32 protein-coding genes (1 of these 32 running past the window's edge) are annotated in these 42,187 nt (G+C 70.2%); 11 read left to right on the top strand and 21 right to left on the bottom strand.

Going from position 1 to position 42,187, the window contains the following annotated elements; genetic code table 11:
- Positions 1-27 precede the first annotated feature (27 nt).
- Positions 28-1,404 carry an FAD-dependent oxidoreductase gene (locus ACWIGU_RS34090; RefSeq protein ID WP_454405548.1) on the top strand — a complete coding sequence of 459 codons (1,377 nt, stop codon included), beginning with the start codon at positions 28-30 and terminating at the stop codon, positions 1,402-1,404.
- A 66-nt stretch (positions 1,405-1,470) separates the two neighbouring features.
- Positions 1,471-1,890 carry a hypothetical protein gene (locus ACWIGU_RS34085; protein ID WP_454405529.1) on the top strand — a complete coding sequence of 140 codons (420 nt, stop codon included), beginning with the start codon at positions 1,471-1,473 and terminating at the stop codon, positions 1,888-1,890.
- A gap of 63 nt (positions 1,891-1,953) precedes the next feature.
- On the opposite strand, the gene hemE is transcribed toward ACWIGU_RS34085, so the two are convergent.
- Complete coding sequence (gene hemE, locus ACWIGU_RS34080; RefSeq protein WP_454405527.1) at positions 1,954-3,021, bottom strand: uroporphyrinogen decarboxylase; 1,068 nt, start codon at positions 3,019-3,021, stop codon at positions 1,954-1,956.
- Between the two features lie 152 nt (positions 3,022-3,173).
- Here hemE and ACWIGU_RS34075 point away from each other — a divergent pair, with 152 nt between their 5' ends.
- The 6 genes from ACWIGU_RS34075 (at position 3,174) to ACWIGU_RS34050 (ending at position 10,488) form a co-directional block, all read left to right on the top strand.
- A complete protein-coding gene (locus tag ACWIGU_RS34075; protein ID WP_454405526.1) occupies positions 3,174-3,809 on the top strand; it encodes a DUF3000 domain-containing protein in 636 nt (211 codons plus the stop codon).
- A 348-nt stretch (positions 3,810-4,157) separates the two neighbouring features.
- Complete coding sequence (locus ACWIGU_RS34070) at positions 4,158-4,820, top strand: response regulator transcription factor (RefSeq protein ID WP_100591261.1); 663 nt, start codon at positions 4,158-4,160, stop codon at positions 4,818-4,820.
- 84 nt (positions 4,821-4,904) lie between these two features.
- Complete coding sequence (locus ACWIGU_RS34065) at positions 4,905-6,188, top strand: HRDC domain-containing protein (protein WP_454405524.1); 1,284 nt, start codon at positions 4,905-4,907, stop codon at positions 6,186-6,188.
- A gap of 99 nt (positions 6,189-6,287) precedes the next feature.
- Positions 6,288-6,998: a ferritin-like domain-containing protein gene (locus ACWIGU_RS34060; protein ID WP_454405523.1), complete on the top strand. Its 711-nt coding sequence runs from the start codon at positions 6,288-6,290 to the stop codon at positions 6,996-6,998.
- 134 nt (positions 6,999-7,132) lie between these two features.
- Positions 7,133-8,359, top strand: a complete 1,227-nt coding sequence (locus ACWIGU_RS34055) for a thiolase family protein (RefSeq protein ID WP_454405521.1) — start codon at positions 7,133-7,135, stop codon at positions 8,357-8,359.
- Positions 8,356-10,488, top strand: coding sequence for a 3-hydroxyacyl-CoA dehydrogenase NAD-binding domain-containing protein (locus ACWIGU_RS34050; protein WP_454405520.1), 2,133 nt, complete (start codon positions 8,356-8,358; stop codon positions 10,486-10,488). Before ACWIGU_RS34055 ends, ACWIGU_RS34050 begins: the two co-directional genes overlap by 4 nt.
- Before the next feature lie 69 nt (positions 10,489-10,557).
- On the opposite strand, the gene ACWIGU_RS34045 is transcribed toward ACWIGU_RS34050, so the two are convergent.
- The 5 genes from ACWIGU_RS34045 to ACWIGU_RS34025 form a co-directional block, all read right to left on the bottom strand.
- A complete protein-coding gene (locus ACWIGU_RS34045) occupies positions 10,558-11,628 on the bottom strand; it encodes a C40 family peptidase (RefSeq protein WP_454405519.1) in 1,071 nt (356 codons plus the stop codon).
- Between the two features lie 22 nt (positions 11,629-11,650).
- The gene (locus ACWIGU_RS34040; RefSeq protein WP_100591255.1) at positions 11,651-12,133 is read right to left on the bottom strand and encodes a poly-gamma-glutamate biosynthesis protein PgsC/CapC; all 483 of its coding nucleotides are present in this window, start codon (positions 12,131-12,133) and stop codon (positions 11,651-11,653) included.
- Entirely contained in the window at positions 12,130-13,683 is a 1,554-nt protein-coding gene (pgsB, locus tag ACWIGU_RS34035; RefSeq protein ID WP_454405518.1) for a poly-gamma-glutamate synthase PgsB, read from the bottom strand. Before pgsB ends, ACWIGU_RS34040 begins: the two co-directional genes overlap by 4 nt.
- Before the next feature lie 6 nt (positions 13,684-13,689).
- Positions 13,690-15,924: a HAMP domain-containing protein gene (locus ACWIGU_RS34030; protein WP_454405546.1), complete on the bottom strand. Its 2,235-nt coding sequence runs from the start codon at positions 15,922-15,924 to the stop codon at positions 13,690-13,692.
- Between the two features lie 297 nt (positions 15,925-16,221).
- Entirely contained in the window at positions 16,222-17,433 is a 1,212-nt protein-coding gene (locus ACWIGU_RS34025) for a CapA family protein (RefSeq protein WP_454405517.1), read from the bottom strand.
- Positions 17,434-17,453: 20 nt separating this feature from the next.
- Between ACWIGU_RS34025 and ACWIGU_RS34020 the strand changes: the two genes are divergently transcribed.
- Together ACWIGU_RS34020 and ACWIGU_RS34015 are read left to right on the top strand one after the other, a co-directional pair.
- The gene (locus ACWIGU_RS34020; RefSeq protein ID WP_454405515.1) at positions 17,454-18,428 is read left to right on the top strand and encodes a hypothetical protein; all 975 of its coding nucleotides are present in this window, start codon (positions 17,454-17,456) and stop codon (positions 18,426-18,428) included.
- Positions 18,425-18,781, top strand: coding sequence for an NYN domain-containing protein (locus ACWIGU_RS34015; protein WP_454405514.1), 357 nt, complete (start codon positions 18,425-18,427; stop codon positions 18,779-18,781). The genes ACWIGU_RS34020 and ACWIGU_RS34015 overlap by 4 nt, the downstream gene beginning before the upstream one ends.
- A gap of 66 nt (positions 18,782-18,847) precedes the next feature.
- Here the strand turns inward: ACWIGU_RS34015 and ACWIGU_RS34010 are convergent, their stop codons facing one another.
- The 7 genes from ACWIGU_RS34010 to ACWIGU_RS33980 all read right to left on the bottom strand — a co-directional run bounded on the left by ACWIGU_RS34010 (position 18,848) and on the right by ACWIGU_RS33980 (position 30,022).
- Positions 18,848-20,428 (bottom strand): hypothetical protein, encoded by a 1,581-nt coding sequence (locus ACWIGU_RS34010; RefSeq protein ID WP_454405513.1) that lies wholly within the window; start codon positions 20,426-20,428, stop codon positions 18,848-18,850.
- A 116-nt stretch (positions 20,429-20,544) separates the two neighbouring features.
- Positions 20,545-21,402 (bottom strand): endonuclease/exonuclease/phosphatase family protein, encoded by an 858-nt coding sequence (locus tag ACWIGU_RS34005; protein ID WP_454405512.1) that lies wholly within the window; start codon positions 21,400-21,402, stop codon positions 20,545-20,547.
- Between the two features lie 26 nt (positions 21,403-21,428).
- Positions 21,429-22,823, bottom strand: a complete 1,395-nt coding sequence (locus ACWIGU_RS34000) for a GDSL-type esterase/lipase family protein (RefSeq protein ID WP_454405511.1) — start codon at positions 22,821-22,823, stop codon at positions 21,429-21,431.
- Positions 22,824-22,863: 40 nt separating this feature from the next.
- Positions 22,864-24,960: a glycosyltransferase family 4 protein gene (locus ACWIGU_RS33995; protein WP_454405510.1), complete on the bottom strand. Its 2,097-nt coding sequence runs from the start codon at positions 24,958-24,960 to the stop codon at positions 22,864-22,866.
- On the bottom strand, positions 24,957-26,765 hold the full coding sequence (locus ACWIGU_RS33990; RefSeq protein ID WP_454405509.1) for a stealth family protein: 1,809 nt from the start codon (positions 26,763-26,765) through the stop codon (positions 24,957-24,959). The genes ACWIGU_RS33995 and ACWIGU_RS33990 overlap by 4 nt, the downstream gene beginning before the upstream one ends.
- Positions 26,762-28,378: a sugar phosphotransferase gene (locus tag ACWIGU_RS33985; protein ID WP_454405508.1), complete on the bottom strand. Its 1,617-nt coding sequence runs from the start codon at positions 28,376-28,378 to the stop codon at positions 26,762-26,764. The genes ACWIGU_RS33990 and ACWIGU_RS33985 overlap by 4 nt, the downstream gene beginning before the upstream one ends.
- Positions 28,379-28,393: 15 nt before the next feature.
- Entirely contained in the window at positions 28,394-30,022 is a 1,629-nt protein-coding gene (locus tag ACWIGU_RS33980; protein ID WP_454405507.1) for a stealth family protein, read from the bottom strand.
- Between the two features lie 488 nt (positions 30,023-30,510).
- Here ACWIGU_RS33980 and ACWIGU_RS33975 point away from each other — a divergent pair, with 488 nt between their 5' ends.
- A complete protein-coding gene (locus ACWIGU_RS33975) occupies positions 30,511-31,602 on the top strand; it encodes an LCP family protein (protein WP_454405506.1) in 1,092 nt (363 codons plus the stop codon).
- 111 nt (positions 31,603-31,713) lie between these two features.
- Here the strand turns inward: ACWIGU_RS33975 and ACWIGU_RS33970 are convergent, their stop codons facing one another.
- From ACWIGU_RS33970 to ACWIGU_RS33935, 8 genes are all read right to left on the bottom strand, one after another.
- Positions 31,714-32,817 (bottom strand): hypothetical protein, encoded by a 1,104-nt coding sequence (locus ACWIGU_RS33970; RefSeq protein WP_454405505.1) that lies wholly within the window; start codon positions 32,815-32,817, stop codon positions 31,714-31,716.
- Between the two features lie 119 nt (positions 32,818-32,936).
- A complete protein-coding gene (locus ACWIGU_RS33965; protein ID WP_454405504.1) occupies positions 32,937-34,421 on the bottom strand; it encodes an amino acid permease in 1,485 nt (494 codons plus the stop codon).
- A gap of 145 nt (positions 34,422-34,566) precedes the next feature.
- Positions 34,567-36,492, bottom strand: a complete 1,926-nt coding sequence (gene dxs / locus ACWIGU_RS33960) for a 1-deoxy-D-xylulose-5-phosphate synthase (RefSeq protein WP_454405503.1) — start codon at positions 36,490-36,492, stop codon at positions 34,567-34,569.
- 288 nt (positions 36,493-36,780) lie between these two features.
- Positions 36,781-38,067, bottom strand: coding sequence for a sugar ABC transporter permease (locus ACWIGU_RS33955; protein WP_454405502.1), 1,287 nt, complete (start codon positions 38,065-38,067; stop codon positions 36,781-36,783).
- Complete coding sequence (locus ACWIGU_RS33950) at positions 38,064-38,855, bottom strand: ATP-binding cassette domain-containing protein (RefSeq protein ID WP_266558831.1); 792 nt, start codon at positions 38,853-38,855, stop codon at positions 38,064-38,066. The genes ACWIGU_RS33955 and ACWIGU_RS33950 overlap by 4 nt, the downstream gene beginning before the upstream one ends.
- A gap of 232 nt (positions 38,856-39,087) precedes the next feature.
- On the bottom strand, positions 39,088-40,212 hold the full coding sequence (locus ACWIGU_RS33945; RefSeq protein ID WP_454405501.1) for a substrate-binding domain-containing protein: 1,125 nt from the start codon (positions 40,210-40,212) through the stop codon (positions 39,088-39,090).
- A 121-nt stretch (positions 40,213-40,333) separates the two neighbouring features.
- Complete coding sequence (locus ACWIGU_RS33940; protein ID WP_454405500.1) at positions 40,334-41,533, bottom strand: ROK family transcriptional regulator; 1,200 nt, start codon at positions 41,531-41,533, stop codon at positions 40,334-40,336.
- 269 nt (positions 41,534-41,802) lie between these two features.
- A protein-coding gene (locus tag ACWIGU_RS33935) for a carbohydrate ABC transporter permease (RefSeq protein WP_454405499.1) crosses the window boundary here: on the bottom strand, positions 41,803-42,187 show its 3' end. It continues 524 nt past the right edge of the window; only the last 385 of its 909 coding nucleotides appear in the window; the start codon falls outside the window, past its right edge; its stop codon occupies positions 41,803-41,805.

The raw sequence follows: 42,187 nt of genomic DNA, 5'->3' as shown, positions 1-42,187 counted from the left end.
CCCTCCCGTTCTTGGGCCGGCACCACGATACCCCCTTGCCGTCGCTTGTTCTCGGGGGCCCCGCCGTCGAAGTGGTGCCCCGCGTCGCAGGCCCGCAGGATGCGCGGCCCCGGCGAGCTGGAGATCGTGGCCTTCGAGCGGGGGCACTTCTCCTCGTACTCGGCGTGCGGCATCCCGTACTGGGTCGGTGGCGAGGTCGAGGGGCGCGACGAGCTGATCGCGCGCACGCCCGAGGAGCACCGGGAGCGGTCCATCGACCTGCGCATGCGCACGGAGGTGACCGAACTCGACGTCGAGGGCGGACGGGTGAGGTCACGCGCGCTCGATACGGGGACCCAGGCCTGGACCTCGTACGACAAGCTCGTGATCGCCACGGGTGCCCGGCCGGTGCGGCCGCGGATTCCCGGGATCGACGCGCCGGGCGTGCACGGCGTGCAGACCCTCGACGACGGCCAGGCGCTGCTCGACACACTCGCCGCGACGCGGGGTCGGCGGGCCGTCGTCGTCGGCGCGGGCTACATCGGCGTCGAGATGGCGGAGGCGCTGATCCGCCGCGGATACGAGGTCACGGTCGTCAACCGCGGGCCGGAGCCGATGTCGACGCTCGACCCCGACATGGGCCGCCTGGTCCACGAGTCGATGACCGGCTTGGGCATCACGATGGTCGACGACGCCGAGGTCACCAAAGTCCTCACGGACGGCGACGGGCGGGCGCGGGCGGTGGCGACGAGTGCCGACGAGTATCCGGCGGACGTCGTGGTCCTCGGCATCGGCGTCCGCCCACAGACCTCGCTGGCGCGCGCCGCGGGGCTCCCCCTGGGCGAGCACGGCGGTCTCCTCACCGATCTCGCCCTGCGCGTACGCGGACACGAGAACATCTGGGCGGGCGGCGACTGCGTGGAGGTCCTCGACCTGGTCTCGGGCCGCGAGCGCCACATCGCGCTCGGCACGCACGCGAACAAGCACGGGCAGGTCATCGGCACGAACGCGGGCGGCGGTTACGCGACGTTCCCGGGCGTCGTCGGGACGGCCGTGAGCAAGGTGTGCGACCTGGAGATCGCGCGCACGGGCCTGCGCGAGAAGGACGCGCGACGGGCCGGTCTGCAGTTCGTGTCGGCGACGATCGAGTCGACGAGCCGTGCGGGCTATTACCCGGGGGCGGCCCCGATGACGGTGAAGATGATCGCCGAGCGCCGCACGGGCCGGCTGCTCGGCGTCCAGATCGTCGGCCGAGAGGGCGCCGCGAAGCGGGTCGACATCGCGGCGGTCGCGCTGACCGCGGGCATGACGGTGGACCGGATGACGGCCCTCGACCTCGGCTACGCACCGCCGTTCTCACCGGTGTGGGACCCGATCCTGGTGGCGGCGAGGAAGGCGGTGGCCGCCGTCCGGGCGGCGGACTGACCCGGGCGGACCAGTGACACATGGTGACGAATTGCGCGCGATTCATCACCATGTGTCACTGGTTGCATGATCAGACTCACCGCGCGTGCGCTTTGCGCCGCCTCGCTCGTCATCGCCCCACTCACCCTGAGCTCGCCCGCCCAGGCCGCGACCTCGTGCACGGTCAACGGCATCCCCGTCTCCAGCGGGACCGTGAACGGAACAGCGGGCAGCGACTTCATCCAATGTTCGACGGTCAGCGCCGGCGACACGGTCAACGGCCTCGGCGGCAACGACTACATCGTCACCGGCGTTGTCGCCGGCACCGTCGAAGGCGGCACTGGCTCCGACTACATCCAGACGAACAACATCTCGTCGACCGGCCGTGTCCTCGGCGACAGCGAAAGCGACTACATCCGCACCGGCACCAACCTGGGCGTCGTCGACGGCGGGCTCGGCTTCGACGTCTGCCGGGTGTCCGGCGGCAACCCGCCCGTCAGCTGCTAAGTCTGACGCACTACGACGATGCCGCCGCCTGGCCAGGCGGCGGCATCGTCATGTCCGGAGCGCTCAGACCGCCGTCTGTGTGTGGACGTACTCCACCAGGCGCGTCAGTGCGTCAGGGTTCGTCGTCGGCGGCACCCCGTGGCCCAGGTTGAAGACGTGTCCCTCAAGTCCCTTCGCGGCGGCGAGGACCTCGTCCGCCTTGGCCTCCACCGCTTCCGTCGTGGAGAAGAGGACCGCCGGGTCGATGTTGCCCTGGAGCGCCTTGCCGGGGCCGACGCGGCGCGCGGCCTCGTCGAGCGGCACGCGCCAGTCGACGCCGACCACGTCGGCGCCGGCCTCGCCCATGAGACCGAGGAGCTCGCCGGTGCCGACACCGAAGTGGATGCGCGGCACGCCGTACTCCTCGACGGCCTTGAACACCTTGGACGACGCGGGCATCACGGAGCGCCGGTAGTCGGCGGGGGCGAGCGCGCCGACCCACGAGTCGAAGAGCTGGACGGCGGAGGCGCCCGCCTCGATCTGCACCTTGAGGAACGCGGAGGTGATCTCGGCGAGGCGGTCGAGCAGGTCGGCCCACAGCTGCGGGTCGCCGTACATGAGCGCCTTGGTGTGCTCGTGGTTCTTGGACGGCCCGCCCTCCACGAGGTAGCTCGCGAGGGTGAAGGGCGCGCCCGCGAAACCGATGAGCGGGGTGGAGCCGAGCTCGGCCGTCAGCAGACCGATCGCCTCGGTGACGTACCAGACGTCCTCGGGCGTGAGGTCGCGCAGCCGCGCGAGGTCGGCGCGCGAGCGGATGGGCTGCTCGACGACGGGACCGACGCCCGGCTTGATGTCGAGGTCGATGCCGATGGCCTTGAGCGGCACGACGATGTCGCTGAAGTAGATGGCCGCGTCGACGTGGTGGCGGCGCACGGGCTGCATCGTGATCTCGGCGACGAGCTCGGGCATCATGCAGGACTCGAGCATCGGAATGCCCTCGCGCGCCTTGAGGTACTCGGGCAGCGAACGACCGGCCTGCCGCATGAACCACACCGGGGTGTGCGGCACCGGCTCACGCCGGCACGCCTTGAGGAAGGCGGATTCGTACGTCGCTGTCGGCTGCTGGCCCGTGGGGCGGAGGTTGGCACTCACGCCGGAAAGTCTCGCACGGGCGCGAACCCCGCCGGGCGCGGGGACATCGGGGCGGGGGTGCCGGGTGTCTCTCCCTGCGCGAAGGCCGCGTTCCCCTTAATCTTCCCCGCATGGCTGCGGCTGAGGGACGACTGTCGGACGGCGCTGAGGGAATGAGTGAATCGGAGCGGGAGGGGCGCAAGACGAAGGATCCGGTGGACTCGGCACCACCGCCGTTCCGGGCTGCGGTCGAGGCCTTGCAGGGAGCACGGCTGCGCCCGGAGATCGAGGTGGACCCGACCAAGCCGCCTCAGCGCCTCGCGCCCCACGCATACGCGCTGGAGGCCGCGGTGGTGGACGGCGACGACGACCTCGCGGACGGCCGCCTCGTTCTGCTGCACGACCCGGCGGGGCACGACGCGTGGCACGGGACGTTCCGTCTGGTGACGCTGGTGCGGGCGGAGCTGGAGCCGGAGATGGCGGCGGACCCGCTGCTTCCCGAGGTCTGCTGGTCGTGGCTGACGGGCGCGCTCCAGGGGCGGGGGCTCTCGTACGGGGAGGCGAGCGGCACGGTGACGCGGGCGAGTTCGCACTACTTCGGTGGGCTCAGTGAGCGTGCGCCGGCGTCGCAGATCGAGATCCGGGCCTCGTGGACACCGCGCGAAGGGCCCGGCGGGGTGCCGGACACGGCCTCGCACCTGGCGGCCTGGTGCGATCTCCTCAGCCAGATCGCGGGCCTGCCGCCGGCCGGTCCCGGGGACGCGTCCGTGGTGACACTGCCCCAGCGCCGGGGGCCGCAGAAGTCCTGAACGGCGATGCGCGAGTCCTGAACGGCGGTGCAGGAGTCCTGACGGGCGGTGAGGTACAGCCATCGGTAGGCGATTTTCGGCCGTCCGCTGCCGGTGACCAGAGGCAGGGACCGTGGCAGGTACAGAACGATCAGGACCGGACCTCGAAGAGTTCCGGTCCCGTTGTGATTCGGTTCGATCTTCGGATGATCGATCGCGTGTCCGAATTGCACGAATTGTTACTCACTAAATCGTGATCTTTCTCTAAAGGCGGGCGGGTTTACTGCCGAAGAGGTCTGTGACCTTGAAAGCACGGTTCGCCCCGGCTTCATCCCCGAGCCGGTCCCGTCCCGCACCCCAGGAGGCCTGGTGTCCGTTCTCCTCGAGCAGCCCGCAAGCCTGGTCGCCTACCGCCCGAACAAGCCGACCGCCATGGTGGTCGTGGCCGACCCGCGCGTCCGTTCCACCGTCACCCGCCACCTGTGGGCGCTCGGTGTACGTGACGTCATCGAGGCCTCGTCCGTCGCGGAGGCTCGTCCCCGCATCGGCAACCCCCGCGACATCTGCGTCGCCGACGTCCACCTTCCCGATGGCTCCGGCCTGACCCTTCTGTCCGAAACCCGTGCCGCGGGCTGGCCCAACGGGCTCGCCCTCTCCGCCGCCGACGACATCGGTGCCGTACGCAACGCCCTCGCGGGCGGCGTCAAGGGCTACGTCGTCACCGGCACCCGTACCAACGTCGGGCTGCCCTCGCGCCCCGGCGCCGCCCCCATCGGGTCAGCCGCGGCCCGTATGCACCGCCGCCCCCCGGGTGCTCCGAGCCACCCGGGCGGCTACCGCGAACTGTCAGGCCGTGAGGTCGAGGTGCTCCGGCTCGTCGCCGAGGGCCAGTCGAACAAGGCCATCGGAGTCTCGATGGGCCTGTCCGCGCTGACCGTCAAGAGCCACCTCGCCCGCATCGCGCGCAAGCTCGGCACGGGCGACCGCGCCGGGATGGTCGCCGTGGCCCTGCGCACCGGCATCATCCACTGACCCTGACTGGTTTACGTACCTTCATCGCCCGTCGACGGAACGTTCCGTCGACGGGCGCTGTACATACACAGATACCCTTGACAGGTGACCGACGCCCAAGAGACCGCAGCAGACACTTCACTGCGAACCACCGGGGGCGCACCCCCGGACGACGGCGGCTCTGTTGCGGAGGTGCCGATCCCCCTGCTCGAGCCGCGCGAGGGCATCCCGCCGGTGATCGCCGACGAGGCGTCCCTGGCCGCGGTGGTCGCGGCCTTCGCCGCGGGCACCGGGCCCGTGGCCGTCGACGCCGAGCGCGCCTCCGGCTACCGCTACGGGCAGCGCGCCTACCTGGTGCAGCTGCGCCGCGAGGGCGCGGGCTCCGCGCTCATCGACCCCGTCGCATGCCCCGACCTGTCCGCCCTCGGCGACGCGATCGCCGACGCCGAGTGGGTACTGCACGCCGCGACACAGGACCTGCCGTGCCTGCGCGAAATAGGTATGGTCCCCAGCCGCCTCTTCGACACCGAGCTCGCCGGGCGCCTGGCCGGTTTCCCGCGCGTGGGGCTCGGCGCGATGGTGGAGAACGTCCTCGGCTACGTCCTGGAGAAGGGCCACTCCGCCGTCGACTGGTCGACGCGGCCCCTGCCCGACCCGTGGCTGCGCTACGCCGCGCTGGACGTGGAGCTCCTCGTGGACCTGCGGGACGCGCTGGAGAAGGAGCTCGACCGGCAGGGCAAGCTGGACTGGGCGCACCAGGAGTTCGAAGCCATCGCCTCGGCGCCGCCCGCGCCGCCCCGCAAGGACCCGTGGCGGCGCACGTCCGGTATGCACAAGGTGCGGCGGCGCCGGCAGATGGCCGTCGTACGGGAGCTGTGGACCGCGCGGGACCGGATCGCGCAGCGGCGTGACGTGTCGCCGGGCAAGGTGCTCGGGGACGGCGCGATCGTCGAGGCGGCGCTCTCGCTTCCCGCGAATGTGCACGCGCTGGCCGCGCTGCCCGGTTTCGGGCACCGTACGGGCCGGCGTCAGCTGGAGCAGTGGCAGGCGGCCGTGGACCGGGCGAAGGAGCTGCCCGACGCGGAGCTGCCGCAGCCCGGGGCGCCGCTCGCCGGACCTCCTCCCCCGCGGGCCTGGGCCGACAAGGACCCGGTCGCCGCGGCGCGGCTCTCCGCGGCGCGGGCCGCGGTGTCGTCGCTGGCCGAGACGCTGAACATGCCGCAGGAGAACCTGATCACTCCGGACACGGTCCGCCGCGTGTGCTGGGAGCCCCCGGGCGACCGCTCCGAGGCGGCGGTGGCCGAGGCACTGCGCGGGTACGGGGCGCGGCCCTGGCAGATCGAGCAGGTCACGCCGCTGCTCGCCGAGGCGCTGCAGCAGACCGCCTGACACGCGGGGCGCCGCGCGACGCCCCGCGTTCGTCGCGGTTTCGTACCGGTGGGCCCTCTTCGCTCGTATCGGCGGGGAGGGCCTGTCTAACGTCACCCCATGATCGCCAGGGGGTACGAGGCATGGGTGCGGGACTTCGAGGACGAACGGGAGCGCCGGGCCGCGGCACCGGAACCCGCCTGGGAGCGGGGCGCGCGGGTGGACACCGCGATCTGGCGGAGCGTGCGGCGCTTCCAGATCGGTGAGAGCGGCGACGGGGCGAATCTGATCGCCAAGGCCGACCGGGCGGGCGACGCCCCGTACGCGCGTGCCGTCCGGCTGTTCGTGGCCGAGGAGCAGAACCACGCCCGGCTGCTCGGGCTGCTGCTCGGCGCCGGCGGGGTCTCGCCGCTCGCGTCGCACTGGAGCGACACCGTCTTCGTCCGGCTGCGCCGGCTTCTCGGGCTGCGGCTCGAACTCCTGGTCCTGATGGTCGCCGAGGTCGTGGCGCTGCGTTACTACCGGGCGCTGCGCGACGGCACCGACGACGGGCTCACGACGCAGGTGGCCGGCGCGATACTCGCCGACGAGGAGCGGCATGTGCCGTTCCACTGCGAGCGGCTGCGCGAGGCCTTCGCGCGGGTGCCGCGCCCGGTGGGGCGCCTGGTGCTCCTGGGGTGGCGGGCGCTGCTGCTCGCCGCGGTACTCGTCGTCGCCTGCGACCACGGCTCGGCGCTGCGCGGATTCGGGGTGGGAAGGGTGCGGTTCGTCCGTGACGTGGTGGCTTCGGCGGGGCCCGTGGTGCGCTCGGTTCTCGATCGCGCGGTGTGACCTTCGCCGCTCCGGCCGGGGGGACTACACGTCTTGGTTACCCGCAAGTAGCATGACGGTATTCGCAGCGCGCTTCCCGCATCCCGGGTGCGTGCCGCGCGGCAGTGCCATCCCGCATCTGGAGGAGAGCCATCGTGCCTCGTACCGTCAGGGACGTCGTCTTCGTCGACGGCGTCCGCACCCCGTTCGGCAAGGCGGGCCCGAAGGGCATCTACCACGAGACCCGCGCCGACGATCTCGTCGTGAAGGCCATCAGGGAGCTGCTGCGCCGCAACCCGGCCCTCGACCCCGCGAAGATCGACGAGGTCGCCATCGCCGCGACCACGCAGATCGGCGACCAGGGCCTGACCCTCGGCCGCACCGCCGGCATCCTCGCGGGCCTCCCGCAGTCCGTGCCCGGCTACTCCATCGACCGCATGTGCGCCGGCGCGCTGACCGCCGTCACCGCCACCGCGGGCTCCATCGCCTTCGGCGCGTACGACGCCGTCATCGCCGGCGGTGTCGAGCACATGGGCCGCCACCCCATGGGCGAGGCCGTCGACCCGAACCCGCGCTTCGTGTCGGAGAAGCTCGTCGACGAGTCCGCCCTGTTCATGGGCATGACCGCCGAGAACCTGCACGACCGCTACCCGCAGATCACCAAGCAGCGCGCCGACGAGTACGCCGTGCGCTCGCAGGAGAAGGCGGCGAAGGCGTACGCGAACGGGAAGATCCAGCAGGACCTCGTCCCGGTCTCCGTGCGCAACACCAACCCGGACGTCGGCGAGACCGGCTGGGGCCTGGTCACCGCCGACGAGCCGATGCGCCCGGGCACCACACTGGAGAACCTGTCCGGCCTCAAGACGCCGTTCCGCGTGCACGGCCGCGTCACCGCGGGCAACGCCGCCGGTCTGAACGACGGTGCGACCGCGTCGATCATCGCGTCCGAGGACTTCGCCCGCGAGCACAACCTGCCGGTCAAGATGCGCCTGGTCTCCTACGCCTTCACCGGCGTCGAGCCCGAGGTCATGGGCTACGGTCCGATCCCGGCGACGGAGAAGGCGCTCGCCAAGGCCGGTCTGTCGATCGAGGACATCAACCTCTTCGAGATCAACGAGGCCTTCGCCGTCCAGGTCCTGGCCTTCCTGGACCACTACGGCATCGCCGACGACGACGCGCGCGTCAACCAGTACGGCGGCGCCATCGCGTTCGGTCACCCGCTGGCCTCCTCCGGCGTGCGCCTGATGACGCAGCTCGCCCGCCAGTTCGAGGAGCAGCCCGAGGTCCGCTACGGCCTGACGACGATGTGCGTCGGCTTCGGCATGGGCGCCACGGTCATCTGGGAGAACCCCCACCACAAGGACGCCGGAGGCGACAAGTGAGCACCACCACCGCTGAGCTCCTGAAGGGCGCCGCCGAGCTGTTCCCGGACGAGGTCGTCACGTCGGCGAACGTACGCCACCTCGACCTGCCGTCCGGCGCGGGCCGGTTCGCGCTGATCACGCTCGACAACGGCTTCGACCACACCAAGCCGACCACCTTCGGCCCGGCATCGCTCGCGAACCTGAACGCCGCGATCGACCAGGTCGAGAAGGAGGCGTCCGAGGGCACGATCGTCGGCGCCGGCATCACCGGCAAGCCGTTCATCTTCGCCGTCGGCGCCGACCTCAAGGGCGTCGAGCTCCTCAAGAAGCACGACGACGCGCTGGCCATCGGCAAGGGCGGCCACGAGGTCTTCAAGCGCCTCTCGGGCCTCGCCGTGCCGACGTTCGCGTACTACAACGGCGCGGCCATGGGCGGCGGTGTCGAGGTCGGTCTGCACTGCACCTACCGCACCGTCTCCAAGGCGCTCCCGGCCTTCTCGCTCCCCGAGGTCTTCCTCGGTCTGGTCCCGGGCTGGGGCGGCTGCGCCCTCCTGCCCAACCTGATCGGCGCCGACAAGGCCGTCTCGGTCATCATCGAGAACTCGCTCAACCAGAACCGCCAGCTCAAGGGCAAGCAGGTCTTCGAGCTCGGCATCGCCGACGCGCTCTTCGAGGGCGCCGACTTCCTGGAGCAGTCGCTGATCTGGACGGCGAACGTCCTCAAGGGCGACGTGGCCGTCGAGCGCGCCGAGGTCGACCGCGGTGACGCGTGGGACGAGGCCGTCGCGCGCGGCAAGTTCATCGCCGACAGCAAGGTGCACGGCGCCGCCCCGGCCGCGTACCGCGCCCTCGACATCATCGCCGCCGCCAAGGACGGGAACCTGCAGGCCGGGTTCGACGCCGAGGACAAGGCGCTCGCCGACCTGATCATGGGCGGCGAACTGCGCGCGGGTATCTACTCGTTCAACCTCGTCCAGAAGCGCGGCAAGCGCCCGGCAGGCGCCCCGGACAAGTCGCTCGCGCGTCCGGTCACCAAGGTCGGCGTCGTGGGTGCGGGCCTGATGGCCTCGCAGCTCGCGCTGCTCTTCCTGCGCCGCCTCGAGGTGCCGGTCGTCCTGACCGACATCGACCAGGAGCGCGTCGACAAGGGTGTGGGCTACGTCCACGCCGAGATCGACAAGCTGCTCGGCAAGCGCCGCATCAACCAGGACAAGGCCAACCGCCTCAAGGCCCTGGTCTCCGGTGTGCTGGACAAGGCCGAGGGCTTCTCCGACGCGGACTTCGTCATTGAGGCCGTCTTCGAGGAGATCGGCGTCAAGCAGCAGGTGTTCGCGGAGGTCGAGGCGGTCGCCCCGGCGCACGCGATCCTCGCCACCAACACCTCGTCCCTCTCGGTCTCCGAGATGGCGTCGAAGCTGAAGCACCCCGAGCGGGTCGTCGGCTTCCACTTCTTCAACCCGGTCGCGATCCTCCCGCTCCTGGAGATCGTCCGCGGCGAGCAGACCGACGACGCCTCGCTGGCCACGGCCTTCGGTGTCGCCAAGAAGCTGAAGAAGACGGCGGTTCTGGTGAAGGACGCCCCGGCGTTCGTCGTGAACCGCATTCTCACCCGCTTCATGGGGGAGATCCAGAACGTCATCGACGAGGGCACCCCGGTCGAGGTCGCCGAGAAGGCCGTCGAGCCGCTCGGCCTGCCGATGTCCCCGCTGGTGCTCCTGGAGCTCGTCGGCCCGGCGATCGGTCTGCACGTCTCGGAGACCCTGAACCGCGCCTTCCCGGAGCGCTTCACGGTGTCCCCGAACCTCGCGGCGGTCGTCAAGGCCGGCAAGCGTGGCTTCTACGTGTACGACTCCGGGAAGCCGGAGCTCGACCCCGAGGTCGCCGCGCTCCTCAAGCAGGGCGATGTCGTCCTGACGGAGGAGCAGGTCCGTGACCGCGTGCTCGACGCGGTGGCGCAGGAGATCGGGCTCATGCTCGACGAGGGCGTCGTCGCCGAGGCGCAGGACATCGACCTGTGCCTGATCACCGGCGCCGGCTGGCCCTTCCACCTGGGCGGCATCACGCCGTACCTGGACCGCGAGGGCGTCAGCGAGCGGGTGACCGGCAAGCGGTTCCTGGCGCAGGGCGTGGCCAGCGTTCCGGCGTAACTCCCCCCGCATACGCCGGTGCCCGGCACGCCTCCTGGCGTGCCGGGCACCGGCGTATGAGCGGCCGGGTCAGAGCCGCTTCGCGCTGCGCAGGGTGCTCGCGTAATAGCCGTTTCCGTCGAGGCGGGACGTGCCGCCCTTGTCGCCGATGGTGGGGCCGTTGACCTCTTCGCGGCTCGACACGAAGATCATGTGGCCGTCCGTGTCGTGGCCCATGTACATGCCGACGTGGTCGAGGCGCTGATTCGTGCGGGCGTCGAGCTTGAAGAACACGAGGTCTCCGGGCTGCAGCACGTCGATGGACTTGGGCCGGTCCGCGGCGCCGACACCCTTGAGCGGGATGATGTCGGCCCCTACGTCCGAGCGGGCCATGCCGTTGGCGGTGCGCGGCAGGCCGTCGCCCGACTTGTCCGAGGACATCAGGGGGTAACGGGCCCGGTAGCCCCAGACCAGGCGCTGGAAGCCCGAGCAGTCCACGGACCTGGCGCGCCGCGTCTCGGGCTGCTGAGAGACGCCGTCGCGGAACGTGTACGGGATGCCCAGGTAGTCGTAGAAGTCCGAGAGTTCGTCGCGCAGGTCGTTGCCCTCGCTGCCGTTCGGGTTGATCGGACCGAAGTTGGCGTCACCGGCGTACGCGATGCCCTCGTCGTCCTTCTTGACGGGGGCTCCCTCCAGGTACTGGAAGGCGAAGGCGAAGATGTCGTCCTCCTCGCTGCCGTAGAACTCCTTGAACCAGTCCTTGAACCACTTCTCCTTCTCCGCACCCTTGCGCCAGGGTTCCGGCATGAGGCGCACCCAGTCCTCGGTGACCACACGGGACTTGGTGTTGGCGGGCTCGGTGAAGGTGCGGCTCGGGCCCTTGAGTGTGGCCGTGCGCGCGCTGTCGGTGAAGGTCGCGAGGACCTGGCCGCCCTCGCCGCGCAGGACCGAACGCTCGGGGTTCTTCAGCCGCTCCCAGGTCTGCTTGCCGCTCTTCTGTCCCGTGCTGGACTCCAGCAGCGGGGTGTCGGTGACGGCCTGGACGGCGGGGGCCTTCGCCTGCTCGTCCTTGCGCAGCTCCACCGTGAGATAGGCGCTGCCGCCGAGCAGCGACAGGACGATCGCGGTGTGCAGTACGGGGTGCTTCTTCTTGGCACTCATGGGGTCGGCTCCGGTGGATGGTTCAGGCGGACGGCATGACGCCGAGGAGGATTCCGGCGGTGAGGACGACGTACGCCATCAGCGTCACCGAGCCGGTGGCGAGGATCGTGGGGCCCTTGGGCTGGCGGACCAGCTGGTAGGCGATGAGGCCGGGGACGATGAAGCCCAGGGTCTGGTTCGCGTACATCAGCGGGAACTCGAGGGAGAGGACGATCATCACGGTGGCCTGGAGCGTCACTCCGAGCAGCACGACCGCGGCGAACAGGCGCTTGCCGTAGAGGATCACGTAGCGCTGCATCAGGAGCGTGCCCACATAGGTGAGGACGGTGACGCCCACGACCATGGCCGCGCGCTGGAGGTCTTCGACGAGCGTCAGGGCGATCCAGCCCGGGGTGATCATTCCGCCCGGCGAGAGGTTCGTCGTGAGGTAGCAGACCAGGGAGAACAGCAGCCCGATCGCGATGCCGATCGCGGCGATCTCGGGGGTGAGGACGGTGGGGATCAACGTGGTTCTCCTGGGCTGCTGTGCCACTGCTGCGGGTCTTCGGCGGGAGGTGCGGGCGGGATGCGCGGTTCGAACAGGCCACGGGGGACGGCCTGTTCGGCCGTCTGGACGGGCTGGTGCTGAGTGACAGCGGGCCAGGCCTCTCGGGGCCGCTGCGGATCCTGGTACTCGGGATGCGGGTGGTCCGCGTCGCGCTGCACGGGGATGTGCAGCTGGGGCGCGTAGCGCGTCTCGTACGCCTCGGGGTACTGCTGGTACGGGTCGATGCGGGGCGCGTACAGCTGCACCGTCTCGACGTGTTCCCGTACGGCCGGTGTGTCCTGCCAGGAGGCCTCGGCGGGCTCGAAGCGGTCCGCCGGGTCGTCGGACTCGTCCGCGGGGAGCTCGGCGAGGTGCTCCAGGAGGTGCTCGCCCTGGCCGTGGATGTTGCCGATGGCGACGAGCGAGGAGTCGGGGCCGAGACTGCCGAGCAGCTTGCCCATGAACTCCTCGGCCTCACGCCGGTCGCCGCCGAGGTCCACGGCCCGGTCCCGGTACGCGGCCGGGATCGCGTCGATGGCGGACTTGGCCGGATGGCCGATGACGAAGACCTGGTCCGGATCGAGCTCGGGGATGATCTCGCCCATCTGGCCGTTGCGCTCGACGCGGTCCGGGCGGCAGTTGATGACGACGTTCAGCGGGCGGTGGATGGCACCGAGGTCGAGGAGCTGGTTGATGTTCATCAGCGTCGACTCGGGGTCGTTGGCCGCGAAGACGTTCGCGAAGCGGAGCTTCTTGTTGTCGTGCGTGAGATAGCGCTCGACGGAGAGGACTCCGGGGTCCGGCGGGGCGTCGTACATGCCCTGGAGCGCGGTGTCCCGGTCGACGCCCACCAGCTCGGCGACGGTCAGCGCGATCGCCACGTTCTCCTTGAAGGTGAACCAGCTGAACCCGCGCAGCTCCTCGTCGCTGACCGTCTCGGGGTCGGCGTAGACCAGCTTGCAGTCCCTGGCGTCCGCCTCCTCCTGGAGGATGTGGAAGCGCTCCTGCTCGGCGGTCACGCAGATGCCGCCCTCCGGCATGGAGCGGCACAGCGAGCGCGCCACGTCGTCGAGCGTGGGGCCCATCTCGGCGAGGTGGTCCTCACGGACGTTGCACAGGACGCCGATGGTGGAGCGGATCAGCTTGGACTGGTTGATCTCCTGGAGCGCCGGCATGACGGCCATGCACTCGATGACGAGCGCGTCCGGGTTGTAGGCGGCGGCGCGGCGCACGATGCCGATCTGTTCGACGACGTTGGCGATACCGAACTTGCGGTAGACCGGTTCCTCGGTGGCGTCGGGGTGGATGAAGCGGGCCGCCGTGCCGGTCGTCTTGGCCACCGTGGTCAGGTCGCCGCCGCGCAGGGCGCCCGCGCACAGGCGCGTGATGGACGACTTGCCGCGGATGCCGTTGACGAGGACGCGGGTCGGTATGTGTTCGAGGTTGGCGAAGTGCCGCCGCTGTTCGACGATTCCGGCGATCAGCAGGACGGCTCCGCACACCACGAGCACGGTGTAGAGGAAGAGCACGGGGTTCTAGTTCCTTCCGGCTCCGGCGGGCGTGCGGGCACCGCCGTCGCGTTTGCGCTGCTGGCTCTGGATCTGCTGCCTGATCAGCTCCAGGCTGCGGGCGACGGCGCCGACCTCGTCGTGGTGGCGTGGGAACAGGACGGTCTTGCGGTCACCGTCCGCGAGCGACTCGGCCTGCCGGGCCAGGTCGCGCAGGGGCCGTACGACGACGATGTGCAGCCAGCCCAGGCAGGCCGCCGCGGCGGTGATGCCGAGCAGACCGGCCAGGACCGTGCGGTTCTGGAGGCTGTACTCGGGGATGGCGAGGCTCGATGCGGGCTGCCAGCTGACGACGGTCCAGTCGAGGGATTTGGCGGCGCCGCCTCCTACGAAGGGGGCGGCGGCGGCGATCTGGATGTCGCCGCCGTCGCGGAACAGGACCCCGCTGGGGCGCGGGCTCATGCCGACCTTCTGGTTCGTGCCTTCGACGAGCTCGTCGAGGCGCTTGCCGGGCAGCGTGTGGAAGGCCAGATAGCCGGTGTTGCCGCCGATGACGCGCCGCTCGGCGTCGACGACCCGGACGTCGCCGAGCCCGGGGCGCTTGAGCAGCGAGTTCACGAAGTCGATACGGAATTCGCCGACCACGGCGGCACCCTGGCGGCCGGGCAGCTCGGCGGTGCCCACGATGACCGGCTTCTTGCCCTGGTTGTCCAGGACGCGGATGGGCTGCGCCGAGGGGCCCTCGCCCGGTGCGTTGTGCGGGCTGCGCCCGGTCCTGGCGAGGACGTTGCCCTGGGCGTCGAGGACGTAGAGGGACTCGTAGCGCTCGTGCTCGTGCAGGGTGGCTTCGAGCACCTCGGTCATCTGCGAGGGCTTGGTCCGGTCGCCGATGAGGGAGGCGACCGACATCAGGTCGGCGTGTCCCTCGTTGAGCGCGCGGCGCACCCGGTCGGACAGGGTGTCGGTGCGTTCGCGCTGGTCGTTGACCATCTGCTGGGGTACGACGACGGTGTCGCCGGCGCGGTTGAGCATGAGCAGCAGGGGGCCCGACCAGACGAGCAGCAGGATCCCGGCGACCGCGAGGAGCAAGCGGGCGCCGAAGCGGCGGCGCGCCGGTGCGGCGGGCTGCGGGAGCTCGCCGAGCAGCTGGTGGCGCAGGCGTTCCAGGGCCGCGCCGATCCTGGCGGCCTCGCCGCGCCGGGGCACGGCGACGGGCCGGGCGAGGTCGCCGCGGGTGAGGCGGCGGCTCTCCAGGAACAGCCTGATCAGCGGCCGCTGCACGGTGCCGATCAGCAGCGCCACGGTGAGTCCGCCGATGAGCAGCAGGGCCGCCGCGGCCGCCAGGCCGAACATCGGGCCGGCGGTGACCGCCGGGTCCTCGGCGACCTTGACCATGGCGACGACGGTCAGACCGAGGCCGGTGGCGACGGTGGGCTCGCCGGGCTGCGGCGAGGCGAGAGAGGCGTAACCGGCGACGGAGCGCTCACCCATGTAGCGGTCGCCGCTGAGGCTGCCGCTGACGCCGAGGAATCCGCCGGAGCCGGGCTCCTTGGACTTGATGGGGTGCTGTTCCGCCTTGCCGGCGGCTGTCTTCGCGAAGGCCTTCAGCTGCCGGTTGGATTCCTTGACCTCGTCGCGCTGAAGGTCGGTGAGCACCTGCTCGGGCTCGGGAATGCCGTCGCTGCTGAGGACGGTGCCGGACCGGTCGATCACGGCGATGGAGCGGAACTGGCCGATGCTGATGCCCGGGAACTTCAGGCTGTTGGAGGCGACCAGCAGTTGCTGGGGCTGCCCCTTCCAGTTCAGGAGCGCGAAGGTGAGCAGGCGCGTCTCACCGTTCTGGAGGCGCACCATGCGCGGGGCGAGGCCGTTGTCGTCGGAGAGCTTGGCGCGGTCGATCGCGGTCAGCGGCACGTTCTCGCCGCGTGCGGCGAGGAGTTTGCCGGACTGGATCTCTACGACGGCGGTGCCCGTCCACTTCTGGTAGACGTTCCCGATCTTGTCGAGGACCGCGTCCGCCGACACCGGGTCACCGGCGCTGAACAGGTCGGCCGTCCTGGTGAGGTCGGTGACGCCCTCGTCGACGGAGGCGCGCAGCGCGATGGCGCCGTCCTCGGCGAAGTGCTGCTGGGAGGTGCGGACGGCTTCCGGTACGCGGTCGTGTCCGACGCGGCCGAGTGTGAGGGCGGTGATGCCCGCGAGGGCGAGGAGCAGAACCGACAGCACTGCGATGGGCGGGCGTATGCCGCCCAGCAGGGACATGTCGGCTCTTCGGCGGACCTTGTGCCGCCGCTTCGAGGGCGAAGCGGCCAACGGAGGGCTCCTCTCTGGAACATGGGGGCGCGCAGGGGCGCGCGGAAGACGCTCCGCGGGCCGTGGGGGTTGCGCGCACCGGAGCGCACACGCGTGCGATCCGGAAACATCTGACCCACGTGGGAGCCAAAGGGTTGTACTGGTTAAGAAAAAGGTGAGAAGCGTCGCATCCGCGGAGCGTCTTCACCTTGCACCTGCGCGCAGGCCCTGCTCGGACCTGCGCGCAGGCCCTGCTCGGGCAGGGCCTTACTCGGGCAGCGGCTCCAGCGGCGCGAGTCCGTCCTTGGCCGCGCCGCGGTTGAGCATCGTGCCCTCGGTGCGCTCGAAGGCCAGGCGGTAGCGGGCGCGCTGCTGCTCGCTCAGCTTCGCGGCGCCCCGGTCCTCGCGCAGGGCCGCGGCGATGTCCACGAGCCGGTGGTCCTTCACGGCACCCTTCGGGAGATTGCCCGACTCATCCGGGTCCGGTGGGATCTGCGTGAACGTCGGAACGTATTTCGCCTGTACATCCCACTTTCCGCCGCGCTTCGTGAACTCGAACCAGCCGATGACACCCTCCTCGGTCAGTCCGGTCGGCACGTCGTGGCGGGCGATCTGGTTGCCGAGTCCGTAGGCGATCCAGGTGCCGTCGACCTTCTCCATGGGCTGCACCACGTGCGCGTGGTGGCCGATGATCAGGTCGATACCGGTCTCGCGGGCCAGCTTGCGGCCCAGCTGGAGCTGGGAGCGGCTGGGGTTCGGCTGGTTCTCACGGCCCCAGTGGATGCTGAGGATCACCACGTCGGCGCCCGCGGCGCGGGCCCGCTTCTCGGCCGCGGCGATGTTCTTGAAGTCGATCTGGTTGACCAGCCACGGCTTGTCCGCGGGGATCTCGTTGCCGTTGAAGCCGAAGGCGTACGAGAGCTGGGCAACCTTGACGCCCTTGACGTCCATGATCAGCGGCTTGGCGGCCTCGGCGGCGCTGCGGGCCGAACCGGTGTGCTTCAGGCCCGCCCGGTCGAGGACGTTCAGGGTGTTCGTCACGCCGGCGGCGCCGTGGTCCAGGGTGTGGTTGGAGGCGCTGGAGCAGGTGTCGTAACCGATGTGCTTGATGGTGGTGGCGATCTGCGGCGGCACCAGGAACGCGGGAAAACTCTCGAACGGCCCCTCCGGCTTGCCCGCGACCGGTTCGAAGTGGCAGATCGCCAGGTCGGCCTTGCTGATGACGGGCTTGATCCCGGCCAGCATCGGGTCGAAGTCGAGCCCCTTCACGCCCTTGCCGGTCAGCTTGGCATCCTTGCGCGCCTGCTCGGTGAGCTGCGGGTGGATGAGGATGTCTCCGGCTGCCGCCACGGTGAACGAGGGGCCGTCCGCGGCCGCCTTGCCGTCGTCCGAACCGAAGGGGCCACAGGCCGCGGTTCCCAGGAGCAGCGCGGAGAGGGCTATGCCGGACCACGACCGGCGGGAGGGGCGTCTATTCACCGGGCTATCTTTATACAAGCATGAGGGCGAATCGGACGAAGACGGTAACGATTGCAGCAACGCTGCTGATCGCGGCGGTGGTTGCGACCGCACTCGTGGCCGGGATCACGCGACGGAACGAACCCACGGACAGCCGCGGCCCCGGCGCACACTCCGGCGGCCGCACCGGGGTCGACCTGCTGACCCGGATCACGGACTACACCGCGCGCTTCACACGCGACAGCGGCTACCGGCCCCCGACCCGCGCCGAGCGGCGCACGGCCGCCGGCGGTCTCCGGCTGCTGCTCGACGGCCACGCCGACCGGGCGAGGGAGCGCCTGTCCGGCATCGACCTCTCGCTGGAAACCGTCACGGACAGCTCCACCGGGCGGCGGTACGCGGAGATCACCGACCGCACCGAACAGGGGCGCGCACCGCGCGGCTGGGGGCGCGTCTACGTCGAGACCGGCTCCCCCGCACGCTGGTCCGTGCAGGTCCCGCACCCGGTCGCCGACCGGAATACCGAGCGGCTCGCGGTGGGCGTCCTGCGCGGCGGACACGGCGGCGTACTCGTGATTGCGGGAGCACATCGCAAAGCCGGGGTCGGTGACACTGCGGACGTCGCCCACCGCCGGGACACCGTCTTCGACGCGTTCTGCGACGAACTGGCGGAGCGTGGACTCCCCGGCCTCCAGATCCATGGCTTCGCGGACGACTCGGCGCCCGGCCGTGACGTGATCGCGTCGACGGGGCGGGGCCGGGAGGGCCGCGCCGACGGCCGGCTCCTCGCCGACGCGCTGCGCGCGCGGGACTTCGACGTGTGCCGGGCGTGGGTGCGTTCGTGTCCTCTCGAGGGGCACACGAATGTGCAGGGCACGAAGGCGGCGGCCGAGCATGTGCCGTTCCTGCACGTCGAGTTCGCGGGCGCGCTGCGTACGGACGACCGGCGCACCGCCCGTGCCGTCGATGCCGTGGGGCGGCTCACCGCCGTGTGGGAGAAGGGCCGGACCACATGACGACACTCCTGGTCGTCGACGGCGCCAACGTCGTTGGCTCCGTGCCCGACGGCTGGTGGCGCGACCGCCGCGGCGCCGCCGAGCGGCTGCGCGACAGCCTGGTGACGTACGCCGAGCGCGAGGGCGTGGACATCGTGCTCGTCGTCGAGGGCGCGGCGCGCGGCGTGGAGTCGGTGCCGGGGGTGCGGGTCGAATCGGCGGCGGGGAGCGGGGACGATCACATCGTGGAGCTGGTGGAACGGGCTGAGCTGCCCCACGAGGTGGTCGTGGTCACCGCCGACCGTGAACTGCGGTGCAGGGTGGGCGTGTTGGGCGCGAATTGCGTCGGGCCGCGGACGGTGCGGCCCGGGTGAGGCGGGGAGCTCGTACTGGAGAGTGAGGGCGCGCAGTGGTCGATGCGCGCCCTCGTGGATTCCCGGCTACGCCCGACGCCTGCGCACCACCGCGCGGGCCGCGATGCCTCCGCCGATGAGCAGGACGGCGAGGGCCGCGACCCACGTGACCGTGCCGGCGCCGGTCGACGCCAGGTCACCGTCACCCGGCTCGTCACCGGAGTGTGCTCCGCCGGACGTGGCGCTGGGCGACGGTTCACCTCCTGTGTCGCCGCCGGTGGCGCCCGTACCCGGGGTCGGGTCGGCACTGGGGTCGGTACTGGGGTCGGCACTGGGGGACGCGGACGTGGTGCTGAAGTCGATCGGCGCGGAGTCGTTCGACGGGTTCGTGTCGTAACGGGACCACTCCGCCTGCCGTACCCGGACCTTTCCGTGGGCGTCCTTCAGCGGCTTCGCCAGCTTCACCTTGAAGGGGAAGGACAGCCGGGCATCGGAGTCCAGCGGTCCCAGGGGGCAGACGTACTCGCCCGACCCGCCCCGCAAGCAGTCCTTCGGCAGGTCGACGACCGACACCCCGTCCGGCAGTTCGACGTACAGCGACGCGAACTCCGTCGGGTCCTGCACGTCTCCGAGCCAGGCCGGTCCGTCGTTGCGCAGCCCGAGGTCGGCGACGACCTCGTCACCGACCTTGCCGCTGATGTCCGCACCGGTGACGGAGAGATCCGCCGTGTTGGTGATGTAGTAGGTGGACTCCCAGGAGGTGGCGTTCCCGTACCGCTCGCCGGTCTGGGGGCCGTCCGTCCCGCGCAGCTTCAACTGCGGTCCGCTGCCTCGCTCGTAGGGGTATCCACGGCGAAGATATTCGCGCATCCCCGGGGCGTCGGGGTACACGTCGGCCTGCACCAGTTCGTGGAGGGCGGCGGCTGTGACCTCGACCGCCGCGTCGTCGGGCAGCCGGAACTCGGTCCGGGGCGGGACGTCGACGTCGAAGGCGCACAGCGCGAAGCGCTTCTCCACGAAGGAACTGCGCTCGCTGTACTCGCAGTTGTCGAAGCGCCGGGCGGGCTTGCTCCCCTCGGTGAAGCGGAACGCCATCAGGACACCCGAGGCCGACGCGCTTCCCACGTTGCGGAAGCTGACGGGGATCGGCGCGGTGTCGCCCACCTTCAGACCCGTCGGCAGCCTGTCGCCGGCAACCACCAGGTTCGCGCCCCCTACCTGCACCGTGGCGTCCACGGCCTTCAGCGCCCGGCCGTCCGCCTCGCCCGTCACATGGAGCACGCCGGAGTCCCCGGCCTGGCTGCCGGTCGCGGCCCTCAGCGTCAGGGCGACACCGGGGACGCGGTCGGGGTCGGTCACCTTGATCCGGCACGTGGCCTGACCGGCTGCCACGTCGCAGGGCTTGGCGTCGACGTCCACGACGCCCTTGAGCGCGCCGAGGTCGAGGCGGAGCACGTACTCGCGCGGCGCCGGGCCGTCCGTGCTGTCCGCGACCGACAGAGTGAGCTGCCGAGGCTGCTTCACACCGTCCTGCAGCACGGGGGTGACGGCGATCTGCGTCGGAAGTCCGGTTACGGACATGGTCCTGTCCTGCGCGTCGGCGGGCCCGGCGAGGCTGCCCGCCGTCGCGGCGATCAGAGCGAGGGGGAACAGGACCCCTCTAGCCAAGGAAAGTCTCACGGTTGATCAGACTTTTGCCGATCAACTCTTGTTGCACATAAGTTCATTACAAATCGATCACATGTGGCCACCCGCGCCATCCGTCCCGGGCTGCCCTGCGCAGGTCAGAGCGTGAGCCTGAACGTTCCCCTCAGCAGAGCGTGGTCGGACTCCGGATACTTCACCGCGTCGGCGCTGGAGGACCGGACATAGCGCCGCTCGGCGAAGACGTAGTCGATCTTCCGTCCGCCGGCGGTGGGTTCGTCGTCCGCATGGTCCGCCTCCGTGAATCGGCCGGTGAGCTGGGACAGTGCGGGCGCGTCAGGAGGCAGGTTCAGGTCGCCCGCAACTACGACGGGGACGCTCCTGGGGAACGCGGCCGCCCGGTCCTTGATCTCCCGCAGCTGCTCAGGGGCCTTGGAATAGGCATGCGCGGTGCAGGCGACGAGGCGCTTGCCGTGTACGCGGGTGTGGGCACAGAGCAGTCCCCTGTGAACCAGGACGGTGCGCCCGCCGTTGGTGTAGATCTCGCCGCCGGTGTGTGTGAAGGGGCGGTAGTCCTGCCGGTCGTCCGGGACGTCGCCCCGGCTGAGCACCGCGCTGCCGAACCGGCCCGTCCTGCCGCAGGCCGGCACGTTGTCCTGAGACGAGGCGTACGTGCCGTCCATCCGCCAGCCGGCGCGGGCAAGTTGTTCCTTGAGTGCCTCGTACTGCGTCAGGCAGATCTCATTGACGGTGACGATGTCCGGCTCTGACCGGACCGCGGACTTCACGAGGCGCGCCACCGACGTTCCGCGCCCGGACCCGCCCGCGTTCCACGGGCACCCCACGGCCGCACCGCACAGGTTGTACTGCAGCACACGGACCGTCCGCGATGCCTGAGCCGGGCTCGCCTTCTCGCGCGGCAGGACGAACAGTGTGCCGAGCAGCACCGCGATCCCGACCACGACCGCCGTGCCCCATGCGGTGAGTCCGATCCTCAAGGCTCTCCCTGCCGGTGCCGAACCGTCTACCAGTCTCCGGTGAACGGCCTGTGCTCGCATACGTCACCACACGCGTGGCGGGTGACCCCAAGGCTGCGAATCGGGCTGTCGTCGGGGATGCCGACGACCCTGAACGTGTGGGGCGCGGGCGCCGATTCGGCCGCGCCGAAGAGGGCGATCACCTCGATCGTGTGGGTTCCGGGCCGCCAGGCGTGCGCGTGCTTGAACGCCCACTCGCCCTGGTCGTCGACGCCGGTCGCACCGATCAGGACGCCCCGCTCCATCAGCACCACCTTGGTGACGCCCGGTTGCACCCTGCCGGAGAAGCGGGGGCGGGGCCCGGTGAAAGCCCCCTCGGCGGGGGCCGTGACCAGTGGGCTCGGCACGTCGGTCAGCACCGTGAAGCGGTGCTCCGCGATAGCCGAGACGCCGTCGCCGCGGAGTCCCACGCACTGGACGAGTCGCTCGCCCGCCTCCCAGTTCACCGAGCGGCGCCAGCTCCACTGCCCCGCGCCGCCCACGCTCGTACCGCCGATGTACCGGCCCTGTTCGAAGAAGAGCAGATAGTCCGTGCCGGACGCGGCGTTCCCGGAGAACTTCACCATGGCTCCGGCGAGCCCTCCCTGAGCCGGCTTGGTGATCACCGGGGCCGGGCCGGTCCCCTGGCCGTAACGAAGGGCCGACTCCGGTGCCTGGACGGTGAATTCGCCGGAGACCGGCGGCACCATCAGGGGCTCCATGAGCGCGGGGACGTTCACCTCGGACTTGTCGAGGACACCGAGGTTGCACAGTTCGGCCAGCACCAGACGGGCGACCTCGAACGCTCCCGTGTGGTTGAGATGAGCCGAGTCGATCGTTCCGTCGGGGTGCAGCGGGTGCTCGCCCGGGTCCGTCCAGCAGAAGTACTGGCGCAGTCGCGTCGGCCCGAGCTGGGACCACAGCTGCATGGTGCGGGTGGTCAGGTCCACGAGCGGCACGCCGAGCCGCGCGGCGACCTCGGCCATGGCACGGGGGTGGTCGCCCAGGGTGTTGAGCACCTCGCCCTGCGCCGAGAACGCGTAGCGCGCCATCGGCGTGACCAGGACCGGCACTGCGCCCTGGTCGTGCACGTACGCGGCGAAGAGCCGCAGGAGTTCCTGGTACTCGGGGACCGGGACGTACCGCGCGCCGTTGTGGATCATGTGGTCCACGCAGCCGAAACCGATGAGGACGATGTCACCGCGGCTCATCCGGTTGAGCAGGGCGGGCAGTCGCTGCGTGAAGTATTTGCGCGTCGTCATCGCGCTGCGGGCGTAGTTGGCCACTTCGATCGGGCCCACCAGAAGTTCCTGGATCTTCTGGCCCCACCCCGCCATCGGGGCTTCCTCCTCCGTACGGGGAGCCGGTACGGAGTCCCCGAGGACAAACAGCGTGCGGTTCATTTTCGTCTCCGTCCGCGGATCGGTCGGTGCCGGAAAGACGTCATCGGTCCACGACGTTCATGGCCATGGCGCCGGACGCCGAGCAGTACGGCCTCACCCACACGGGCTTCGCCGGGTGCACGGCGGAGAACTCCGACGGTTCGTCGCCGACCAGCGGGACGCCCGGGTAGGCGAAGGCGCTCTTGACGTCGGGGAAGTCCTCGAGCACATGGCAGATGCGCACCTTCGCGCGGTCGTGCGGATCGGGCTGCAGCCACCAATCCCAGTCCTCCCACCGCTCGAGCCGGTGGTCGACGACGCGGCGGACCGGGGCCTCGGCGCGGAAGGAATGGCTGCCGAGGACCTGTACGGGCACGGTGAAGTTGAGCGCGTGGAGGCCGCGGCGGCTCAGTACGAAAAGGGCGCCCGGCTGGATCCTGAGCCCTCCGCACAGCACGCCCGTGAGCACGATGCCGTCGTCGCTCACCTCGACGGACGTGCACTCCACGTGGGTCGCGCGCACCACGGTGCGCAGCATGAGCTTGCCGTTCGGCTGAGCGTAGGGAAGGTTCCAGCCGACCTGACCCGCCACGGGATGCGAGAGCAGGCGGGCCCGGGCGTCGATCAGCGCGCGGGTGTCGCGGAGCCCGGCCTTGAGGTGGACGTTCTCGTGCTTGGCGGAGCGCATGGTCACGCGCCAGCGGCCGTCGCCGAGTTCGTCGAGCGCGGCGGGGGTCAGTGCGGCGCCGTAGCGGGTGCCGCCGTTGGCGAGGGGCCTGCGGACGGTCCGCAGCTCCATGTCGGGCAGGGGCTGCCCGTCGGAGGGGCTGTGGCGCAGCACGAACTGCCAGCGACGCTTGCCGTCGGCCGGCCCGTCGACGGAGAACCGCAGCCATCCCGCGTCGTCGCTCGTGACGTCGGCGCGCGCCGCTCCCATGTACACGGGCGGCACGGTCGCTTCGGCGTGCGTGGCCTCGCGCGGCGCGGCGGGCCTGCGGTAGCCGCGTTCTGCGGCGGCGCGGCGGCTCGCGGCATCCTCGAAGAGGTCCACGTAGGTGGTCGCGACGGCCTCGGGATCGTAACGGGCCGAGTTGCGCAGCGCGTTCGCACCCATGCGGGTCCGGAGCATGTCGTCGGCCATGAGCCGGCGCAGCCCCTGGGCGATCGCCTCGGCGTCACCGGTCCGTACGAGGAAGCCGTCCTCGCCGTGGCGCAGGATCTCCCGCGGCCCCACCGGGCAGTCGGTGGAGACGACGGGCAGGCCGCAGCGCATGGCCTCGACCAGGGTCATGCCGAATGACTCGGCGCTCGAGGTGACCGCGGCGATGGAGCCCTTGGCCCACTCCGACTCGATCGGCGAGAACCCGCCCATGAGCAATGCCCGTCCCGCCAGGCCGAGTTCGGTGACCAGGGCGCGCAGCTTGGCGGCTTCACCGCCGTCGCCGTAGATGCGCAGCTGCCAGTCGGGGAACTCGTCCGCGAGCAGACCGAAGGCGCGGATCAGGAGGTCGTAGCGCTTGATGTGGTGCATGCGGCCCGCGCTGACGACGACCTTGTGCGCGCAGTCCGAGGGCGCGACGGCGGGCTGCGGAACGCTGTTGGGGATGCCGACGACGGGGATGCCCGGGATGGGGGTGTTCTCCATGAAGGAGCGGGCGTCCGCCTCGGTGACCGTGGTGATGGCGTCGAGGCGGGGATAGACCTGCGCCATGCGGGCCCGTACGGCGGGCGGGATCGCCAGGTGTGTCATGTGTTCCTGGGCCACGCGCAGCGTGCTGTCACGGGTGAACTCGGCGACGAAGAGATTGAGACTGGGGCGGGTGCCGATAACGACGTCGGCGCCCGTGCGCTCCAGGTCCTGGATGATGCGCTGGTCGCTGAACTTGCTGTACTGCGCGTAGAACTCCTCCTGCCGCGGCACCACTTCGCTCGGCTCGCCGCTGCCGGGCGCGTCGCGGTCGGAGGATCCGGGGCGCAGGTCGACGAGGGCGCGCACGGTGATGCGCGGAGAGATCTCGAACTTCGTGGCGGTGCTGCGCCGGAACACGGAGACGATCTCGACGTCGTGGCGGACGGCGAGGGCCTCGGCGAGGTTGATGACGGTGCGGTTGGTGCCGCCGATGCCGTAGATGTTGTTGATCAGGAAGGAGATCTTCATCGGATCTCGCTCTCCTTCCGCTGCTGGGGAACACGCTGCGTGGGGATCAGCGGCGCGTGCTGCTTCTCGAACGGGCTCGGCACGGGGTAATACGACTCCAGGAAGTCCCGCACCATGTCGCCCTGGCGCCCCACGTCGAACGTGTCGGAGACCGTGTCGTTGATGCAGAACGCCTGGCGGTCCCGCCGGGCCAGCAGGATCCCCAGGCGGCGCGCGATCTCCGGCCTGGCCAGGTCGAGATACGCGAACGCGATGTCCGAGGGGACCGCTCGGCCGGTGAAGTAGGCGTAGTAGTGGTACAGCGACGACGGGATGGAGATGTCGGTCGTGCTGCGGAACCGGCTGTGGGACGTGCCGAGGTGCGCGTCCCTGAACTCGCTCTCGATCTCGTAGAGGACGCTGCGGCGCAGGGCGTACGGCGCGTGGCGCATCTTCTGGACGATCGCGGAGCCGAAGTTCTCCAGGATGAGGCGGCGGTTGTTCTTGCCCGCCGCGTCCACCGGCCTGTCCCCCGACGCGTCGTCCCAGCGGGGGAGCTGGGAGGGGGAGAAGAAGGTGCGGGTCACGCCGTTGGAGAGGAAGAAGTCCTGGGGGGTGACGGGCGCGCCGAGGAACATGTCGTCGTTGAAGTAGAGGAAGTGCTCGGAAAGGCCGTCGATGTGGTGGAGCTGGCTCTCGATGGCGTGTGAGTTGAAGGTGGGCAGGGCGCCGGGGTCGTCGAAGATCTGGGAGTGGTCGACGACGGTGATGCGCGAGCCCCGCTCGTTCAGCCATGCCGGACGCTGCTGGTCCGTCACCACGTAGATGTGCCGCACCCAGGGGGCGTTCTGCTCCAGCGCCCGCAGGGAGTAGCGCAGCTCGTCCCGGCTGATGTAGCGGGCCGCGTTGGCGGACTCGGCGTGGTAGCCGCCGTCCTCGATACCCGCCCGCCTGCGCTGCCAGGCGGGGTCGTTGCCGTCGACCCAGGTGTAGACGACGTCGATGGGAAAGCGCACGTCCTCGGGCAGCGGCTGGGCGCAGGCCGCGACGGTGCGCACGGACCGGGTGCGCCGGGTGTGCAGGGCGGCGAAGCCGGTGAGGCGGCTGATGGGGACGCTGATCCGGGGCTCGTCGAGGGCGATGTCCTCGGTGACCCGGTTGGGGCGGGGGGCGACGAGGCGGCCCTCGCTCTCGTGCCAGAACTCGATGTCGCAGCCGTGCTCCAGGCCGAGGACCAGCGAGGCGCCGGGGTCGCTCCACACCATGCCGGTGCGCAGGACGGGCGCGGTCCGGGCGATGCGCCGTCCGCCGCGTGACGCGCACAGGACGGGCTTGCCCCGCTGGGCCGCGCCGTAGCAGGCGACGATGTACACGGGCGCGGAGGCGCGGGTACCCACGAGGACGTCGGCCACCCGCGCCCGGTCGGTCGCGGCGACGGCGAGCGTGGAGCGGAACTCGGAGGTGCCGCGCACCACGAAGTGGTCGATGCCCGCCGCTTCCAGGAGCGAGACGACGAGTTCGAGGTTGGCCTCGCGCAGCCCGAGCGGCGACGTGGTGGGGCGTACGAGGGCGATCTGCGCGCCCCGGTCGGCGAGCACAGCGAGCCTCTCGCCGTCGCCGAACAGATGCGGCCAGGCGCGCCGGGCCCGGACCCCGCGGACGAAACGGAAACCGAGGGTCAGGGTCGTCAAGCGGCGCAGCACGCGCTTGATGGCCATGCGCAGCCGCGCCGGCACGCGGCGTGCGACGCGACGTCTGAGGGAGGCGGGGACGAGGGAGCGGTATACGCCCACCGCCGCCGATGCCTCGGGGTTGCCATTGCTCACGTGTGGTCGTCCGGGTCGTCTGGGCCGCCGTGCTCGAAGGGGCTGGGCACGGGGAAGTAGCGGTGGAGGAAGCGGATGACGGCGTCGGTGCCGCCGTGGGCCAGCGCGTCGTCGCTGCCGAGTCCGAAGAAGTGCATCTGCTGGGTGTCGCGCCGCACCAGGAGCCGTTCCAGGCGACGGCCGATGTGCGGCAACGCGGCGTGCAGCGCGACGGTGGCCTCGCCGGAGGGGTCGGCGAGCCCGGAGCAGTGGGCGAAGTGGTGCGCGAGTCCGTCGCCGGGGTGGGTGCCGGGGAGCGTGGGCACCCGCTGGTCGTCGGGGCCGGGAACGAGCAGCATGCCGACGCCCGCGAGCCGACCGAGGGCCTGGCACGAGTGCGGCTGCGGACCGGAGGCGTAGCCGTGCGACACGGCGCGCCCGGTGGCGCCGAGGGCGGCCCGCGGCCACTGCTGGAAGGACTCCTCGGCGGTCCACAGCCCCTTGCGGGGGCGGGTCTCGCGGTGCGGCGTGAAGTAGTCGAAGGGGCGCACCGGACGGCCGAGGAGGGCGCCGGGGCGCATCAGCAGGAAGGTCTCGGCGACGTCGGGAAGCCGGTGCAGCTGGGAGGTGGCGCCGGCGCCCGCGGGGACGACGGTGAGCCGTTCGTCCGCGCGCAGCCAGTGCGGGGGCGAAGCCTGCGCGACGACGTGTACGAGGTCGATCCAGGGCGCGTACTGATGCAGGGAGCGCAGGGTCGCGCGGAGCAGTTCCTCGCCCCAGGGGGTCGGGTGCTGCCACAGGACCACCGCGTCGACGGGGAACGTGATCTCCTCGAGGCGCGGTATGTCGAAGTCCTCGAGGGTGATGGTGGGTTCGGCGTCGCCGTCGATGTCGGAGTACGCGCAGAGGCGGTCGAAGGCGATCTCGATGCCCAGGGCGTCGCGCGGAACGACGCGCTGGACGCGGTTGGGGCGCGGCCCGACGAGGCGCTCGTCGGCCAGCTCGTCGTTGACGGTCCAGAACTCGATCTCGACGCCCTGATCGTCACCCACCCACAGGTTCTGGGTGGGGTCGGTGCGCAGCCAGGTGAGCCGTACGACCTTGGCCTTGCCGTAGTTCTTCCACGCCTTGATGTGGCTGCCGGGGACAGTCGCGGTGTCGTTCGCGGAGGGCGACACCGAGACGACATAGCCGGTGTGTTCCTCCAGCAACGCGCGTAGTACCCGCCGAACCTGGCCCTTGTCCCGCTGTTCCACGGCGATGCAGACGCGGCGGTCGTCGAGCGCGGGCACGGTGAACCAGGGGATGCCGGCCGCGTCGAGGGCGTAGGTGACGAGATCGTGGTCGAGGCGGCGCGCGAGGTCGGCGGTCACCCCGGTGTGGACGTGGCCGATCCGGCCGTCGGGTGCGGCGACGCGGCGCTCGGAGACGCTGATGGCATCGGACCTGCGGACGCGGCGCAGCGCGCGCCGGTGCAGCCGGGCCTCACGGCGGTTGAGGGTCCTGGCGAGCCCGCCCTTCACCTTGCGCCGTACGCGGGGCGGCACGCTGTGAGCGGCGACGGAGCGGACCGGCTGCGGAACGATCCGCTGGTAGACGTGTGCGGCGGAGCTCATGGACGTCGAGTCGGACACTTCATGAACTCCGTTTCATCGCTCGTAGGGGCTGGGCGTGGGGAAGTAGGCGTTCAGGAATCCGTCGAGGAGTTCCTGCTGCGCCTCGATGTCCTCCGGTGTGGAGAAGGCGTCGTTGAGGCAGAAGGAATCCTGGCTGCGGCCGTCCAGCAGGCGCTGCAGCCGGTCCGCGAGGTCCGGCACCGCGAGCTGGAGGTAGGTGAACGGCATGGAGCCGGTCTGGGCGCGGCCGGTCATCGCCGCGTAGTAGAGGGCGAACGACGACGTGGGTGACAGGTCCGTCATCGCGCGGAACCGGCTCGCCGACGTGCGGGCCCAGGCCCGGGGGAAGTCCAGCTCCGCCTCGTCCATCGCGCTGCGCCGCAGGGCGTAGGGGATGTGCTCCATGGGCTGGGTGATGACCTTGCCGAACCGCTCGCGCAGGAGGGCGCGGTTGTTCTTGCAGGCCGCGTCGACCGGGGTGTCGGTCTCGACGACCGGGCCCTGCGGGATCCGGTTGCGGGAGGGGAAGTACCGGGCCGTGCCGGACGGCGTGAAGAAGGCGTGGGGTGCGACGGGCCGGCCGATGAACATGTCGTCGTTGAAGTACAGGAAGTGCTCGGACAGGCCCTGGATGTGGTGCAGCTGGCTCTCGATGGAGTGCGAGTTGAACGTGGGCAGGTCCGCGGGGTTGCGGAAGATCTCGCGGTGAGTGGCGATGCGGCAACCCGGCAGGTCCTCGCGCATCCACTCCGGCACCTGGTCGTCGGTGACGATGTAGATGTTCCGGATCCACGGCGCGAACATGTACAGCGAGCGCACCGAGTAGCGCAGCTCGTCGCGGCTGATGAAGCGCGCGTCGCTGGCGGACTCCGCGTGGTAGACCTCGCCCTTCGCGGAGGCCTTGCGGCGCTGCCAGGCCGGGTCGTTGCCGTCGACCCAGGTGTAGACCGCGTCGACGGGGAAGTCGATGTCCTCGGCCATGGGCACCTGGAACTCCTGCCGGGTGGGCAGGGCGGGTGCCAGGTGCGCGGGCGTCGCGTCCGAGACGAAGCGGCTGAACAGGCGGGCGGGTCCGGCCACGTTGGGCTGGTCGCCCCAGACGGACCAGGTCACGCGGTTGGCACGGGGGGCTATGAGGTGACCGCCGTGCCAGCGCCAGAACTCGATGGCGCACCCGTACTCGTGACCGAGCAGCAGGTGGCCGCCGGGGTCGGTGCGGTACCAGCTGACCTGGATCGCGGCGGCGTCGCGCACGCCCCGCCAGGCGCTGGGGTCCCCGGAAGGGAGGGGCTTGGGGGCGCGCACCGGGTCCTGCGCGATGACGCTGAGGTGACCGGGGAACCGCCCCAGGCCGCGGAAGACGGCCCCGAGAGCGCGATCACGGTCGGGTTCGGCGACGGCGATGACGGTGCCGTGGTCGGACGTGCCACGGACGGCGAAGTGCGGGATGCCCTCGGCGTCGAGCAGCGCGGCGACGGTCGAGCGGTTGGCCTCGCGGGCGCCGAGCGGCGTCACCGAGGTCTCTACGTACGCGCCTTCGTGCGGCGTCTCGGCCTGCGGGTACGAGGGAACCTGCGCCGGCACACCGGAGCGGGGCGGGACGGACTGCGGCGCGACGTTCCACGCGTCCGAGTACGTGATGGGCCCAGGGATGGTCGTCATGCGGCTCGCCCCCCGGCGTATCGCGCCGCCTGATACCCCCCGGCGCTCGGCCTCAGCCACTCGGACAACAACAACTCCTCCATCACGGAACGCAGGCGTGGACCTGCGGCGAACCTCAGGTCCTGGCGTGCGCGACCCCCCCGAGTCGTTTGCCTTTTGCCTTAAAAAACTTCGATCAAGCCTGATCAAGCCTGAATTGTGCCAACAAATGACCGACATTCACAGGCTGGGCACATCTTCAGGTGCCGACTCAGCCGGTGTCAACACAGCCCACATGTCTGCATTAATCGGATTTCTAGCCTTACCTCATGACATAGCGGACAGCATGAACAGGGAAAGAACAGAAGCCGAGTCTGAGGATTCGAAAATACGTCTATAGTGCATCGACATCCACGCAAAGCCCCGGGCCGGCCGCCTCCCCCCACCCGAGCCCAGTCCCACCTGCACCTCGGGTATCGGAATTCGAAAGCGGAGAGAGGCCTCCTGGCATGTCGCACACCCTGACGGACTCCGGTGCGCGCGGCGCCCGGCGCGCGGCGCCCGACCGGCGTAAGAAGAAACCCAAGCGCAAGCGCCGGACGGGACGTTGGATCGTCCTCGGCCTGGTGCTCGTACTGCTCGCCCTCGGCGGCACAGCCTGGTGGATGTACAGCAGCCTCAACTCGAACCTGAACAACGTCGACATCGACAAGGCTCTCGGAGACGACCGCCCCGAGAAGCTTCCGACCAGCGGCCAGAACATCCTGGTGCTCGGCTCCGACTCGCGCGCGGGCGCCAACTCCGCGCTCGACGGCGCCAAGGTCAGCGGAGCCCGCTCCGACACCGCCCTCGTGGTGCACATCCCGCAGGGCCGCAGCCGGGCGACCGCAGTGAGCATTCCCCGCGACACCCTGGTGACCCGCCCGGCGTGCACGACGACCTCGGGCAAGTCTCTGCCCCAGGCACAGCGCGTGATGTTCAACTCCGTTTATTCGACGGGCGGTCCGGCCTGCGTCGTGAAGACGGTCGAGAAGATCTCCGGCATCCGCATGGACCACTACATGGAGATCGACTTCGCCGGCTTCAAGGGCCTCGTCGACGCCATCGGCGGCGTGACGGTGACCGTCGACAAGCCCATTCACGACAAGTCGAGCGGCCTCGACCTCGAAGCGGGCACGCACAAGCTGAACGGCACCGACTCGCTCGCCTTCGTCCGGACCCGGCACGGCGTCGGTGACGGCAGCGACCTCGGACGCATAGGCCTGCAGCAGCAGTTCATGCTGGCGCTGCTGAGCGAGATCAAGAAGCAGGATCTGCTCGGCAGCCCCACGAAGACGTACAAGATCGCCGACAAACTGACCTCGTCGCTCACCACCGACTCGGGCCTCGACTCACTGACGTCGCTCGCGGACTTCGGACGCAGCATGCAGGGCGTCGACCCCAACACCATGGAGACGATCATGCTCCCGGTGGCGTACGACAAGCAGGACCCCAACCGCGTCGTCGCGGCCGAACCGCAGGCGCACGACCTCTGGAAGGCGCTGCGGGCCGGCGAGCCCGTCCCGGAGTCGGCGAAGAAGTCGCCCGCCACGGGCGGCTGACCCACCGTCACGAACGAAGCGTCCCGCCCGGATCTCTCCGGGCAGGACGCTTCGTGGTTCACGTGGCGTGTCCCGTCGCCTGACGGGACCGCGACTGCGGGCGGTACGGCGTCAGGCGCGGACCGAGGTCTCCAGGGCGAGGCCCGGCTCGCGCCGCTGGCGCGCGACGTAGAGCGCCCCGTCCTTGCCGATGACGGCGAGGACCACGCGGCCGAGGGCGTCCACCGCCAACGCGGGTGCGCCCACGGCCTGCTCACCCGTGGGAGACCACCACAGCCCCTGGCTCTCGTTCTCGGAGACACAGGCCGCGAGCATGATCTGGTCGTCGACCCCGCGATGCGCGAGCACCGTGCAGTCGTAGCCGTCGAGGTTGGCGCGCAGCGCGGCGACCGGGCTGGGCGCGGGCGCGCCCCCCAGGGGGATCGCCCAACTGCCGGGCCGGTAGGCGACGATCCCGTTGCCGCCCGTGTCGTTCCAGTAGTAAGTCAGCCGGTCGGGGCCCGTCTCCAGACCGACGACGCCGTCGGCGGGCGCCGAGAGCGGGACGTTCGGGGACTGGTGGAACTCGCCGTCCGTCTCGGTCTGGTACCAGTGCGGGGCAACGGGGTTGCGCGTCGGGGCGAGGACCTCGACGCGTCCGGCCGAGGTGGGGACGGCGGCTATTCCGTCGCTGAGGCCGCTGCCCTTCAGGTCCGCCCACGCCTCCCAGCTGCCCTTCCTGTCCTCACGGCGCATCATCAGGCCGCCGCCGGCGTTTCGGGCGAAGACGTGCACCGTGCCGTTCGAGTTCACGGCGCCAACCGGCACACCGAACCGGGCGCCCTTGGCACGGTCCTTGTGCGGGTTGCCGAGCGAGCGCCACTCGGTGACCGGCCTGCCCGTCTGGTACTGGATGGCGTGCACGACGTCGACGTCCACTCCCCCGTCGGCCCGTGGCTTCACCCGGCGGCCGAGGAAGTGCACGTACGTGTCCGCGCCCTGCACGACGGTGACGTGGCCGAGATGGGTGCCGGGGAGGAAGTCGGGCCCTGTCCACCGGGGGCCGCCGGGCGTCACCTCGGTCCACCGCAGCATGCCGCCCTCGGTGAGCGCGTACGCGGTGAGCCTGCCATCCTTGCCCCGTGTCAGCCAACGCCCGTCGGCGGCACCGGTGGCGGTACGACGCTCGGCGCCGTGGTCATCGGTTCGCTCGTCGATAGCGTTTCTGCCCCGCATGACCGCCGTCACCTTCCGTCAACCTCACGCCCGGCATGTGCGCAGGGAAACCATGAATTCGCCACATCATATGCCTCAGCGAAATCCGTCCCCACAGCGTTACCGGGTGTCACGGCCGCCTAGGACTGTCCGGCCTCCCTGCCCAGCCGGCTGTGCGAGCGCCCGTACACGAAGTACACGATGAAGCCGAGCACCATCCAGACGGCGAAGCGGATCCAGGTCTCCGCGGGCAGGTTCAGCATCAGCCACAGGGACGCGAGCACCGACAGGACCGGGATGAACGGCACCAGGGGGGTGCGGAAGGCGCGGGGCAGGTCGGGGCGGGTGCGGCGCAGGATGATGACGCCGAGCGCGACGACGACGAACGCGAAGAGCGTGCCGATGTTCACCAGTTCCGCGAGCTCGCTGAGGCTGGTGAACCCGGCCAGGATCGCGATGATCACGCCGAGCAGGATGGTCGGCCGGTACGGGGTCTTGAACTTCGGGTGGACGACGGAGAAGAAGCGGGGCAGCAGACCGTCGCGGCTCATCGCGAAGAACACCCGGGTCTGGCCCAGGAGGAGGATCAGGCAGACCGTCGTCAGGCCGACCGCGGCGCCGAAGCTGATGACACCCGCGTACCAGGGGTGCCCGGTGGCCTTGAAGGCGTCGGCGAGCGGGGCGTCGATGGACAGCTCGCTGTACTTCTGCATGCCCGTGACGACGATCGACACCGCCACGTAGAGAGTCGTGCAGATGAGGAGGGAGCCCAGGATGCCGCGCGGCATGTCCCGCTGCGGGTTCTTCGTCTCCTCGGCGGCGGTGGCGACGACGTCGAAGCCGATGAAGGCGAAGAAGACGACGGAGGCTGCGGTGAAGATACCCATGACGCCGAAGTCGGTGGGCGTGTAGCCGAACATCAGCTGCACGAGGGGGGACTGGATGCTGCTGCCCGCCTCCTGCGGCTGCGCCTTCGGGATGAAGGGCTTGTAGTTGTCGGCCGTGATGAAGAAGGCGCCCGCGATGATCACGATGAGGACGACGGCCACCTTGACGGCGACGACGACCGTGGTGACGCGGGCGGAGAGCTTCATCCCGAGGACGAGGATGACGGTGAGCACCAGGACCAGGGCGGCGGCGAGGATGTCGAAGCCGAACCCCGTGGCCCCGTCCCGCCCGCTCAGCGACTCGGGCAGATGCCAGCCCGCGTTGTCCATCAGCGAACGCACATAGCCGGACCAGCCGACGGCGACCACCGCCGTGCCGAGCGCGAACTCGAGGACCAGGTCCCAGCCGATGATCCAGGCGGGGAGTTCGCCGAGCGACGCGTACGAGAAGGTGTAGGCGGACCCGGCGACCGGGACGGTGGAGGCGAACTCCGCGTAGCACAGCGCGGCCAGGCCGCAGACGACGCCGGCCACGACGAACGCGAGCGCCACCGAGGGGCCCGCGTTCTCCTTGGCGACCTTGCCGGTGAGGACGAAGATGCCGGTGCCGATGATGACACCGACCCCGAACACGGTGAGGTCCAGAGCGGACAGCGACTTCTTGAGTGCGTGCTCCGGCTCCTCAGTGTCCAAGATCGACTGTTCGACCTTCTTCGTCCTGAAGAGGGTGCTGCTCACGGGCGTACCTCCCACGCATTGTCGTCCTCGACATGATCGAGGGGGCTTTCGCTCCGCATGCCCCGGCGCGGGCGCGTTCACGCGAATGGGCCGGTCCCACCACCCTTGCGTGGTGGGACCGGCCCATGGAGCAGCCTCTGGAGGGTCAGTCGCGCGCGGGCTCCACGGCGTCCGTGGCCGTGGCGCGCTCGAAGCGGCCGTCCAGCTTGGCGACCAGACCGGTGACCTGACGCGCGATGTCGGGGGCCGTGAGGCCGATCTCGGCCATGACCTCCTTGCGCGAGGCGTGGTCGAGGAAGCGCGGCGGGATGCCGAAGTCGCGCAGCGGTACGTCGACGCCCGCGTCGCGCAGGGCCTGCGCGATCGCCGAACCGACGCCTCCCACGCGGGAGTTGTCCTCGACCGTGACGACGACGCGGTGCTGCTCGGCGAGCGGCGCGAGCGCCTCGTCGACCGGCTTGACCCAGCGCGGGTCGACGACGGTCGTGGTGATGCCCTGCTTGTCGAGGAGGCCGGCGATCTCCAGGCACATCGGGGCGAGCGCCCCGACGGAGACGAGGAGCACGTCCGGCCTGGCCGCCGACGCCCTGCGCAGCACGTCCATGGAGCCGACCCTGCCCACGGCCGGGACCGCGGGTCCGACGACGCCCTTCGAGTAGCGGACGACGGTCGGCGCGTCGTCGACCTCGACGGCCTCGCGCAGCTGGGCGCGCAACTGCTCGGCGTCGCGCGGGGCGGCCAGGCGCAGGCCGGGGACGACCTGGAGCATGGACATGTCCCACATGCCGTTGTGCGAGGCGCCGTCGTCGCCCGTGACGCCGGCCCGGTCCAGGACGAAGGTGACGCCGCACTTGTGCAGCGCGACGTCCATGAGGACCTGGTCGAAGGCGCGGTTGAGGAACGTCGCGTAGACCGCGAAGACCGGGTGCACCCCGCCGGTGGCGAGGCCCGCGGCCGAGGTGGCGGCGTGCTGCTCGGCGATGCCGACGTCGTAGATGCGGTCGGGGAAGGCGTCGGCGAACTTCTTCAGGCCGACGGGCTGGAGCATCGCGGCGGTGATCGCGACGATGTCCTCGCGGTCGTGGCCGAGCTTGACCATCTCGTCGCCGAAGACGGACGTCCAGCTGGCGGCCGAGGCCTTGATGGGCAGGCCGGTGTCCGGGTGGATCGGTCCGATGCCGTGGAAGCGGTCGGCCTCGTCCTGCTCGGCGGGCTTGTAGCCGCGGCCCTTCTCGGTGAGGCAGTGCACGATGACCGGTCCGCCGAACCGCTTCGCGCGGGCCAGGGCCGACTCCAGGGCCTCGATGTCGTGGCCGTCGATGGGGCCGACGTACTTCAGGCCGAGGTCCTCGAACATGCCCTGCGGGGCGATGAAGTCCTTGAGGCCCTTCTTGGCGCCGTGCAGGGTCTCGTAGAGCGGGCGGCCGACGACCGGCGTGCGCTCCAGGAGGTCCTTGCCGCGGGCCAGGAAGCGCTCGTAGCCGTCCGTGGTGCGCAGGGTGGCCAGGTGGTTGGCGAGGCCGCCGATGGTGGGGGCGTACGAGCGCTCGTTGTCGTTGACGACGATCACGAGGGGGCGGTCCTTGGCGGCCGCGATGTTGTTCAGGGCCTCCCAGGCCATGCCGCCCGTGAGGGCTCCGTCGCCGATCACGGCGACGACGTGGTCGTCCTTGCCGCGCACCTCGTTCGCCTTGGCGAGGCCGTCGGCCCAGCCGAGGACCGTGGAGGCGTGCGAGTTCTCGATCACGTCGTGGTCGGACTCGGCGCGCGAGGGGTAGCCGGACAGGCCGCCCTTGGTGCGCAGCTTCGCGAAGTCCTGCCGGCCGGTGAGCAGCTTGTGCACGTAGGACTGGTGACCGGTGTCGAAGAGCACCCGGTCCTTCGGCGAGTCGAAGACGCGGTGCAGCGCGATGGTGAGCTCGACGACGCCGAGGTTGGGGCCGAGGTGGCCGCCGGTCTTGGATACCGCGTCGACGAGGAAGGTCCGGATCTCGCCGGCCAGCTGGTCCAGCTGTTCCAGGCTGAGCCGGTCCAGATCGCGCGGTCCCGTGATGCGGGTCAGCAGCGGCACCCGTGCCTCCTTGCGATAGAGCTGTTCGAGCTTTTGCCGGGCCTGTCGAGTCTAATGTTCCGCCTCGGCGCGCGGCGCCCGGGCTCTGCGTTGTACATCACGCGATTGGCCGTACAGATGGGGAACATCCGTTCCCGTCCGGTCCGGGCATGACTGTGCCCGGCGTCTCCATTGACGCCGGGCACAAGCCCCGCGCCCAAGGGGCGCGGGGAACTGCGCGACCAGCCACAGCGGGCCCGCAGAAATCAGCAGAGATCAGCAGAGATCACACGTAACCCAGCGGAGCGCTCACGCGCGGCCTGCCGACTTCTGGGTCTTGCGGGTGACCGAGTCGATGACGACCGTGGCGAGGAGCACGCCGCCGGTGATCATGTACTGGATCGGGGTGGCGATGCCCTGGAGGGCCAGGCCGTACTGGATCGACGTGATCACGAGCACACCGAGCAGGGCGTTCCAGGTGCGGCCCCGGCCGCCGAAGAGGCTGGTGCCGCCGATGACGGCCGCCGCGATGACGTTCATCAGGAGGTCGCCGGAACCGGCGCTCTGGTTGGCCGCCGCGATCTTGGAGGCCCAGAAGAGGCCGCCGACCGCCGCGAACAGACCCGCGACGGCGAAGACCGAGACACGGACCGCCGTGACGTTGATACCGGCGCGGCGCGACGCCTCGACGCTGCCGCCGAGCGCGAAGATCTTGCGGCCGTACGAGGTACGACGCAGCACGAAGTCGCTGCCGACCAGGACGATCGCGAACAGCAGCACGGCGAGCGGCAGGCCCTTGTACTGGTTGAACATGATCGCCACGCCGAAGGCCGCGATCGCGAGCAGCGCCGTGCGCAGCACGAGCTCGCTCATCGGGCGGGACGGGATGCCGGCGGCCTCGCGGCGCCGGTTGCCGAGGAACGCCGTCAGGAAGTACGCGGCGACCGCGACGATCGCGAGCCCGTAGGCGGCCGCGACGTCCGAGAAGTAGTACGTGGTGAGCTTGCCGACCACGCCGTCGCCGTCGATGTTGATCGTGCCGTTGGAGCCGAGGATCTGGAGCATGAAGCCGTTCCAGAACAGCAGGCCGGCCAGGGTCACGGCGAACGCGGGGGCGCCGATCCGGGCGAAGAAGAAGCCGTGCAGGGCGCCGATGACGGCACCGGCGGCGAGGGCGGCGAGGACCGCGACCCACTCGTTGACGCCGTGGGTGACGCTCATCACGGCCGTGATCGCCGCGGAGACACCGGAGACGGAGCCCACCGACAGGTCGATCTCGCCGAGCAGCAGCACGAAGATGATGCCGACCGACATCATGCCCGTCGCGACCATGGCGACGAAGATGTTGTTGAGGTTCTCGGCGCCCAGGAACGCCGAGTTCAGGCTCTGGAAGATCGCGCAGATGACGATCAGTCCGATGACGACCGGCGTCGCGCCCAGGTCACCGGCGCGCATCTTGCGCTTGAACTCGCTTATGTAGCCCGCGAATCCCTGCTCGCGCACGAGGAGACGGGGGTCGATGGCCACGCTCGCGTCGCCCGCGGCCGCCGGGGCGTCCACGGCGGCGTGCGGCTTGTCGGTCTTTTCGATGCTCACTTCTGAGCCTCCGCGTTGCTGCGCGCCGCACGACGGGTCACGGCGTTGTCCGTGGCGCCGGTGATGGCGGAGATGATCTCTTCCTGCGAGGTGGTCTTGACCTCGAAAACGCCGTTGTTGCGGCCGAGCCGCAGGACGGCGACCTTGTCGGCGACGGCCTTCACATCGGCCATGTTGTGGCTGATGAGGATGACCGCGTGCCCGCGTTCGCGAAGACGCTCGACGAGGTCGAGGACCTGCGCGGTCTGCTCGACACCGAGGGCTGCCGTCGGCTCGTCGAGGATGACCAGCTTGGGCTCGCCGAGCATGGAGCGGGCGATGGCCACGACCTGGCGCTGACCGCCGGAGAGCGAGGCGATCGGGATGCGCACGCTCGGGATGCGGATGGAGAGCGTCTCGAGGAGCTCCCTGGAGCGGCGCTCCATCTCGACCTCGTCGAGGACACCGCGGCGCTTGAGCTCACGGCCCAGGAAGAGGTTGCCGACGACGTCGATGTTGTCGCACAGCGCGAGGTCCTGGTAGACGGTCGCGATGCCCAGGTTCTGGGCGTCGTGCGGCTTGTTGACCGCGACGGCCTTGCCGTCCCACTCGATGACACCTTCATCGATGGGGTGCACACCGGCGATCGTCTTGACAAGGGTGGACTTTCCGGCACCGTTGTCGCCGACCAGGGCGACCACCTCACCGGCGTGGACCTCAAGCTCTACATCGGTGAGCGCCTGGACGGCACCGAATCGCTTGGAGACTCCGCGCAACGCCAGCACGGGCGTAGCGGACACGTGAACCATCTCCTTCGCCGCCTAAGGCCTGACCCGGCGGGAGGTTGAACAGAAAAGACTGAGAGGGGGGTGCGTACGTGCGGGGATGGTGCTCTCGTACGTCGTTCCGTCCGGCGCCCCGCCGTTGAGCTTGCGGGGCTGTCGGCGGCAGGGCGCCGGACGTGCTCACACGGGGCGCCCCTTCAAGGTGCGCTCGAGTCCCGTGCAGGACAAGGGAGTTGCCGGGGCGACTCCTGCGTGGTTAGTTCAGGCCGATCTTGTTGCAGGCGGCCTTGTACTTGGCCGTGCAGATGTCGTCGAGGGTGTAGTAACCCTCCTTGACGACCGTGTCCTTGATGTTGTCCTGGGTCAGGGAGACCACCGGGACGATCACGGACGGGACACCCTTCTCGGTGCCGCTGTCGACCGTGCTGGTCTTCAGGGAGCTGTCGAGCTTGCCCGTCTTGGCGATCGAGACGGCCATCTTGGCGACGGTCTCGGCCTCCGCCGGGTACGACTTGAAGACGCTCATGTACTGGTCGCCCGTGACGATGCGCTGCACACCGGCAAGCTCGGCGTCCTGGCCGGTGACCGGCGGGAGCTTGCTGAGGCCCGCGGCCTTCAGGGCGGTGATGATGCCGCCCGCCATGCCGTCGTTGGCGGAGTAGACGCCGGCGATCTTGCCCTTGCCGATCGCGGAGATGGCGCCTTCCATGTTCTGGTTGGCGTTCTCCGGCTTCCACTCCTTGGTGTCGTAGGACTTGGCGACAGTCACCTTGTCCTTGAGCACGGAGAGGGCGCCCTTCTTGAAGAAGGCGGCGTTCGGGTCGGTGATCGCGCCGTTCATCATGACGATCTTGCTGCTCTTGGTGGCCTTGGAGCCCATGGCCTTGAGGAGCGCCTCGCCCTGCGTCTTGCCGACCTCCTCGTTGTCGAACGAGGTGTACGCGGAGATCGGGCCCTCGGCCAGGCGGTCGTACGCGACGACGGGGATGCCGGCGGCCTTGGCCTTCGTCACACCGCCCGCGACGGCCTTGTAGTCGACCGCGTCCAGGATCAGCACGTCGACCTTCTTGGTGATCATCGTGTCGATCTGCTGGGACTGGACGGTCGCGTCCTGCTTGGCGTTCAGGTACTCGACCTTGCCCTTGCCATTGGTCAGCGTCGAAATCTGCTTCTCAATGATCGGCTTGTCGAACTTCTCGTAGCGCGCGGTCTGGTTCTCCGGCAGCAGCAGGCCGACCGTGATGGCGTCGCCCTTCTTGGAGCTCGCCTTGTCGCCGCTGTCCTTGCCGCCGGACTCCTTGGCGCTGCCGCAAGCGGCGAGAGAGACGGCCATACCAGTGGCACAGAACGCAACGGCGGCACGACGCATACGCGTGTTCACTTCAGAAACCTCCCTGACGAGGCCGCGACGTTGCGGCCGAGGTAGCGGGAAGTCAACTCGGCCGCAACCCCGGCGTCAAGGAGTAAATCCTTAACGAGATGGCAACGGTGTCATGCGTTCTCTAAGTGAAGGCAGGTGCTACCGCGGACAGGGATCCGTCCAAAAGGGTCGAATCGCCCATTTCGCTGAGCGCAAGGGCGAGCGCCCCGAGCACCTCCGCGCGGCCGCCCAACGCCCCTGGAAGGACGGACAGTTGGCGCGCCGCGCTGGGGATCGCATAGCGCCCCACGGACTCCCTGATGGGCCCCAGGACCAGCTCTCCGGCCTCCGCCAGATCGCCGCCGAGGACGACCCGGCTGGGGTTGAGCAGGTTGCAGAGATTCGCGACACCACTGCCGATGTGACGGCCCACGTCGGCGATCACCCGCCGGCACCCCGGGTCGCCGTCCCGCGCGAGCCGCACGACGGACTCCATGGTCAGCCCGGTGCCGTGGCTGGACTCCAGGAGCGGCAGCACGTAGCGCGCCGCGGTGAAGGTCTCCAGGCAGCCGCGGTTGCCGCACCGGCAGACGGGACCCGACTCGTCGAGGGTGATGTGCCCGATCTCGCCCGCGGTCCCGCCCGGGCCCCGGTAGATCTTCCCGCTGATCACGAGCCCGGCGCCGACACCGCTGGCGACCTTGATGTACGCGAGGTCCTTGACGCCGCGCCCGCTGCCCCAGACCAGCTCGCCGAGGGCGCCCAGGTTGGCGTCGTTGTCGACGTGCACGGGCACGCCGAGGCGTCTGCTCATCTCCTCGGCGGGCTTGGTGCCGGTCCAGCCCGGCAGGATCGACGTGGAGCCCAGCGTGCCGCTCTCGACGTCGATGGGGCCGGGTACGCCGAGCCCGACGCCCGCCACCTTCGTACGGTCCACGCCGGTGGCCGCCACGAGCCGCTCGACGAGCTCCTCGGCCCGGTCGAAGCCCTGCGCCGCGGAGGCGTCCACATCGAGGGGTTCGGCCTCCTCGGCGAGCACCTGGTGGGCGAGGTTGCCGATCGCCACCCGCAGGTGGGTGTGGCCGAAGTCGACGCCGATGACGATGCCCGCGTCGCCGCTGAGCGAGACGCTGCGGGCCCGCCGGCCCCCGGCCGAGGTGGGCGTGACCTCGACGGTCCCGCCGTCCTTGAGCTCCCGGACGATGTTGGAGACCGTCGCCGCGGACAGGCCCGTCGTCCTCGCGATCTCCGCCTGCGTGAGCGATCCGGCGAGCCGCACGGCGCGTACGACCCGCTCCAGATTGGCCCGATGCAGCGACGACTGCGACCCCGGAGTCTCCATTGACTCTCCACCCTTAGCCCCTGGCCCGCGTCACACCGGGTGACTGAGCCTTGTACAAGTTATGAACTCCAAACTCCGCTGGATGCACCTATGGCGTCAAGCCCTTGACAGAAATCGGTTCCATCGCCGTACACAGGGGTCGGGCCCCGGAGAGTTGTCTCTCCGGGGCCCGACCCCTGTGCGCAGCGGGTGAAGCAGCGATTACGTGATGGCGTCGGCCGCCGGACCGGCCGAGCGACCCGGCCGGCCGTACGGCGCGACGGTGGGCGTCAGCGGAAGGTGCCCTGCGACACCGAACCGGCGATCCGGCGCTGGAAGATGATGTACACGATCAGCACGGGCACCACCGTGACCACGATCGCCGCGAACAGCCCGCCGTAGTCGATGTCGTAGACCTGCGAGGACGCGTAGGCGGCCATCCCCTGGGTCAGCACCCACTTGTCCTGGTTGGTGTTGAGCGCCACCGGCAGCAGGAACTGGTTCCACAGGCCCAGGAAGTTGAAGATCGCCACCGCGGCCATGCCCGGCTTGGCCATCGGCAGCATCACCTGGAAGAACGCCCGCCAGTCACCGGCACCGTCGATCAACGCGGCCTCGTAGACGTCATGCGGCAGTGACCGGAAGAACGAATAGAGGAAGAACATCGTGAACGGC

Source organism: Streptomyces sp. NPDC055400 (assembly GCF_053644375.1).
This window is presented reverse-complemented; position numbering and strand designations above follow the sequence as displayed.

Excerpts from the sequence above, each read along its gene's own strand:
- ACWIGU_RS33995 (WP_454405510.1), bottom strand. The coding sequence starts at position 24,960 with ATGAAGATCTCCTTCCTGATCAACAACATCTACGGCATCGGCGGCACC.
- ACWIGU_RS34060 (WP_454405523.1), top strand. The coding sequence starts at position 6,288 with ATGATCGCCAGGGGGTACGAGGCATGGGTGCGGGACTTCGAGGACGAA.
- ACWIGU_RS33980 (WP_454405507.1), bottom strand. The coding sequence starts at position 30,022 with ATGACGACCATCCCTGGGCCCATCACGTACTCGGACGCGTGGAACGTC.
- ACWIGU_RS34030 (WP_454405546.1), bottom strand. The coding sequence starts at position 15,924 with ATGTCCCTGCTGGGCGGCATACGCCCGCCCATCGCAGTGCTGTCGGTT.
- ACWIGU_RS33970 (WP_454405505.1), bottom strand. The coding sequence starts at position 32,817 with ATGCGGGGCAGAAACGCTATCGACGAGCGAACCGATGACCACGGCGCC.
- ACWIGU_RS34000 (WP_454405511.1), bottom strand. The coding sequence starts at position 22,823 with ATGAACCGCACGCTGTTTGTCCTCGGGGACTCCGTACCGGCTCCCCGT.
- ACWIGU_RS33950 (WP_266558831.1), bottom strand. The coding sequence starts at position 38,855 with ATGGTTCACGTGTCCGCTACGCCCGTGCTGGCGTTGCGCGGAGTCTCC.
- ACWIGU_RS34085 (WP_454405529.1), top strand. The coding sequence starts at position 1,471 with ATGATCAGACTCACCGCGCGTGCGCTTTGCGCCGCCTCGCTCGTCATC.
- ACWIGU_RS34020 (WP_454405515.1), top strand. The coding sequence starts at position 17,454 with ATGAGGGCGAATCGGACGAAGACGGTAACGATTGCAGCAACGCTGCTG.
- ACWIGU_RS33975 (WP_454405506.1), top strand. The coding sequence starts at position 30,511 with ATGTCGCACACCCTGACGGACTCCGGTGCGCGCGGCGCCCGGCGCGCG.
- ACWIGU_RS33940 (WP_454405500.1), bottom strand. The coding sequence starts at position 41,533 with ATGGAGACTCCGGGGTCGCAGTCGTCGCTGCATCGGGCCAATCTGGAG.
- ACWIGU_RS34015 (WP_454405514.1), top strand. The coding sequence starts at position 18,425 with ATGACGACACTCCTGGTCGTCGACGGCGCCAACGTCGTTGGCTCCGTG.
- ACWIGU_RS34075 (WP_454405526.1), top strand. The coding sequence starts at position 3,174 with ATGAGTGAATCGGAGCGGGAGGGGCGCAAGACGAAGGATCCGGTGGAC.
- ACWIGU_RS34045 (WP_454405519.1), bottom strand. The coding sequence starts at position 11,628 with ATGAGTGCCAAGAAGAAGCACCCCGTACTGCACACCGCGATCGTCCTG.